Annotated in this window: 48 protein-coding genes (2 of these 48 only partly in view); 15 read left to right on the top strand and 33 right to left on the bottom strand. The window is 59.0% G+C overall.

The window, feature by feature from the left end:
* On the bottom strand, positions 1–514 hold the 5' portion of the coding sequence (locus FO268_RS06150; RefSeq protein ID WP_150990776.1) for a tRNA(Met) cytidine acetyltransferase TmcA. 1,616 nt of this gene lie to the left of the window's left edge; only the first 514 of its 2,130 coding nucleotides appear in the window; it begins with the start codon at positions 512–514; its stop codon lies off the left edge, out of view.
* A gap of 22 nt (positions 515–536) precedes the next feature.
* Positions 537–917, bottom strand: coding sequence for a DUF2237 family protein (locus FO268_RS06155; protein ID WP_150990778.1), 381 nt, complete (start codon positions 915–917; stop codon positions 537–539).
* A 185-nt stretch (positions 918–1,102) separates the two neighbouring features.
* On the opposite strand from FO268_RS06155, the gene FO268_RS06160 reads away from it, so the two are divergent.
* The 3 genes from FO268_RS06160 to FO268_RS06170 all read left to right on the top strand — a co-directional run bounded on the left by FO268_RS06160 (position 1,103) and on the right by FO268_RS06170 (position 5,366).
* Entirely contained in the window at positions 1,103–3,424 is a 2,322-nt protein-coding gene (locus FO268_RS06160) for an ATP-dependent helicase (protein ID WP_150990780.1), read from the top strand.
* Positions 3,425–3,579: 155 nt separating this feature from the next.
* Positions 3,580–4,779: an OmpA family protein gene (locus FO268_RS06165; RefSeq protein ID WP_150990782.1), complete on the top strand. Its 1,200-nt coding sequence runs from the start codon at positions 3,580–3,582 to the stop codon at positions 4,777–4,779.
* 104 nt (positions 4,780–4,883) lie between these two features.
* The gene (locus tag FO268_RS06170) at positions 4,884–5,366 is read left to right on the top strand and encodes a DUF4124 domain-containing protein (RefSeq protein WP_150990784.1); all 483 of its coding nucleotides are present in this window, start codon (positions 4,884–4,886) and stop codon (positions 5,364–5,366) included.
* On the opposite strand, the gene FO268_RS06175 is transcribed toward FO268_RS06170, so the two are convergent.
* Positions 5,351–6,616 carry a methyltransferase gene (locus FO268_RS06175; RefSeq protein WP_150990786.1) on the bottom strand — a complete coding sequence of 422 codons (1,266 nt, stop codon included), beginning with the start codon at positions 6,614–6,616 and terminating at the stop codon, positions 5,351–5,353. The genes FO268_RS06170 and FO268_RS06175 overlap by 16 nt on opposite strands.
* Here FO268_RS06175 and FO268_RS06180 point away from each other — a divergent pair.
* Entirely contained in the window at positions 6,615–7,322 is a 708-nt protein-coding gene (locus FO268_RS06180) for a tRNA/rRNA methyltransferase (protein ID WP_150990788.1), read from the top strand. The genes FO268_RS06175 and FO268_RS06180 overlap by 2 nt on opposite strands.
* 174 nt (positions 7,323–7,496) lie before the next feature.
* Here FO268_RS06180 and FO268_RS06185 read toward each other — a convergent pair whose 3' ends face one another.
* Positions 7,497–8,768: a D-amino acid dehydrogenase gene (locus FO268_RS06185; protein ID WP_150990790.1), complete on the bottom strand. Its 1,272-nt coding sequence runs from the start codon at positions 8,766–8,768 to the stop codon at positions 7,497–7,499.
* 17 nt (positions 8,769–8,785) lie between these two features.
* Positions 8,786–9,616, bottom strand: coding sequence for a polyphosphate kinase 2 family protein (locus tag FO268_RS06190; RefSeq protein ID WP_150990792.1), 831 nt, complete (start codon positions 9,614–9,616; stop codon positions 8,786–8,788).
* A gap of 129 nt (positions 9,617–9,745) precedes the next feature.
* Between FO268_RS06190 and FO268_RS06195 the strand changes: the two genes are divergently transcribed.
* The 3 genes from FO268_RS06195 (at position 9,746) to FO268_RS06205 (ending at position 13,448) form a co-directional block, all read left to right on the top strand.
* Positions 9,746–10,555 (top strand): TatD family hydrolase, encoded by an 810-nt coding sequence (locus FO268_RS06195; protein WP_150990794.1) that lies wholly within the window; start codon positions 9,746–9,748, stop codon positions 10,553–10,555.
* On the top strand, positions 10,552–11,760 hold the full coding sequence (locus FO268_RS06200; RefSeq protein WP_150990796.1) for an HD-GYP domain-containing protein: 1,209 nt from the start codon (positions 10,552–10,554) through the stop codon (positions 11,758–11,760). Before FO268_RS06195 ends, FO268_RS06200 begins: the two co-directional genes overlap by 4 nt.
* A gap of 71 nt (positions 11,761–11,831) precedes the next feature.
* Positions 11,832–13,448, top strand: coding sequence for a Na/Pi cotransporter family protein (locus FO268_RS06205; protein WP_150990798.1), 1,617 nt, complete (start codon positions 11,832–11,834; stop codon positions 13,446–13,448).
* On the opposite strand, the gene FO268_RS06210 is transcribed toward FO268_RS06205, so the two are convergent.
* From FO268_RS06210 to FO268_RS06245, 8 genes are all read right to left on the bottom strand, one after another.
* Complete coding sequence (locus FO268_RS06210; protein WP_150990800.1) at positions 13,418–15,697, bottom strand: diguanylate cyclase domain-containing protein; 2,280 nt, start codon at positions 15,695–15,697, stop codon at positions 13,418–13,420. The two genes, FO268_RS06205 and FO268_RS06210, sit on opposite strands and share 31 nt — an antisense overlap.
* Positions 15,694–16,653 carry an ABC transporter substrate-binding protein gene (locus FO268_RS06215; protein ID WP_150990802.1) on the bottom strand — a complete coding sequence of 320 codons (960 nt, stop codon included), beginning with the start codon at positions 16,651–16,653 and terminating at the stop codon, positions 15,694–15,696. The genes FO268_RS06210 and FO268_RS06215 overlap by 4 nt, the downstream gene beginning before the upstream one ends.
* Before the next feature lie 105 nt (positions 16,654–16,758).
* The gene (locus FO268_RS06220) at positions 16,759–17,667 is read right to left on the bottom strand and encodes a lysine exporter LysO family protein (RefSeq protein ID WP_150990804.1); all 909 of its coding nucleotides are present in this window, start codon (positions 17,665–17,667) and stop codon (positions 16,759–16,761) included.
* A 34-nt stretch (positions 17,668–17,701) separates the two neighbouring features.
* Positions 17,702–18,073: a PA4575 family protein gene (locus tag FO268_RS06225; RefSeq protein ID WP_150990806.1), complete on the bottom strand. Its 372-nt coding sequence runs from the start codon at positions 18,071–18,073 to the stop codon at positions 17,702–17,704.
* 18 nt (positions 18,074–18,091) lie between these two features.
* A complete protein-coding gene (locus tag FO268_RS06230; RefSeq protein WP_150990808.1) occupies positions 18,092–18,415 on the bottom strand; it encodes a DUF2288 domain-containing protein in 324 nt (107 codons plus the stop codon).
* Between the two features lie 148 nt (positions 18,416–18,563).
* Complete coding sequence (gene acnA, locus FO268_RS06235) at positions 18,564–21,323, bottom strand: aconitate hydratase AcnA (protein WP_150990810.1); 2,760 nt, start codon at positions 21,321–21,323, stop codon at positions 18,564–18,566.
* A 200-nt stretch (positions 21,324–21,523) separates the two neighbouring features.
* Positions 21,524–23,038: a methyl-accepting chemotaxis protein gene (locus tag FO268_RS06240; RefSeq protein WP_150990812.1), complete on the bottom strand. Its 1,515-nt coding sequence runs from the start codon at positions 23,036–23,038 to the stop codon at positions 21,524–21,526.
* 106 nt (positions 23,039–23,144) lie between these two features.
* Complete coding sequence (locus FO268_RS06245; protein ID WP_191966851.1) at positions 23,145–24,974, bottom strand: ABC transporter ATP-binding protein; 1,830 nt, start codon at positions 24,972–24,974, stop codon at positions 23,145–23,147.
* A 202-nt stretch (positions 24,975–25,176) separates the two neighbouring features.
* Between FO268_RS06245 and FO268_RS06250 the strand changes: the two genes are divergently transcribed.
* Positions 25,177–26,631 (top strand): hypothetical protein, encoded by a 1,455-nt coding sequence (locus FO268_RS06250; RefSeq protein ID WP_191966852.1) that lies wholly within the window; start codon positions 25,177–25,179, stop codon positions 26,629–26,631.
* 125 nt (positions 26,632–26,756) lie between these two features.
* On the opposite strand, the gene FO268_RS06255 is transcribed toward FO268_RS06250, so the two are convergent.
* On the bottom strand, positions 26,757–28,205 hold the full coding sequence (locus tag FO268_RS06255) for a rhomboid family intramembrane serine protease (protein WP_150990814.1): 1,449 nt from the start codon (positions 28,203–28,205) through the stop codon (positions 26,757–26,759).
* A 335-nt stretch (positions 28,206–28,540) separates the two neighbouring features.
* Here FO268_RS06255 and FO268_RS06260 point away from each other — a divergent pair, with 335 nt between their 5' ends.
* The gene (locus FO268_RS06260) at positions 28,541–28,987 is read left to right on the top strand and encodes an OmpA family protein (protein ID WP_150990816.1); all 447 of its coding nucleotides are present in this window, start codon (positions 28,541–28,543) and stop codon (positions 28,985–28,987) included.
* 5 nt (positions 28,988–28,992) lie between these two features.
* Here the strand turns inward: FO268_RS06260 and FO268_RS06265 are convergent, their stop codons facing one another.
* The 5 genes from FO268_RS06265 to FO268_RS06285 all read right to left on the bottom strand — a co-directional run bounded on the left by FO268_RS06265 (position 28,993) and on the right by FO268_RS06285 (position 33,267).
* The gene (locus FO268_RS06265) at positions 28,993–29,394 is read right to left on the bottom strand and encodes an MAPEG family protein (RefSeq protein WP_150990818.1); all 402 of its coding nucleotides are present in this window, start codon (positions 29,392–29,394) and stop codon (positions 28,993–28,995) included.
* Positions 29,395–29,396: 2 nt separating this feature from the next.
* Positions 29,397–29,639 (bottom strand): GlsB/YeaQ/YmgE family stress response membrane protein, encoded by a 243-nt coding sequence (locus FO268_RS06270; RefSeq protein WP_135804062.1) that lies wholly within the window; start codon positions 29,637–29,639, stop codon positions 29,397–29,399.
* Positions 29,640–29,743: 104 nt separating this feature from the next.
* Positions 29,744–30,454 carry a lysophospholipid acyltransferase family protein gene (locus FO268_RS06275; protein ID WP_150990820.1) on the bottom strand — a complete coding sequence of 237 codons (711 nt, stop codon included), beginning with the start codon at positions 30,452–30,454 and terminating at the stop codon, positions 29,744–29,746.
* 51 nt (positions 30,455–30,505) lie between these two features.
* The gene (locus FO268_RS06280; protein ID WP_150990822.1) at positions 30,506–31,117 is read right to left on the bottom strand and encodes a class GN sortase; all 612 of its coding nucleotides are present in this window, start codon (positions 31,115–31,117) and stop codon (positions 30,506–30,508) included.
* Positions 31,114–33,267, bottom strand: a complete 2,154-nt coding sequence (locus FO268_RS06285) for a marine proteobacterial sortase target protein (protein WP_225316515.1) — start codon at positions 33,265–33,267, stop codon at positions 31,114–31,116. The genes FO268_RS06280 and FO268_RS06285 overlap by 4 nt, the downstream gene beginning before the upstream one ends.
* 207 nt (positions 33,268–33,474) lie before the next feature.
* Between FO268_RS06285 and pdsR the strand changes: the two genes are divergently transcribed.
* The 3 genes from pdsR to FO268_RS06300 all read left to right on the top strand — a co-directional run bounded on the left by pdsR (position 33,475) and on the right by FO268_RS06300 (position 37,606).
* The gene (pdsR, locus tag FO268_RS06290) at positions 33,475–34,176 is read left to right on the top strand and encodes a proteobacterial dedicated sortase system response regulator (RefSeq protein WP_150990824.1); all 702 of its coding nucleotides are present in this window, start codon (positions 33,475–33,477) and stop codon (positions 34,174–34,176) included.
* 3 nt (positions 34,177–34,179) lie between these two features.
* On the top strand, positions 34,180–36,207 hold the full coding sequence (locus tag FO268_RS06295; RefSeq protein ID WP_150990826.1) for an ATP-binding protein: 2,028 nt from the start codon (positions 34,180–34,182) through the stop codon (positions 36,205–36,207).
* A gap of 88 nt (positions 36,208–36,295) precedes the next feature.
* A complete protein-coding gene (locus tag FO268_RS06300) occupies positions 36,296–37,606 on the top strand; it encodes a DUF3422 family protein (protein ID WP_225316516.1) in 1,311 nt (436 codons plus the stop codon).
* A gap of 6 nt (positions 37,607–37,612) precedes the next feature.
* Here the strand turns inward: FO268_RS06300 and FO268_RS06305 are convergent, their stop codons facing one another.
* Positions 37,613–38,401: an ATP-binding protein gene (locus tag FO268_RS06305; RefSeq protein ID WP_150990828.1), complete on the bottom strand. Its 789-nt coding sequence runs from the start codon at positions 38,399–38,401 to the stop codon at positions 37,613–37,615.
* Between the two features lie 90 nt (positions 38,402–38,491).
* Between FO268_RS06305 and FO268_RS06310 the strand changes: the two genes are divergently transcribed.
* Positions 38,492–38,932, top strand: coding sequence for a methylglyoxal synthase (locus FO268_RS06310; RefSeq protein WP_150990830.1), 441 nt, complete (start codon positions 38,492–38,494; stop codon positions 38,930–38,932).
* Here FO268_RS06310 and FO268_RS06315 read toward each other — a convergent pair.
* On the bottom strand, positions 38,925–39,650 hold the full coding sequence (locus FO268_RS06315) for a polyamine aminopropyltransferase (protein WP_150990832.1): 726 nt from the start codon (positions 39,648–39,650) through the stop codon (positions 38,925–38,927). The genes FO268_RS06310 and FO268_RS06315 overlap by 8 nt on opposite strands.
* A 143-nt stretch (positions 39,651–39,793) precedes the next feature.
* Between FO268_RS06315 and FO268_RS06320 the strand changes: the two genes are divergently transcribed.
* Complete coding sequence (locus tag FO268_RS06320; RefSeq protein WP_150990834.1) at positions 39,794–42,721, top strand: transporter substrate-binding domain-containing diguanylate cyclase; 2,928 nt, start codon at positions 39,794–39,796, stop codon at positions 42,719–42,721.
* A gap of 75 nt (positions 42,722–42,796) precedes the next feature.
* On the top strand, positions 42,797–43,768 hold the full coding sequence (gene cysK / locus FO268_RS06325) for a cysteine synthase A (RefSeq protein WP_150990836.1): 972 nt from the start codon (positions 42,797–42,799) through the stop codon (positions 43,766–43,768).
* Positions 43,769–43,812: 44 nt separating this feature from the next.
* Here cysK and FO268_RS06330 read toward each other — a convergent pair whose 3' ends face one another.
* The 12 genes from FO268_RS06330 to tssH all read right to left on the bottom strand — a co-directional run.
* The gene (locus FO268_RS06330) at positions 43,813–44,391 is read right to left on the bottom strand and encodes an outer membrane protein (protein ID WP_150990838.1); all 579 of its coding nucleotides are present in this window, start codon (positions 44,389–44,391) and stop codon (positions 43,813–43,815) included.
* A gap of 135 nt (positions 44,392–44,526) precedes the next feature.
* A complete protein-coding gene (locus FO268_RS06335; protein ID WP_191966854.1) occupies positions 44,527–44,829 on the bottom strand; it encodes a hypothetical protein in 303 nt (100 codons plus the stop codon).
* Complete coding sequence (locus tag FO268_RS06340; RefSeq protein ID WP_150990840.1) at positions 44,826–45,734, bottom strand: esterase/lipase family protein; 909 nt, start codon at positions 45,732–45,734, stop codon at positions 44,826–44,828. Before FO268_RS06340 ends, FO268_RS06335 begins: the two co-directional genes overlap by 4 nt.
* A 104-nt stretch (positions 45,735–45,838) precedes the next feature.
* Positions 45,839–47,158 carry a glycerophosphodiester phosphodiesterase family protein gene (locus tag FO268_RS06345; RefSeq protein ID WP_150990842.1) on the bottom strand — a complete coding sequence of 440 codons (1,320 nt, stop codon included), beginning with the start codon at positions 47,156–47,158 and terminating at the stop codon, positions 45,839–45,841.
* Between the two features lie 71 nt (positions 47,159–47,229).
* Positions 47,230–47,745, bottom strand: a complete 516-nt coding sequence (locus tag FO268_RS06350) for a hypothetical protein (RefSeq protein ID WP_150990843.1) — start codon at positions 47,743–47,745, stop codon at positions 47,230–47,232.
* A gap of 2 nt (positions 47,746–47,747) precedes the next feature.
* Positions 47,748–48,071: a DUF883 family protein gene (locus FO268_RS06355; protein WP_150990845.1), complete on the bottom strand. Its 324-nt coding sequence runs from the start codon at positions 48,069–48,071 to the stop codon at positions 47,748–47,750.
* Between the two features lie 251 nt (positions 48,072–48,322).
* On the bottom strand, positions 48,323–48,766 hold the full coding sequence (locus FO268_RS06360; RefSeq protein WP_191966856.1) for a DUF4124 domain-containing protein: 444 nt from the start codon (positions 48,764–48,766) through the stop codon (positions 48,323–48,325).
* 83 nt (positions 48,767–48,849) lie between these two features.
* Entirely contained in the window at positions 48,850–52,434 is a 3,585-nt protein-coding gene (gene tssM, locus FO268_RS06365; protein ID WP_150990847.1) for a type VI secretion system membrane subunit TssM, read from the bottom strand.
* A gap of 33 nt (positions 52,435–52,467) precedes the next feature.
* Complete coding sequence (gene tssA / locus FO268_RS06370; RefSeq protein WP_150990849.1) at positions 52,468–53,904, bottom strand: type VI secretion system protein TssA; 1,437 nt, start codon at positions 53,902–53,904, stop codon at positions 52,468–52,470.
* A gap of 43 nt (positions 53,905–53,947) precedes the next feature.
* Positions 53,948–54,601, bottom strand: coding sequence for a type VI secretion system-associated protein VasI (gene vasI / locus FO268_RS06375; protein ID WP_150990851.1), 654 nt, complete (start codon positions 54,599–54,601; stop codon positions 53,948–53,950).
* Positions 54,598–56,163, bottom strand: a complete 1,566-nt coding sequence (locus tag FO268_RS06380) for a sigma-54-dependent Fis family transcriptional regulator (protein ID WP_150991733.1) — start codon at positions 56,161–56,163, stop codon at positions 54,598–54,600. The genes vasI and FO268_RS06380 overlap by 4 nt, the downstream gene beginning before the upstream one ends.
* Before the next feature lie 169 nt (positions 56,164–56,332).
* Positions 56,333–57,671 carry the 3' portion of a type VI secretion system ATPase TssH gene (tssH, locus tag FO268_RS06385; protein ID WP_191966867.1) on the bottom strand. Its footprint extends 1,304 nt past the window's final position, so the window shows 1,339 of its 2,643 coding nt (coding positions 1,305–2,643); its start codon lies beyond the right edge, outside the window; its stop codon occupies positions 56,333–56,335.

Consider the following 57,671-nt stretch of genomic DNA (forward strand, 5'->3'; position numbering starts at 1 on the left):
TTACAGAGGGCAGTACGGGCCGGGGCCCGGCGTTATCGGATAACAACCGAATAACTGGTTTATTGTTCGCGACGATATGGGCCATCCGCGCCATAAATGGATGGTGACCTTCAGCCGGAAGTCCCATCCGGGCATAGTCAGGATCGGCAAATGTACCCCATTCTTCCAGCTTCGGCATCAGCCAGAAAAACAGCCCACCGGCCGACAATGTACCCGCCAACGCCGCAAAACTGTCCGGCGGATTGCCCTGCCAGCCATCCCAGACTACGCAGGCCAGCTCCTGCCCCAGCCAGCGTCGCCCTTCAACCGCTTTAATTGATGTCAGTGAGGGTGCGGGCTGATCATCAACCGGTCCCGTCCAGACCCCCGGTGAAACCGACAATGCAGGAAGTAGTGAACCCAACCACTCAAGTGAGGCATCACGCTCACCCTCCACAAGCACCAACCGCCTCTGCCCCGCGGCACGAAGGTCGGCTTGCAGCTTTTGCCAGTGGAGCAGTTCAGGCCCGTTCATACGGTCTCTCGGCGCCACCCGGTCAGCTCAGGTCCATGGAATGACGTTTGAGATCTTCCAGTCTGGAATATTTAAGCGCCGAGCGGTGAGTGGCCCTCAGCTTTACCCGAGGCGCACAATCTGCCTCAAATGCTTCCTGCCAACGGGACGCACACAGACACCAGGAATCGCCCTCTTTCAAGCCGGGGAAACCAAACTCCGGCCGTGGCGTGCTGAGGTCATTACCCGTGGCACTGGAAAACTCCAGAAACTCATCTGTAACAACGGTGCATACAACATGCGCACCCAGGTCGTCCGGTCCGGTATTACAACACCCGTCCCGATAGAAACCGGTCTCCGGGTCCGTACCACACACTTCCAGGCTCTCGCCCAATACATTAACCGGTTCGGCGGTTGAAGCCATGATATCGATCTCCTTAGTCAGAATGAGGGTTTGGATGGTCTCTTCCAAAACTGTGCGGAGCCATGGATGGCGGAGCCCAAGCGCCACATGGATGTGCTTGAGCGTGTTTTGGAAGAGACCATCCATACCCTCCGGCACCCAACAAGCGATATATCCCCGATAAAAAGCACAAAACCAGAGGGATTATGCGGCACCAGTATCAGCACTACCAGCCGCCGGGTACAATACCGCCCATGCCGACCCCACACCAAACGCAGACCATGACCGAGCTGCCGGATTATCTTACCAACGAACAACGAGCCATCATCACCGCCGGCTTTGAGCATGTGGTGATCACGGCCGTCGCGGGCAGTGGGAAAACCTCGACACTGGCCTGGCGTATCCGCTACCTGCTGGAGCAGGGCCACGACCCCAACCGCATGCTGGTATTGATGTTCAACCGCAGTGCGCGGGTGGACTTTGAACGTAAGCTCCAGGAGGTAACCCGCAACCTCGGCCTGGCAACGCCGGAAATTCGCACCTACCACGCCATGGGCCTGCGACTTTACAGACGCTTTGTGAAGGAAGGATTCCTGCCCGGGTTTTCCGACAAGATCCTTACCGACCAGGAAATAAGCTACCAGGCGTGGCAGCTCACCCGCCGGCTGGCGCCGGAAGACCTGGCGGATGAAATCCGCCGCAACAAGAAAGATTTCGTCGAAACCGCAGTCAATTTTATCGACCTGGTGAAAACCACCCTGTCCCCGGCGGAGATCGTATTCGAAGAGCTTGGCTATTCCGACAAGCACCGTTACCTGATCGACCTGTTCCACAGCTTCGAACAGTGGCGAAAGTCCCAGAGCCGGATCAGCTACGCCGACATGCTCTATGAGCCTGTGATGGCCATTCACCAGAACCCGCCGCTGCAGCGGTTGGTGGGCAACAAGATGGATCTGATCCTGGTTGACGAATACCAGGACACCAACGAAATCCAGCACCTGCTGCTGAGATACGTGGCGGGGGACAGGGCGCGGGTCACCGTGGTGGGCGACCCGGACCAGACCATCTACGAGTTCCGGGGAGCCAAGCCGGACTTTATCCTCAAGCGTTTCAGCGAGGAGTTCGAAAGCCCGCTGGAACAGACCCTGAGCTATACCTTCCGCTACGGCCACCAGGTAGCGCTGCTGGCCAACCACCTGATCTGCCACAACACCGGTCGCAAGGATGTGCTGTGCCACTCCCATTCCTCTACGCCGGCAACCGGGATCACCCTGCACCAGCAGGAAACCGACAGTGAACTTGTGCTCAGGCTGCTCCAACCCATGGACGAGACGGGGCTTGCCAACACCGCCATTCTGTTCCGGGTCTGGAGCCAGAGCGTGCCCATTGAGCTCAAACTGCTGGCGCGGCAGGTGCCCTATCGGATCGACGCCGGCAAGGGCGCGCTGTTCAGCCGTGAGGTTCAGGCGATAACCAGCCTGTTGATGGTGGTGTCCGGCCTTATTCGCAACCTCCCGGACGAGGACCGGCTCGATATTGCCCGACAGCTGCTTCGTTTTCCCCATGTTGGCCTCAAGGAGCCGGAGCTCGAGCAACTGGCCCGCTTCCTTGCAGGGTTTGGCGATGGCTGGCATGAGCGGCTACTGGCCATGGACTTCGACGCACTCGCGCCCATGGCGGCCAAAAAGCTTCGCAAACTGGGCGAAACACTGGCGCAGCTGGCCAGATTCAAAGGCGCTGTGGCAGATGTGATCACCCGGTATGCGGAAGAAACCGAGCTCTACGAGGGTATCCGCAGTCTCGCCCTGACCCATGAAACCGCCGACGAGCGTATCGAAACCGTTCGCGGCTTCCGGCTATACCTGGCAGGGCTGGATGTCAGCACTGAAGAGGCCATTGAGCACCTGAGGACACTGAAGCAGCAAGCGGGGGAAAACCGTCGCGGCGGCGCTCTGCTATCGACCATCCACCGCACCAAGGGCCTGGAGTGGTCTACCGTGCTCCTCCCCGGGTTACAGGAAAAATACCTGCCCTACAGCCCCCGCGCCCAGGATGACCCCAAAGCCTTTCTGGAAAGCGAACGCCGGCTGCTCTACGTGGCCATGACACGCACCCGGGAACAGCTTCACCTGATCACCCGTCCCTTTGGCGAAAAACGGCACCTGGACGGCGACCAGGGCCCCAGCCGGTTTATAGACGAGCTCTGCTTCCCTCTATCAAAGGAATTCGGGCAGTGGCTGGACGAACGCACCGGTGACTCGGAGAGTGCAATTACAACATCTGCGCCGGTAACCCCTACCGGCACTCGCTACGCGTCACGGATAGGCATTACACTGAACGGTAGCAATGAATCCCGTGAAGACCAGACAGCGCCGCTGTGGGCAAAAACCCGTCTGAGCCACGCCATTTTCGGGGCCGGTTCCGTAGTCGGCGAGGACGAGAGTTCCTTCGAAGTCAGCTTCGACAATGGCGATACCCTTAATTTCAGCAAAAAAAGCGCTCACCTGTATTTCACCACCCTGTCCTAAGAGGCCTGAGTACAATTGCCGATATGTCATTTGCATTCATTCGTTGTTTTTTGAATCCTCTCGCGTAGATTTCACGTAAGTAGGCAACAACACCGCTTTACGAACCCGTTAAGCGCACGCTTTATCAATAATGATAATTGAACAGGAGGTTCTGCATGAACATCATGCGCCCGTTGACCCTTGCGGCCCTTACCGCATCCCTTGCTACACCCGCCCTCGCAGACCGCGAGGAAACGATCTACCTGAACCCCTTCGTCGGATTTCAACTGTTTGATCACAAACGGGATCTCAGTGAAACCGCCACTTTCGGCATAGGCGCGGAATACCGCTTCCATCCGAACTGGGCGGTTGAGGCGGTTTACTCCAATGCCGATGCTGATCGCAAGCATGTGGACGGTAGCAGCGATTTTAACGAGTACCGGCTGGACGGTATCTATTACTTCGCCGGCCAGGACGAGGCCTGGAATCCGTACGTATCGGCCGGCGCCGGCCATGCTGATTTCGGCGACGATGTGCTGGTGGAGCAGACAGCCGGCTCCGATCACGAAGAAACCCGAGTCAATGTTGGTGCCGGTTTTCGTTACAACGTCAGCGATAATGTTTCGATCCGTGCCGAATTGCGTGAATTCCACGGCATAGACGAGAGCACATTTGATACTCAGGCCACCCTCGGCCTGAGCTTTGCTTTTAACCGCACTGTGTCCGAGCCCAGCCCCGAGCCTGAAGACGCCGACAACGATGGTGTTCCCGACAGCCGCGACCAGTGCCCCGGCACTCCGGCTGGCGCCAATGTCGACAGCAATGGTTGCGAGCGCGATGACGACGGCGACGGAATTGCCAACAGCAAGGATCAATGCCCGAACACCCCGGCCGGTGCCAGCGTGAATAATCGTGGCTGTGAACTCGACAGTGATAACGATGGCGTTGTGGACAGCCAGGACCAGTGTCCTGATACCGCCGCTGGCGCCAAGGTGGATGATACTGGTTGCGAAGGCGTAACCGAGACGGTTGAAACCATTGAGCTCAAGGTGCAGTTCCCGACCAACAGCTCAGTCATTGGCGATGCCTATGACAACGAAATTCGCCGTGTTGCGGAGTTCATGCGCGAATATCCGGAAACTAACGTTGAAATTGCAGGCCACAGTGACAGCATGGGCGAGGCAGAATATAACCGCTTCCTGTCTCAGCGCCGCGCTGAGGCTGTTGCCACCCGCCTGACCGATGCCCTGGGCATCAGTTCAGATCGCGTGGAGGCCGTTGGGTACGGCGAAGCCGAGCCAATTGCCAGTAACGACACAGCGGGAGGTCGCGCCGAGAACCGTCGGGTTGAGGCCCGCATTCAGGTTCGTCGTTAAGCGTCGAAGTTGGGTTTTCAGAATCAACCCTCTTGGAAGGCGCCTTCGGGCGCCTTTTTTGTGGCCGGCGTTTGAGTAGTAGTATGCAGCCAGCGGAGTATGCGATGAAACGAACCGTGTTTTTCCTGATTCTCTTGCTCTGCGTTCCGGCTATTGCCTGGGCCCAGGTCTATCGTTGCGACGACAGCGGCGAGACCCGCTTTTCCGACCAGCCCTGCGGAGAGGATTCCAGGCCCGTCACCATTCGTGACAACCAGATTGGTGGCAGTTTTGGCCAGAACCTGCCACCGGAATCAGAAGCGGAGAACACCGAAAAGGAGGAGGAAAAGCGCACACAGCAACAGGCCAAAGACACCTGCCGCTTCATTAACTCCACCGACCTGAGGCGGTACCTCGTGCGGGAACAGGTGGTAAAAGGCATGACTAAAGAGCATGTTCGCAAAGCCTTTGGCCGGCCCCCGGAAACCTACCCCACTCCCCAGGAAACCTGGGTCTACCAGACCAGATACTATGGCAACCTTTACGAGCTGACCTACGTGTATTTCCGCGATGGCTGTGTGGAAGACGTGGTCTACCGCAAACCCTGAGAACTCTGATTGCGGCCGCTCTTCACGGCATCAATCAGCAGGTTGCGGGGCGTCAGCTGTCGCTCACAGAACGTGCCCAGCCGGACGTCATAGCCCTGTTCCTCCAGAAACAACGCGTAATCCAGCACCAGCCAGAGCTCCAGGGGCCTCCGGAACAGGTGGCGAACCAGCTCATGACGACGTACTTCCTGAAATCGCCGGTCACCGTGCCGCTCCCAATGGCCGAAATCCGTTTCTTCGGGCAAATCCAGGCCCTTTTTCCTCGCTGCCCAGCGACAGAAGCCGGCAAAATCACCGCTTATCAGCCTCGACGGGTGCGACGGCACCGGCAAGTAGGTATCACTGCCACGCAGAGACCTTTGCAGCCCGTCAAAACCCAAACGCCAGCGGCTGATCTGGCGGCTTTGCTGTCGCACCCTTTGCGGCGCAGTAACGGTTTCCTGAACGGCCAGTCTCAGGTCCTCCCGCGTCAGTGTCAGCACCTTCGGGCAACCTCCGGCCCGCCGGGAGAGCGGCTGGTAGTCCGGCATTTCCGTAAGGTGATAGCAACAGGGCGAAAAGCTCAGCCGTGGCAAGCCTCCATGCGCCGCCCGCTGCATCAACCGCCGGTGGAGGTCACCACAGGCATGCAAAGCAACGCCATGGACGGTTTCAGGCATCTTCAGCTCGTCCGCCATCACATCCTGACAGTGCAACGTAACGGCATCCCCGAACTTCCGTGCCAGACGGTTACCGTCCTCTACCAGGGCCTGGTTCCATTCGAATCCTGCCACCTTGCCACCGCACCATGGCGAGAGGGTTCTGGCCAGATGGCCCTTACCGCAGCACCAGTCCAGCACATCATGCTGTAACGGCCTGATAGCGGCGACGAAAGCCCCGGATTGCAGGCGCTTGCGACCCGGCATATCGGTGGCTCTGACTTCCGGCAGCGTGCACGGCCCGACAGGCTCGGAGGACAGCGGCGGGACATAGGTCAACGTTTCAAATAACTGCAATGACGGCAACTCCCGTCCCAGCAACCCGGCGAGCGCGCCGGCATCATCGTCCAGCCGCTGGCAATCACGGCCCGAGAGGTTTAACACCCGTTCCGCCAGGTAAGGCCATTTTCGCACCCAGGCAGGGCCGGGGTCGGTAAACGGCGCTGGTTGCCACAACTCACGGTGCTGTGCCAGCCAATCGTTCAGGCGCTGCCATTGCTGGTAAAAAGGTTCAGCGCCGTGGTGTAAACTCGCCGCCGGAGGTAACGTCATGCAACTGGCCTTTGTACTTGTCGAACCGAAGGTTCCCGAAAACGTGGGGGCAGCCGCCCGCGCCCTTTGCACCATGGGCTTTGGCGAGCTATGGCTGGTCAATTCCGACCTGCACACGCGCCCGGAAGCTCACTGGCTGGCCCATGGCAGCGATCATATCCTGGACAATGCGCGTATTTTCCCTGATCTCGCATCGGTAAGAAACTCCGTAGACCTGCTAATGGGCACCTCCGCCAAACCCCGCCACCAAAGGCAGGACTGGCACGAGCCCGCGCAGCTGCGAGATATCATGGCCCGCAAGGGTGCCTCGGTAGCCACTGCCGCCCTGGTATTCGGCCGCGAGGACCGCGGCCTGGCCAATGACGAACTGGCACTGTGTGACCTGCTGACGGGCTTTCCCATGGCCGTGCCCTACCCGTCGTTGAACCTGTCCCAGGCAGTCATGCTTTATGCCTGGGAGCTGTCTGGCCTGGCCTCTGCGCCTACTGAACAATCCCGAACAGAAGCTCCTGACGCCCGACTGGGTGCCCTGCGCCAGCGGCTGGAGAGCCTTCTCCCTGAACTGGATGCGCCTGCGGAGGGCAAGCTGTTCCAGTGGGCGCTCGAACGGTTGCCCTTGCTCAACGAGAGAGACATCGGCTTTGCCCACACCCTCTGTGGAAATATCGAGCGGAAGCTCCGAGAATCGTCCAGCTCGGACCAGTAGGCACCTTTTAGGCAGCCCTTTAGGCACCTCTGAGCTATGGGAGCCGTTGCGGGGGCCTCTCCCAAGATCGTCGAAAACATGGATGTTTTCGTCGAGCGTACATGGACGTATTCACAGCGTATCTTGGGAGAGGCCCCCGCAACGGCTCAGGCACCCAAAGCCCCAGACAAAACACTACTCAGCAAACCGCCCAGACCGAAAAGCATCCAGACACACAGAAGGCTCCTCCCCGTCGACCAGTTGGGCAATCACATCCGCACTGCCCGCCGAAAGCGTCCAGCCAAAAGTACCGTGACCGGTATTGAGAAACAGGTTTTCACGGGGCCCGCGGCCAATAATGGCGGGCCCATCCGGTGTCATTGGACGGAAACCTGTCCAGCTTTCCACGGCTTTTAGGTCGGCGCAGCCCGGAAAACGGGACTCCACGGATTTGCGGATGGTAGCCAGCCGCGCCTCGGGGATGTCACGGTTGAAGCCCGCCAGTTCCACGAAACCGGAGGCGCGCAGGCGATTACCCAGGCGGGTGGAAACCACCTTGTAATTATCGTCATGCACCGTGGAAACCGGGGCCCGGTCAGGGTCTGACAGAGGCACGGTGAAGTTGTAGCCCTTGACCGGATAAATCGGCAGCTTCAGGCCCAGCGGGCGGGTCAGCTGATCCGACCAGCAGCCGGCGCAGATGACCACAGCGTCGGTTTCCAGAGTCTCCGCCTTGCCATCCTCGTTGCGAACGGCCACGCCGGTTATCCGTTGACTGTCCGCGATAAGGTGCAGGGTTTCGGTGTTGTAGCGGATGCTCACACCCCTGGACTCACAGGCGCTTGCCAGTTCGCGGGAAAACAGGTGGCAGTCGCCAGTGCCGTCGGTATCGTAGCTCAGGGCGCCATAGAGTGGCCCACTGCCGGTCATTCCGGGCTCGGCTTCACGAACCTGCTCAGGGGTCAGTAAGCGGGAGGCGATGCCCAGCTCCGTGAGCAATTGGTGAGTCTGACGATAGCCTTCGAGGGCGTCCGGCGTGCTGGCCAGATGGAGCAGGCCCTTGTGGTCGCCGTCAAAGCTCAGGTCCAGTTCCTGCTCAAGGGCCAGAAAGCGTTTGCGACTGTGAATGCCCAGGCGGAGCATGGCGCGCTTGTTCAGACCGAAAAGGCCCGGGGACAGAGCGTAACGCAGGGTGGCGAACATGAATCGCTGGGTTTCTAGGGAGGGCGGCACGCTCATTTTCAGAGGGCCGTCTTTCTTGAACAGCCAGGGTATGGCCTTCAACACCATGGACGGGTCCGCCCAGGGATAAACCACCCCGTAGGAGCGCTGCGCGGCATTGCCCTTGCTGGTCTCGTTTGCCGCGATCCCGTGGCGCTCCAGCACTGTTACCTGATGCCCCCTGCGATTCAGCTCATAGGCCGTAGTCATACCCACTACGCCGCCACCTACAACGATAATGCGCATTTGCCTCTCCGTCTGGTTCACTTTACGCCGTGTTCAGCTAACAGGCGCCGGTACTCCTTCAGCACGCCCTCGTCTTCTCGCGGGTAGTCCGGGGCCAGCCCTTCCAGCTGCTCCGCCAGCACCGCTGCAACGATTGCCCGCGCCTGCGGCTTCCTGTCGCCGGGTACGATAAACCAGGGCGCTTCTTCCGTGTGCGTCGCGGCCATGGCCTCTTCAGCGAACTTTCCGTACTGAGCACGCTTTTGCCAGCCTTCGATGTCAGATTGGTCGAATTTCCAGCGTTTGCGGGGCTTGTCGAGGCGTTTGAGAAGTCGCTCACGGTGCTCGTCCTCGGACAGGTTAAGCCAGATCTTGATCACCGTAGTGCCTTCGTCCACCAGGTGGCTCTCGAAGTTGCGGATAGACCGGTAACGGTTCAGCCAGTTGTAGCTCTCGGGTTCGTGAACCGGCCATACCCGCTCGGCAATGACCGCTTCATGATGACTGCGATTGAACGCCACCATTTCGCCAAAGCCCGGCAGGAACGGCGTTACCCGCCAAAGGAAATCGTGTCGGGTTTCAGCACCCCTGGGCCGGCTGAAGGACCAGGCATGGAAACCGGCAGGGTCGGCGTAGGTGGCCAGTGTCCGGATCAGGCTGTCCTTGCCACTGGTGTCCGGCCCATGGCAGACGACCAATAAGGCCCTGGCCTGGTTGGCCCAGAGCCGGCGCTGGTACTCGCCAATCTGTTCCAGACTGGCTTCCAGTCCCGGCAGCTTCTCATTATCGTCCAGAAGCGTCGCGTAATCCCGGAACGCGGGTTTCTTCGGGTCGAAAAGAAAGGAACTGGCAAAAGCCGATAATTTCATCAGGGTGCTCCATGCAACTGGCTATGGCGGTAATACAGGTCAACAATCGAACAAGCTGATAGACTTGATGGACCAAATGTTCAGAATAGCAGCCATGACCGTGGTTGCATTGGAGTGTAGTACCAGGCAATGAGTAAAAAACGTCGCGAGATTCCCGTATTTGATCATCCGATTATCGAAACCCACTGCCACCTGGATTACCTCAAGGACCGCCCCCTTGGGGAAACCCTGGCCGAGGCACAACGGGTCAATATCGAGCGGGTGATCACCATCGCCGTATCGCCGGAAAACCTGGCGACGGTACGAGAGCTCAGCCAGATTGCGCCCTGGGTCTATGGTACTCAGGGAGTGCATCCCCATGACGCCGAGAAATACTCCGACGCCGCGGAAGAGGAAATCCGCGCCCACGCTGGCGACGCCAAGATTGTGGCTGTAGGAGAGATCGGGCTGGATTATTTTTACGACAATGCAGACCGGAACGTGCAGCGTGAGGTGTTCCGCCGCCAGTTACAGATCGCCTGCGACAAGGATCGACCGGTGGTGATTCATAGCCGTGAAGCCGATGAAGATACCATCGAGATCCTGAGGGAATTCGAGACCACCCTCAAGCGTCGGGGCGTGATCCACAGTTTCACCTCCGGGCCCGGCCTGGCGCAATATGCGCTGGATGAAGGCTGGTGCCTCGGTTTCAACGGCATCACCACCTTCAACAAGGCAGAGAACGTGCGGGACATCGTGCGCATGGCGCCGATCGAACAGATCCTGCTGGAAACCGATTCACCTTTCCTGACTCCCGTACCCTATCGTGGCAAGGAAAACGCACCTTTCTATATTCCTTTTGTCGCTGAAAAAATCGCTGAAGTGAAACAGCTGCCGCTGGAAAAGGTACTGGCAACCACCTACGACAACAGCCTGAGGACGTTCTTCCCGCGTCAATGATCAAACGCATCCCTGTTTCGGCCCTCAGGGTCGGCATGTACATCACCGACCTGAATAACGACTGGATCCCTCACAATACCCAGCGGCGCCGGGGCGTGATCAAGAAAGAGGAAACCATCGAGAGGATCCGCCAGATAGGCGTGGAATACGTTTATATCGATGTTTCCAGGGGCCTGGATTCCCAGGATTCGGAACCGGCCCATGACGTAGACCGCCGCAATGAGAAGGCCCTGCAGAGGGCTGGAGAACTGAGCCCCGGCGTATTCAAGCGGGTCTCCGTAAGCGAGGAAATGGTGTTTGCCCAGCAGGTGCACAGCCACGCCCAGGGCCTGGTAGGCAACCTGATGAACAATGTGAAGATTGGCGCAGCCATCGACATAGCCCCCATTCATCAGCTAGCCGACGAACTCCAGAGCTCCATTTTCCGCAATGCCAATGCCCTCAGTTGCCTGGGTCGCATCCGTGCAAAGGACAATTATCTGCTGGAGCACTCCGTCAATCTGAGTGTGCTGATGTCCCTGTTCGGCAACTACCGCAAACTTCCGGCAGATGCGCTGCACCAGACCATTGTCGGCGCCCTGCTACATGACATTGGCAAGATACTCACCCCGGACGAAATTCTTCACAAACCGGGCCGGCTGACCCCGGAAGAATTCGAGGTTATGAAAGCCCACGCCCGACACTCCCGGGATATCCTGACGGCTACCGAAGGCATCGGCGAGCTGGCCATCATGACAGCAGCAGAGCACCACGAGCGGCTCGATGGAAGCGGCTACCCGGAAGGACTCAAAGGGGATGAAATTTCAGAATACGGGCGCATGGTGGCCATCACCGATGTCTACGACGCCATCACCTCGGACCGGGTCTACCACAAGGGCATGACGCCAACCCAGGGCCTCAAGAAGCTGCTGGAATGGAGCAACGGGCACCTGGACCCGGCCCTGGTGAAAGAATTCATCCGTTGTGTGGGCCTCTATCCCATTGGCTCTCTGGTACTTCTGGAAAGCGGGCGCCTCGGGGTTGTTGTGGAAACCAATGAGGACGACCAACGGCTGCCTGTGGTCCGGGTGATGTATAACACCCGCTTCCGCTTGCCGATTACCGTTGAGAGCATTGATCTGGCAAAGCCCGGCACTCAGGACCGAATTGTGCGATCCGTCGATCCGGAAGAGTACAGGATCGATGTGCGGAAGTTTCTTACCTGACGAACGCCTTGCCTGCACCGGCGCTCTGCTAAGCTCACAGTAACTCCACTTCGAGATTCATACACCCGGAAATGATAGTGACCCTTTTCCAGATTCTGGGCGGCCTTGCCCTCTTCCTGCTGGCCATGGAAATGATGACCAACGGTCTCAAAAGCGCTGCCGGGCATCATCTTCGCCACATGCTGGGGCATTGGACCAAAACCCCTCTGCGCGGGCTCGCAGCCGGCTTTCTCATCACCGGGCTGGTTCAGTCCTCCGGTGCGGTAACCGTGGCCACCATTGGTTTTGTAAACGCCGGTCTTCTGAACCTCAGCCAGTCCCTGGGGGTTATTTTTGGTTCCAATATCGGGACTACCATGACCGCCTGGCTTGTCAGCCTGGTAGGATTCGGCTTCAACATTGAAGCCATTGCTCTTCCGATTCTCGCCACAGGGGTAGGGCTCAAGCTGGTCTCAAGCAATCCACGCAGTCAATCCCTCGGTGAAGCACTGGCCGGATTCGCCCTGTTTTTCCTCGGCCTGTCTATCCTCAAGGCCTCCCTGGAATCCTTTACCGGAGGTCTGGACAACAGCATCCTGCTGCAAAATGATTACGGTTTGCCCGCCTTCATGTTGATCGGCTTTCTCGCAACAGTCGTGACCCAGTCCTCGAGTGCTGCCCTGGCCATCGTCCTGACGGCCGCCGCCGGTGGCCTGATACCCCTGAACAATGCCGCGGCAGCTGTTATCGGTGCAAACCTTGGTTCCACCTCAACGGCCGCCCTGTCAGCTCTGAAAGCCACAGCCAATGCCCGCCGCCTCGCCGTCGGGCATATCCTGTTCAATGCAGTGACGGGCCTTATCGCGCTCCTCATTCTGCCGCTGATGCTCTGGACCGTCGCATTACTGGCAGACTGGTTGTCGCTTGATGCCAATGTTGCGGTTTCCCTGGCGCTGTTCCACACCCTGTTCAATGTGCTTGGGGCCTTTATCATGCTGCCGTTTACCCCCGCCTTTGCCAGATTTCTGGGGCGGCTGTTTCGCAGCGGGGAAGAAGACGTTGCAGAGCCGCGATTTCTGGATAACACGCTGATTACCACGCCAGAGCTTGCGGTGGGGGCTGTGGATCAGGAGATGAAACGCCTTATCGACCTCAACCGCGGGCTCCTGCGCGTATGCCTTGATCGCGAGGATCTCAAGCCTGCGCAAATACGCCCGAAATCCGATAGTTGCGTGAGTCTCAACCAGTCAATTACTGACTACATCTCCAGGCTCCGGGCGGAAAAAGTACATCCGGCCACGGTCGATGCCCTGACCCGGTCGATTCTTACCTGTCGCTATCTGGCAGAAGCCACTGGTCTGGCGCCCGCTCTGTTGCAGTTGAGGGAAGCCCGGAAGCTGACTCAACTGGGCACTCTTTCCGGGCAGCTTGAAGAGTATGTGGAATTGTTGAGAGTACTGGTATCGGCAAAGAAATCCGCACCGGTAACCTTTAACGATACCGAGAAGACCTATCACATGCTCAAATCATGCATACTGGCCATGATCGTCAAAGGAGAGCTCTCACCAATCGCCGGAGAGCGAACCCTGGACACCCTGAGCTCGGTGCGGCGGCTCTGCGACCAGTGGTATAAGTCCCTGTCCTGGCAGCCAGCAACGGAACTGCTCAACGGTGATGCTCAGCCAGAGGGAGCCGAAAACCCGACGTAACAGTTCCGGCCCTGATGCTTGGCCTGGTACATGGCCTGATCCGCCTGGCGTAGCAGCTGGTCACCATCCAGATCATCGGTTTGCGGGAACAGGGTGTAGCCAATGCTGGCAGACACTTCCACACTGTGATTGGCAACCCAGACCGGTTCGGCTACCCGCGCCAGCAGTCGTACCAGTAAACCCTCCAGCGCATCCTCTTGCTGGACGTTCATTACAATAGCCGCAAACTCGTCGCCGCCAATGCGGGCCAGGGTATCTTCTTCCCGGAGCACCGACCGCATCCGCGAGGCAATTTCAATCAGCAGCTGATCACCGGCCTCATGGCCGAAAGCATCATTCACCGGCTTGAATTCGTCCAGATCAATGTACACCACCGCCAGTTTGCCACCCTGACGACGACTAAGCGCCATGGCCTGTTGCAGCCGGTCAGAGAACAGGACCCGGTTCGGCAGCCCGGTCAGGGAATCATAATGAGCCATGACCCGAAGCTTCTGCTCCTGTTCTTTGAGCCGACTGATGTCGCTGAAAATACCCACAAAATGGGACACTTCACCGCGGTCACCACAGACACTGCTGATGGTCATTGCCAGTACCAGTACCTCACCGTTTTGGTGTTTGCACAAAAACTCCCCTGTCCAGAAGCCCTGGTGCCGGGCACTGGCAAAGACGCCGCTGCCCTCTTCCAGCGGCAGTGGCGGCAAACGGCCAATCACCCGGCTAAGGGGCCTGCCGGTGATCTCCCGGTACGCGTCGTTAGCATCTATCACCATGCCGTGGCTATCGGTAATAAAAATGGCCTCCCGGGCATGATCGAACACACTGGCCGCCAGGCGCTGGCGTTGTTCAGCCCGTTTTCGCCGGGTGATGTTGTACAGGGAGCACAGAATAACGGGCTCGGTTTCACGTTCATCCTGAACCGGCGCCAGGGTCATATCGAGCCACACCTCGGATCGATCAGAACGTTGCAGCACCCACTCACACTGTTCCACATAACCGCCTCTCACCCGAACCAGAATCTGCTCCATCTTCTGCCTGGACAACTGCCCGCCTGGTTGTATTTCCGGTGAAAAGACGTCGAGACTCTTGCCATGGAGTGAGGCATTCGAGGCGTACCTGAGCAGGTCCACAGCAGCCCGATTGGTATTGACCAGGACACCGTCACGGATGAGCAACGCCGGCTGCGGCCAGTCACCTATCAGGCGTTTCAGGCGCTTCTGTTGAGTCGCCAGCTGACGCCTGCTTCTTGCAAGCCACAGTGCACCACCAAACAGCAGCATAGCCAGCACAACAATCGTAAAGACCCAGATTCGGTACTGGTGCAGGACGTCGACCCAGGTTACCTGAGGGATCTGATCGTAGGGTGGTACACGGAGCGTTCGGGCCAGGTACTCTACGGACTGGTAATCAGCAGGAGGGGAAAACCCGGAAATACCCGCTGCCACAGCCGCTTCGTCTTCCGGCTCGATGGCAAACAGTGCCGAGGCGATTCTGCGAACGTCACGTTCATCAACATGTGGCAAAGCCACCACTGGCCACTCGGGGTACAGGCGGGTGGACACGACGTAAGGAAAACCGGCAAGCGCCTGGCGGTTCAATACCTTTACCTGGGAAAGAAAGCCCGGGCTGGCCTGCGCCATCTCTTCCAGGATGGTCGTACGGATAAAGCCCGCGTCCGAGTCACCGGAGAGCACCGACCGGACGACCCGGTCATGGGTGTCGACAAAGCGGACTCGGTTCATCCGGCGTATATCAATGCCGGCCTCCAGCAGCTCCAGGGTCTGTGCCTGGAAACCACCCAGAAAATGGACCCCTGGCGAGGCGATATTCTTACCCCGGAGGTCTTCCAGGCCGTTAATATCATCCCGCCCCGTTGAGGTAAAAATCACACCACCCAGGCTGGCGGTGGAGCTGTCTCCCGAGCGTCTGACCAGGGTTGCCAGCACACCTGTCAGGCTCCGTTCGCTACGTATCAACAGAAAATGACTGGGGTTGGTGAGAAAGAAATCGAGCCTGTTCGCGGCAATCGCGCGGCTCATATCCTCCTGGCTCAACACTTCGAGTTCCACCTCTGCACCGACTTGCTCGGCGAGATAGCGCACCAGAGGCTCATACCGTTCGCGCACGATGTTCTCGGGGCGATAGGCGAACACGCCGAACGTCAACGTCTCCCGGGCATGGACGACTGTGGCAGTCAGGCACCCGGTGACAAAAACCACGGGCAGAAGCAGGGAGCGCCAGCGAGCGTTCAAGGCACGCTCCTGGGCAAGAAGGCAGGATCGCACAGACGTTTAAATCCGGGGTCGCTGCTGATCATGCCCTCGCTGAGCATCAGCCGGGAGAGCGAACGCGCCATGGCTTCCACCCGACCGGATGCCGCAAGGTAGCGCTGGTTCGCCGCCAGATCCGGCAACATGACCGTTGCCAATGCTTTGCGTACATTCACCGGTTCAATACCCTGTCGACTGGCCACACGATAAACCGCGTCATGCATGCTCCTTACCAGGTGCCGTAAGCCGGTAAAATGAGCCGCAACCAAGTCGCGAACCGCACCGGGGTTTCTGTTCGCGGTCTCACGGGTAACCACGAGCACATCAAAAATCGTCTCGGGTATGTCACTGCTGTCAAACAGCCGGACCCCACCTTCTCTCTGAAGCGCCGATGCCGTAGGCTCATAACAGACAGACGCATCAATCTCACCACGTGCCCAGGCCTCGGCATGCTGACTGACGGGCAAATCAACAGTGACAATGTCGCCCCGTCCCAGGCCGGCAACTTCAAGAATTTTCAACAGCAGTATAGCTGACACCCCGTTCAGCTCGACCGCTACCCGTTGATTTCGCAGGGCCGCCAGCTCCGCAATATGTGGGCGGACGACGAGAACATCGGCGCCTGCGGACACATCTGCGACGGCAACCACCACCAGTTCAGTGCCCAGCGACCAGACCCGAATGGTTTCATCAAGGGTTAACGCAGCCCCCCCCAGTTCACCGGAAAGCAGCCCCGCCATGGAATCGCCGGATGTGCTACCAGAACTGAGAGCCACAGACGTCGGCAACCAGCCAAACTCCTTTGCCAGATAGAGCGGTTCATACCCAATCCAGGGATGAACTCCGAAAACCAGAGGTCCGGACTTGCTGCAACCGGCCAAACCGGCCATAGAGAAACCAGCGGCTATCGAGAAACCAAGAAAGTCACGGCGCTGCATCGAGTTTCCGGACAAAGTGGGGGTTAATTAACTTTTGTCAATGAAGCCAGCTTACTGTGAGACAGTTTAACGGCACAACTGCAAGATGCACTGCACCACATCAATTTATCCCAACGAAAGAAACACCGCCATCAACACCGGCGACAGGAACGACAACAAAAAACCGGAGGCGATGGCAACCGGCACACAGGCCAGGCCACCGCTGCTGCGGATTACGGGGAGGGTGAAATCCATAGCTGTGGCACCGCCGTAGCCAATGGCCATGGCGGGACGACTGGCGATCAACAGGGGAATGATGGCCAGCGCTATAATTTCCCGCAGGACATCGTTCAAAAAGGCGACGCCGCCCCAGGCGGGTCCAAGGGCATCACCGATCACAATACCGGAGAGGGAATACCAGCCAAAACCGGAGGCTATGGCGAGCACGTCGTGCCAGGGCAAGGCCAGCCACGGAATCATCACAATACCGGCGACCAGAGAACTCAAAGCAAGAGAGAGTGCGATGCCCAGGCCCTGGCGGTTCATCAGCAGCTTGCGCAGCGACAGGCCCGCATTACGCAACTGTATCCCGATCAGGAAAAGCAGCAGCATCAGTGCCCAGGTGGCCACCTGTTCTGCCATGGGCATATCCGGCAGCAGATAATAACCGGCAAGCAGCCCGGCCATCACCGCCAACAACGGTTTGAGGCCAGCAAGAAACAGCCGCCGATAGCCAGGGCTGACATTGCCTTCGGGGCGTTCAACAGTCATGGGTTGCCACCGGTGAAACACCCACAGACCGGCCATGTTCGCCACCAGCAGCACAACCACGAGGATCAGAACCTGAAAGGCCATGCCTCCGAGTTCGGCACCCAGCCCTTCCATCTGGCCCAGGCCCAGGCCCAACAGGGCGAGGATGAAGTACACCAGTCCTTCCACACTGTAATGAATAACCGTCATCAGATGACGATTATCCAGTGCCAGGGCGAATCCCAGAAAAAGCGGTGCCAGTATCAGCAATGCGCCGGTGAGCATGAAATCCTCGGATAGTGGTAATGGGTGGTGCAGCTCAGCCGATGGGCTCGTACTGATCCGGATCAAAATGGAAACTGCCGGCACTGGCGTCGCGGTCAGTTCGTATGGTGCGCGCAAGTCTCTGGGCCATCACCGACCAGACGACATAATCCTGAGGCTGAGGCTGATAATCCTGACCCATCAGGGCGCCCGCCACACTGCGCAGCACCGCCTCGGCCTGGGCGATTGAACGGTAGGGGCCCTGGCAGCGATGTTTCTCAGGCTGGCCGTCCAGCGAGCCACTGAGTGCCACGAGCGCCCATATGTCATCGCCGACTGGTTTGATAAAAAGCTCAACCCGGCGCCGGTCCCGAACCATAACCAGTGCCCGCAAAGGGCCACGGCCGTGAAAATAGTGCAATTTCACGACGTTTCTCCGACCGGGTCAGTGAAGTACATGGTCGGACCTGTCCTGTACCAGCACCCAGGGCGCAATAACCACTGCCCAGAGTTCGGTATTGTTGTCATACCATTGCTGTGCAAGATCCGGTGCAACGTCACCCACCTGCCCGAGGCCCATCCATTGCTGGAAACGGGCGGTGTTATCCGCCGCCAGTTCGGCTGCCACATCGAGCAGATCCAGCTCCGGGGACACCTTCACCACATGCCCGCGGGCGTAATAAACCTGCAGATCATGCCAATTAATCCGGGAGGTTTCCAGATTGAGTTTTGCCTTGATGTCATCGGGGGACTGGTGGGAAGAAGACATGGTCAGCTCTTGGCAACTCCTGTTTTCATTCGGCTTTGAAACGCGCTTCTGCAATGTTTCAGCTTACCTCAAAACCGACGATGGAGCACCTGTTGCAGGGGTCCGGCCCACCAGGGCCAGAACCCCTGCAACAGTTCAGGCTGACTTCTCAGGCTGACTTCAACATCTCCCGCACCACATAGTGCAGGATGCCACCATGGCGGTAATACACTGCTTCATTGGCAGTGTCGATCCGAGACAGCAGTTCACAGGTTTCCGTGGTGCCATCCGGGTAGGTCACCGTCATCTCCAGCTTCTGGCCCGGCTTGATGTCACCGGAAAGGCCGTTGATGCTGATCGTTTCCGCACCAGTCAGCTTCAGGCTCTTGCGATCCACCCCTTCCTGGAACTGCAGCGGCATAACGCCCATGCCGATCAGGTTGGAGCGGTGGATGCGCTCGTAGGACTCGGCAACGACCGCCTTCACACCCAGTAAACGGGTGCCCTTGGCTGCCCAGTCGCGGCTGGAGCCGGTACCGTATTCCTTACCAGCGATGACAACCAGCGGGGTACCCTCTTCCTGGTATTTCATTGCCGCATCGTAGATGGGCATCTGCTCGCCAGTGGGGATGTGTTTGGTAAAACCACCTTCCACACCATCGAGCATCTCGTTCCTGATACGAACGTTGGCAAAGGTGCCACGCATCATTACCTCGTGGTTGCCACGGCGGGAACCATAGGAGTTGAAGTCTTTCGGCTCGACACCGTGCTCCTGCAGGTATTTGCCCGCGGGGCTGTCAGCCTTGAAGGACCCGGCAGGGGAAATATGGTCCGTGGTGACCGAGTCCCCGAGCAGCGCAAGGATGTTCGCATTACGGATATCCTCAATCGCATCCGGCTCTTCTTTCAGGCCCTGGAAAAACGGCGGATGCTGGATGTAGGTGGACTTGTCGGACCAGTCGTACACCTTGCTTTCCGGAACCTTGAGGGCTTTCCAGGTGGCGTCGCCGTCGAAAACTTCCGCGTATTCCTTGTGGAACATCTCGGTTTTGACCTTCTCCACCGCCTCGGCGATCTCCTGCTGGCTCGGCCACAGGTCTTTCAGGAAAACCGGGTTGCCATCGCGGTCCTCACCCAGTGGATCCTTGAAAAGATCCAGGCGCACGTTCCCGGCCAGCGCATAGGCTACTACCAGCGGCGGTGAGGCCAGCCAATTGGTTTTCACCAATGGATGCACACGGCCTTCGAAGTTACGGTTGCCGGACAACACCGAAGCAACGGTAAGGTTACCGTCGTCAATCGCTTTTTCAACAGCTTCCGGCAGCGGGCCGGAGTTACCAATGCAGGTGGTGCAACCATAGCCCACCAGATTGAATCCAAGCTCGTCCAGGTCATCCTGGAAACCACCCACCTTCAGGTAATCGGTCACCACCTTGGAGCCAGGGGCCAGCGAGGTCTTGACCCAGGGTTTGGTCTTCAGCCCCTTGGCCACGGCCTTCTGGGCGATCAGGCCTGCCGCCATCATCACGCTCGGGTTGGAGGTGTTGGTGCAGGAGGTTATTGCTGCGATAACGACGGCGCCCGGGTCGAGGCGGCTCTTCTGCCCGTTCATTTCCAGCGGCTGACTGGCATGGTGATGATAGCTGTCCTGAACGCCTACGGCGGTCTGTCCACCTTCGGACTCCAGCTTGTCTTCGCGGGTGTCTGCCGGACCTTCCGCCGTTTCCATCAGCAGCTCGAACGACGCCTTCATGTTTTTCAGGGCCACCCGGTCCTGTGGGCGTTTGGGGCCAGCCAGGCTGGCCTCCACTTCGCCCATGTCCAGTTCCAGATTATCGGTGTAGACCGGCTCCTGGCCAGGTTGGCGCCACAGCCCCTGGGCTCTGGCATAGGCTTCCACCAGTTCAAGCTGGTCGTCTTCACGGCCGGTCAGTTTCATGTACTTGATGGTCTGCTCATCAACAGGGAAGAAGCCGCAGGTGGCACCGTATTCCGGCGCCATGTTGGCAATGGTGGCCCGGTCAGCGACGGGCATGTCTTTCAGGCCGTCACCGTAGAATTCCACGAATTTACCCACTACACCTTTCTTGCGCAGCATTTCGGTGACCGTGAGTACCAGATCAGTGGCGGTGATACCTTCCCGCAGCTTGCCGGAAATCTTGAACCCGACCACTTCCGGAATCAGCATTGACACGGGCTGGCCGAGCATGGCCGCTTCCGCTTCTATACCACCGACACCCCAGCCCAGAATGCCCAGGCCGTTGATCATCGTGGTGTGTGAGTCGGTACCCACCAACGTATCCGGGTAGGCGATGGTCTTTCCGTCCTGGTCCTTGCTCCAGACCGTTTTGCCCAGATACTCCAGGTTGACCTGGTGACAGATGCCGGTGCCCGGGGGCACCACGCGGAAGTTATCGAAGGCCTGCTGGCCCCAGCGCAGGAACTCGTAACGCTCCTGATTCCGTTCCATCTCAATGGTGACGTTGTCCTTGAACGCCGAGGCGTCACCAAATTTGTCCACCATCACCGAATGGTCAATCACCAGATCCACAGGCGACAGCGGGTTGATCATCGCCGGGTCTTTGCCGGCCGCCTTGACCGCCTCGCGCATGGCCGCCAGATCCACCACACCGGGCACGCCCGTGAAGTCCTGCATCAACACACGGGCGGGACGAAACTGGATTTCGGTATCGGATTTGCGGTCTTTCATCCACTGAACCATGGCGTCGATATGCCCGCGGTCCACAGTGGTGTCGTCCTCGTTGCGCAGCAGGTTCTCCAGCAGCACTTTCAGGGAAAATGGCAGCTTGTCTATGTTGCCGAGGGTATCCGCTGCCTTCGGCAGGCTGTAGTAATGATAGGTTTTACCGCCAGCTTCAAGGCTGGAAAGGGTGTTAAGACTGTCTTTGCTCAGGCTTTGTTTCGACATCAGGTGCCTCCTTTTTCATTATCCGAAAATTCCGGAAGGCTTTGCGGGAGCCTTTGCATCATTGCACTCTCTGACTGACGAATACACTGACTCAAAGACTCCTGCGATGGAAGTCACCTATAACTATTGCACTGATTGACCAGACTTCAACTGCGGTTCCGTGAATGTTCGGTATTGCGGCGGTGAATACCGGAAGACAGTCAGGACGTTCTGTACCCCCTGACCAGGCCATTGACCTCATCAACCAGCGACTCAAGCTCCCCCGCCATGCCGCCGGCCTTGCCGACTTCCGCAACCACATCGTTACTCTGGCCGGCCATACGCTGAATGTTGTCGTTGATTTCGGAAGACACCGTAGCCTGCTGCTCTGAAGCAGCGGCAATCTGCTGATTCATCCCCCCGACTTCGCTGATTGCCTTCTCAATCAGCGCCAGGGCCTCTCCGGCCTTGTGAATAGCGCTGGTGGTCTCGCGGGAACGGGTCTGCCCGATCCCGATGGCAGCCAGACTACTTTCCGAAACTCCGGTCAGCTCTTCGATAGTGGCGCGGATATCGTTGGTAAATTCCTGTGTACGCCTGGACAGGGTACGCACCTCGTCCGCTACAACGGCAAAACCGCGACCGTGTGCTCCCGCCCGGGCTGCCTCAATGGCCGCATTCAACGCCAGGAGGTTGGTCTGATCCGAGATATCGCTGATAGAACCGATGACCGACGCGATGGACTGGACCTTATCCACCAGTTCCTGAACCATACGGGCCGAGTCCCCTAGAGCGGTGTTGGTGGACTCCGTGAGCTTTACAGCTTCGTTCACATTGCCGGCCCCCGCCGCCGACGCCTCTGCGGCCTGAGCGGCGGATTCAGAGGCTGACTGGGCATTGCGTGCCACCTCCTGGATCGTGGCTGCCATCTGGTTCATGGCGGCCGCGGCCTGGTCGGTCTGATGTTGCTGCTCACTCACAATGTCTGCGGAATGGACGCTGACCTGTTTCAGGCTGCGTGCGCTTTCACTCAGTCGGCCCGACACATCCCGAACCATGGCAATCAACGCCTCAAACCGGGCCATCATGCCGTTGAACGAAACCCCTGTCATGTCGGTGCCGGCGTCATCGATACGGCCCGTCAGGTCGTTGTGCGTATCGAAGTTCTGCACCACTCCAATAATTTGCAGCGACTGCTTGCGTTCCTGAGCCATGCGAAAGGCAAAGAACACCAGAATACCCGCTTCAAACACCACAAATGCAGCATGGACGAAGGTGACTGACCAGCTCACGTCGTGGTTGAAAATTGTCACCGGCATATCGGCAATACCGACTCCGGACATCTGCAGGCCTGTAAAAGTCAGATGGTGGCCCGCAATAACAGCGGCCGCTGTCACAACAGGCAGCCAGTCGCGATAGATGATCAGCAGGGCCATGGCGGCAAAGATGTGGAAGTGCATTTCAATGCGCCCCATCTGGGCCTGAATCATGATCGCCGAAAACACCATCAGGCCAGCTGCAAATACTACCGACAAAGCTCTGGTGCCCCGCAAAAGCCCGTAACTGACCCCTGTGATGGCGCCTGCCAGCAATGATGCCCCAATGGCGAACCCAAAGGTGCCGAACCCGGCTGGAACCAGCAAGGCGACCACAGGAATGTGGGCGAGAAGAATAAACAGCATTTGCCTGTCCGTGCGAAGACGGTCTTCCGTGGCGAAATGGGTGGCTTCAATCATTACCGGGTACCTCGGGCATGCCTACTAAAAAGTAATTCCCGCATATGTACGGCACGCATTGGGCCCGGGATCAGCCAGAAGTGTAAACAATCGTTACACTCCTGCCTCAGACTTGTCGATCCCCGTACAGCTGCGCATAGAGGCCCTGCCGGGCAATCAACTCGTCGTGGTGCCCTTCCTCGGTGATGTACCCGTCCTCGAAGACATACACCCGGTTTGCCTGTTTCACCGCGCTGAGCCGATGGGCGATGATCAGGGTGGTGCGTTGGCGCAAAAAATTCTCAAGGTCCTTATGTAGCTGGAATTCAGTTTCCGCATCCAGGGCCGAAGTCGCTTCGTCCAGAATGACCACGGAGGGATCGGACAATACCATCCGTGCAATGGCAAGGCGCTGGCGCTGGCCGCCGGAGAGGCGCACGCCCTGGCGACCGATCATGGTATCCAGCTGGCGGGGCATTTCGGCTACGGTCTTGTCCAGCTGGGCGATGGCCAGTGCCTGCCACATCTCGGTGTCAGTCCTGTCTCGGCCAAGGGTCAGATTCTGTCGTACGGTATCGTTGAACAGGGCGGGGTGTTGCAGCACAGTGGCCACGTGCTCACGAAGACAGGGAAGGCCGATGCGCTGGACAGGAACGCCCCCGAGGAGCACCTCCCCCTGCTGCGGTGTATACATGCCCAGAATCACCTGTACCAGGGTGGACTTGCCACCACCACTGGCCCCCACCACAGCAACTTTCTCACCCGGATCCAGATGCAGGTTGATTCCCTTGAGAACGGCTTCCTCGCCATAGCTGAAGTGAATATTCTTCAGAGTGAGACCCACTGTGTGCCTGCCTTTGAACGGATTCTCCAGTGCGGGGTAACGGGGTTCCTCTTCCAGTTCCAGCAAACGGTTGATACGTGCAAGCGCTGCATTGGCCGCAAACCAGGCGTACTGCATGTTGAGCATTTCCTGTACCGGCGTCAGCATGAACCAGAGATAGCCGAAGATGGCGAACATCATGCCAATGCTCAAGTCACTGAACAGCACCGTTACCATCGCCGCCGCACGGAAGGTGTCCACCCCGAACTGGAACAGAGCAAAACTGGCCCGGGTGGCGGCATCACTACGCCACTCGAACTGGATGGCGTGATCGCGGACCGTTCGGGCACGACCGATCAACTGGTGGAGGTAATGTTGTTCCCGGTTGGCGGCACGGAGCTGATGAATGGCGTCCAGGGTTTCGGTCAGGTCCCCCTGGAAATCCTCATAAGCACTGTTTTCCTGGCGTTTGAGTTCTTTCACCCGCTTGCCGATGAGCATGGTGGCAAAGATAACCAGGGGGTTGAACAGCAGGATCAGCAGACCCAACTGCCAGTGCACCCACATCAGCACGACCGCCGTTCCGGTGACGGTCAGGCTTGCCACCAGGAACCTGCTGATGGTGGAGCCCAGGAACTGGTCAATGGTGTCCAGGTCGGTGATAAAATGGCTGGTGATACCGCCGGAGCCACGGGTTTCGTACTCCGCCATAGCGACCCTCTGCAGGCGGCCCAGCAGACGCGAGCGGATACGGAACACCACGTCCTTGGAGATCTTGGAGAACTCACGCGACTGGAGCACATTGAAGGTCAGCGACAGCAGCCTCAGCAGGAACGCTGTCACTACCATCAGGCCGATGTACACCACGGGCAGATGCCACGCCTCGGGCAGGACACTCCGCATGACAGGCAATACCCGCCCGGCCTCCTCCAGCAGGACTTCATCCACCAGTACGGGCAACAACAGCGGGATAGGCACGCTGACCGCCGTGGCCAGAATGGCCAGCAGATTGGCCCGCACCAGCCTTGGCTTGTGCTTGAGAGCGAGAGCCAGAATGCTCCGCCAGCTATACCGGGGATCAGCCCGGCCTGCTGCCTCGTCACCCGCTGCATTCAGATCCGCTGCCTGTTCCAAAATGACTCCGTTAAATCTGTGTATATCGAGACTGATACGCAGTATCTCCGGGGACAGTCTACCGAAGCATACTGCCGTGGTGGACATAAGCGCCCGATATCCTGATAAATGCCGGCATTTGCGACACAGCCATCTGGTGACATGAGCGGCCTTCTGCCATCATTGCCCCTTAATCCTCCGAGCCACCAGAACCAGGCCGACTGTGAAAAACGACTGCCATTACCACCCCGGCGAACCCGCAAAATGGCACTGCGGGGAATGCCAGATCCATTATTGCACCCGCTGCATGCCGGATGCCGACACCCGCAAACAACACGCCCTGTGCCCACATTGCAGCCGTGCCATGCGTTATCTGGGCGCCGCCACCGAGGTGGTGCCCTTCTGGAACCGGATTGGCGCTTTTTTCCGTTACCCGTTCCATACCGACCCGCTGATGGTGATTGCCATCTGCACGCTGGTGCCACTGCTGGTCAGCGGCAACCTCATCGGTCTGATTATCACCCTGGTTCTTGCCCTGGCCCTGTTGAAATACACCTACGCTGTGATCAGTCACACTGCTGAAGGCCACATGAAACCGCCACCTGTCGCCGTGGCTTTCAGTGGCAGTGGTTTCGATATCGTTATTCTGCAATTACTGGTATTCGCGCTGATGGGCGGGATGGTGACGGCTGCCGCCATGGTGGGCGGGCCACTGCTGATGTTCCTGACGCTGGCATTCGTGATACTGGCACTGCCCGCCAGCATTATGGTGCTGGCCATGGAGCACTCGGTGATGGCTGCCGTCAATCCGATGAATCTTGCGGTACTGATCTCACGGATCGGCGCGCCCTATTTTCTGCTCTACGGTTACCTGATTCTGCTCACGCTGGCTTCCGGCGCGGCACAGGATTTCGCACTCACCCACTTCACTCCCGGTGTGGCGCGCACCCTGGCGGGCTTTCTCAACAGTACCTTTACCCTGATGCTTTTTCACATGCTGGGCTATCTGTTGTTCCAGTATCAGGAGGAACTCGGGTTTGCCAGTGACCTGCAGGAGGAAGACCAGGCCGGGGAGATGCAGAACCGGGACCGGACCCGGCGGTTTGATGCCGACATTGACATGAACCTGAAAGATGGCAACTACGATCGCGTCCAGTCCATGCTCAAAGAGGCGCTGAAGCGGGAGCCACAGAGCACTCTCAGGCTGGGGCAACTGCACCAGTTGCTGACTGCCCGCAACGATATCCCGGAACTGTACCGGTATCATCCCCGCTTGCTGAGCATGCTGGTGGACAAGAACGACGGAGACGGTATCGCGGCGTTGCTGACGACCATTGAAAAGGCCGAACCGGGGTTCCGGCTCGACGATCCCGCGCTTTCAGTGCGCTGCGCCCGTAGCCTCTATCAGCGCGGGCATTACAAGCCGGCCCTGAAGCTTCTGCAGGACTTCCACAAGCGTTTCCCTGAGAGTGACGAGCTCGCTCCGGCTTACCTGCTGGTGGCACAGGCCCTGGCTAACGGTATGGGACAGTGGGAAAAGGCCTCTGCGTTCCTGAATTTCATCAAGAAGCGGTGCGTGAATCACCCGCTGCACGAACAGATCGACATTTATTTGCAGCAGGTTGAAAATCGCGAACCTTTGAAAGGCCCGAAAGCTTCGTTCGCGCTTCAGGAGTAAGCCGAGTGTTGGGGAAGCTTTTCCAAAACACACTGTGAATACGTCCCTGTACGCTCGGCTCCGCCATCCATGGCTACGCACGGTTTTGGAAAAGCTTCCCCAACACTCGGCCGTCCAACAGCGAGCTAGCCTTCTTGCAACAACTGTCTGTAATGGCGGGCCTTTGGCGTCATCTGGTGCTTCTCGAACTCGTCGACCAGCAATCGACAGGCCTCCGTTGTCAAAAGTTCATCGCCGGTGCTTCTGAGCCTCTCGAAGGCCTTTTCTGCGGCTTTGAGGTCGTGTTGTTTCAGGCTGGTGAATAGAACCCGATTATGGTCTTCGGCGCTCAGTGGCTGATGGCTTTCACCTTTGCCCAGATATTCCTGCCAGATTTCAATCATCTGTTCCGGCTGGCGACGGCTGAGGGACTCGTTCATCAGTTCCCGTGCCCGCTGCCGGTATTCCGGCAGCTCGGGGCGTAACTTGGCCAACTGGTAAAGATGTTCCAGTAGAACGGTACGATCAGGGTAATGCTCCCTCAGCGCCTCGAACTGGCGCCGTGCAAGATCAAATTCCATTCGCCCCAGGCTGGCCATGGCCTGACTGTAACCGGTGGTGAAGCGCTCATCCTGCTCGTCTTCCTCCGGTTCGAAAAACTCCTCCTTCACCTGAAGCCAGCTCTTACCCAGCAACCAGACCATCCCAGCCCCTGCCGCCAGGCCGCCGGCGTGAGCCATGTAGGCGATACCGGTGGCCCCGGCGAACCAGTAATCATAGATTTCCTTTCCCAGCCAAACCGGCAGAACCGCCAGCGCCGGCGCGCGGAAATAGTTGAAATACACGCCGACAAAATAGAAAAAGCGGATCTTCTGCAACCCGTAAATGGCCACATACATCCCCATCAACCCGGATATGGAGCCGGACGCCCCCACCAGGGGTATGTGGCTGCCCATGGAGAAGGCAGTAAACACCACGCCCGACATCGCGCCACATAGCAGGTAGGCCAGCAGGAATCGCCCCGGGCCAAGGGCTTTCTCAACGGTAAAGCCCAGCAGGAACAGGAACACAAGGTTGCCAATAATGTGCCCCCAGCCGCCGTGGAGGAACTGGTAGGTAACAAGCGTGTAGAGAGAGAACTCAGCAGGCACCAGGCCTAACTGGTTGGCGCTGAGCTGGTCCATCAGCCGGTTCTGGATGTCTCCCCGCTGCTCCATCCAGCGGCGGCGTTCCGCGGGCGCCAGCAGCAGATCCCGGTTTTCCAGCATGTACTGGTAGAATTCACGGTCTGAGAGCAGGCTGTACGTAACCCAAAGATCGCCCCCCTCCTGGCGCAGCTGCTGGAAATTCTGCAACTCGTAAACCCGTTCTTCATCCCCCTCAAAGCGGATCTGGCGCTGCAGGTAGTCTTCATACACCGGTGCCTCAAGCGTCTGCAGGTCCGATTCCAGGTATTCCTCCACTGCCTGCTCGATCAAACGGTTGTCGCCGCCCTGGTAGAACGTGAATACCAGCAAACAGGTCAGCATCAAACCGAGTGTCACCCAGGGCGGGCGCTTCCAGTTAACAGAGTTTTCTGCAGGGATGATCAGCATGGGTGGTCACAATTCATCATAATTTGTCCCGGGAGATGTGCTTTTTACCACAGCATGGCCAGTTTTTCGCGCTGTAATGGACCCTGTAGCGATTTACCGAAGCACTGGCAAAACAAACTGTGCGTGGCACCTCAATACACGCTACCCTGCGGTTGTCACACGAAGGTCATACAAATGACATTCAATCAGGGCAGCCGCAAATGGGGCGAATCGCAGAATGCTCAGAACGAGCATTGCACAGGGGTTTCGACCAATCGCCAATTGCCGTTGTCCCGGCCACAGCCAATAGTTGCCGGGACAACAAAAAAAACGGACGTGCAAACAAGGAAACTGCCATGACTGTACTGATACTGGACAATCCGGAGCTACTCGCCAGAGCAGCCATCGAATCCGGCCTTGCGATGCCGGCCCTGGCTTCTGACAGTGCTCCACGCAAGCCGCACCGCCTGCGCTTTCATTACGGATTCAACAAGCACCGGCTGGATGATCAGGATCAGGCCATCCTGCGCCAGCATGCCGAGTACTTACGGCACAACCCGGGAGTGCAGGTACGCATCCACGGACACGCCGATAATTTTGGTGTCAGCGAGTACAACCATTTCCTGTCACGACTGCGGGCAAGCAGCGCCGCCAAGATGCTGATTCGTGAAGGTGTGAGGGAAAGCCAGGTTTTGGTCAGTGGCTGGGGCAGCGAGCGCCCGCTGGCGCGCCCCGAAGACCATGCCGCCAACCGTCGGCTGGAGCTGGAATACCTCACCATGGAAATGGCTCAGGCGTTGTAGGGAGCTCAGCCGTATACCTGGAACACGTTCCAGAGCAGCAGTACGGCAATGGCAAGGATGCCTGCCCACGTCAACAGGATGCCGGTCATCCGGGCGATGTGGGGGCCTCCCCGACCGTTGATCATGCCAAAAGCATGGAGCACACGCCCTACCACGAACGCCATCCCTGTCCAGTAAACCAGGCCACTGGACACCCCGTTCAGTTCCGCAATGGCCAGCATCACCAGGCCCAGGGGTGCGTATTCCACCAGGTTCGCCTGGGCGCGCACCGCTGCCTCGAAGTCCCGGTCGTCGTTCACCCCGAGGCTTTTCTGGTACTTCAGACGGAAGCGGGAAACCATCCCGGACAACACCAGCAACAGCAGCCCGAGAACAGCGGCGAAAACAGCAGATACAGGTACAATCATCGTTAAGCCTTCTTGATGGCGCTGACCACCGCGAGCAGCAATACGGCGCCTACAGTAGCGGTGACCAGTTCCCCCACAGCTCCTTGCGCGGCGAGTCCAAGCAGCCGGAAAACAAAACCGCCAAGAACGGAACCAACGATACCGATGCCGATATTCGCCAGCACGCCAAAGCCACGGCCCTTCATGATCAGACCAGCCAACCAGCCGGCCACCCCACCAATAATCAGAAACAGAATAAGATTCATTGCGTGCATCTCCCTGCAGCGGAACAGTCCCCGAAAGACTGCCCTGTTTTGCCTGCCGCTTCAAGCACTTCCGCCACTGGTGCCAATAGTGTTACCAGCCGGGATCAGGAAGTCGGCGCAAGGGATGCAATGGTGGTTTCCATTTGTTGATGGCAACGTGCCATCAGCTGCGGGATGTCCTCGACGGTGAGGCCGGCGGTTTCCACCGGAGGCAGAATCCTGATGGCTACCGGCTCCCTACGCCCGGACCAGCCCAGGGTGCGATCATAATACTGACTGGCACAAACCATGGTGATCGGCGCGCCTGCTGCGACCGCGGCATGGAAGGCGCCTTTTTTGAAACTCTGGAGACCACGGCCGCGACTGCGGGTACCCTCGGGGAACACCCAGAGGCTCTTGCGGTCACGGCTGATGGCTTCACTGGTGGCCTGCATAACAGCAATAGCCTTGTGGGAACGGCCCCGGTCAAGAATGACATTGCCCCCAAGCCAGAACACCTGGCCAAAGAACGGAACCCAGATCAGCGACGACTTACCCACCGTGACTGTTCGGGGCGGCAGCAGATCGCCCATCACGAACAGATCATCATTGTGCTGGTGATTGGCGATAACCACGGTTGGCCGATCCTGGGGCATGTTATCAGCGCCCTCCAGTGGCCGCTCCATACCCAGAAGGAAGCGGCCAGCCCGGGCAACCGTCCATCCCAGCAACCGGTTGTTATCCGGATTAAAGGGCCTGGCCACATACAGAACCAACGCAAACAAACAAATGACCGGCACCGTCAGCCAGGCCAGAAACTTTCTGATCAATCCCATCGAATACGAAACCCTGATGCAGTTTTTTTGGCGCACAAGTGTACGCCAAAATCAGGTTCCGGCAACAGTCTCCACTGGCAGGGTGTTATTGACCTCGTCTGCAGTCACCAGGGACTCGGCTGTAGCCTCCACCACATAACGTAGCGGGCCATTGCCATCCAGGCCATTGAAGGGATAGCAAGTAACCAGCAATAACGAATCCTGTGGCAGCTGTGAGGTATTGATCTGTTCGTGGCGACTGTCGACGACACGGATGCGCTCAACCCGGAAAATGCGCCAGTCACCATCCCGGCTCTGCAACCGCACCCGGCTGCCGGTTTCCAGGTGCTGCAAACCCCGGAAATGGGTGTCGCGATGGCCGGCGATTACCACCGGCCCCGTCCGGCCCTCATTGCCCAGCACCTGCCCCGGCCCGAAGGCCAGGCTTTCGCCATGAGCGCCGTCCAGCACAATCAGCGACTGGCCGGTTTCAGGCATTGTCAGGCGGGCTACGGGCCAGGTATCTGCCCAGGGCCAGGGGCGGGTTTCCTGTTGTCGCGCCTGGCTTTCGGCCCAGGCCAGTTCGAGGAGTTCCTGAGCCGCAATGGCCTTGAGGGGAATCCACAGTCCTGCCGCAAGTACGGTGGCAAACGTCGTTGCCAGAAGGAGAATCAGACGGTTCATCCGAACACCCTCCGCTGCAACAGGGTAATGGCCGTCAGGAACATCAGCCCTACCAGGCCGATAGCCGTCAACAGCGGCGAGAGGGTGGCGGTCTGAGGGTAACGCAACATTGTGCCCTGGCTTCCGGCGGGCAACAGCGTGGGAACGCTGTCAGCGGCCAGAGTTTCACCTGCTGGCCTGGAGAGCGTTTTTTCCTGGGCCAGAAAGCTGGTGTATCGTGTCATCAACTGATGCTTCAGCCCGAGATCGGTTACCTTCTTCTGTGCATTCTCATCAATCTGGCCGGTCAGCCCGCTATCCATCAGGGCGTTGATCTTCTGTTTCGCCCAGTGACGATGCAGGCCCTTACCCGGCGCAGCCTGATCCAGGCTCAGTGCCTGCTGCCAACGGCTGCCATCCGGCAGCCGTCCGGAGACCTCCAGCTCCCCCTCTCCCGACAGTCCACGCACCACCTGTACCATCGGTTCGCCACGGAACAGATCGCCAACGCGGTTCGGGAAGGCTTCAGCAACGGCTGTCTGGCCCGGCCAGCTGACCGTGATGTCCGTCAACACCGGCGCCTCCATCTTGGCCAACAGCTCATCCAGGGGCCGCTCCACGGCTGAGAGGTCGCTGATGGCGGTATAGGTGCCACGGCCATACCGGGCGGCTTCCCGCATGAAATGCATATTGGGGGCGGACCCTATACCAACCGTAAACAGACGGCTTCGCCCCAGCTGGTTGTTGATCTTCCCGAACAGGGCTGCTTCGTTACCCACGGAACCATCGGTAATGAACACCACCTGCCGCACGCTTGCAGACGTTTCCCCGTCGCTGTGGCTGTCTTTCAGCGCCGCATCCAGGGCAGGAGCCACCTCAGTACCTCCGTTGGCATTCAGCCCCTGCACGTAGCGGCGGGCCCGGGCAATATTGTTGGCAGTGGCCGGTACCGGTTCCATGAACAGAGCGTGAGTCTGGCTATTGAACTGGATCACGTTGAACCGGTCCTCCGGCCCCAGAGTTTCCAGCCCACGCAACAGCGCCCGTCGGGCCTGACGGATAGACTCGCCGGCCATGGAACCTGAGGTATCGATCACAAATACCAGTTCCCGTGGCAGTCGCTGATCACGATCAAGTCCTGGCACCATCATCGCCAGCAGGTAATCCTCGCCCTGCCACTGCTCATGGAAAATCGCCGCTGAGGGCTCCATGCCCCGGGCCGGAGCCCAGCGCACAACAAGGTCACGGTCCATCAGCACGGTGTCGGATTCGGGGGCCACCTCAACGGTATTGCCGTTCCAGGTGCTGTTAATACGGTGGCTGGGGCTTGATACCCGGCTGACCGGCAGGCCGGCACTGATAGTCAGGGCGATCGTGGCCCTATGGCTGCCTGGCCCCACGTCCTCCGGAAGCACCGTGAACGGGCTTACCTGATCGGCATCCGGCACCTCGGTGGTTGGGGTAGCCCAGCCGCCAACCCATTGAGCGGGGCGGTTGTCCAGAGCCTGGCCGGGCATATAACGCGGTGTAAGGGTGGTTGGCAGACGCAGCTCGAACTCACCGGACTGGTAACGCACGGCCTGTTGGTAGTTCAGCTCTACGGTAATGGTTTCGCCAGGAGGAATATTCGCCATGCGGGTGGTGAACAGATTAGGCCTTTGCTGATCCACCCGGGCGACCTTGCGGCCTTCCTCTTTGGCCCTGATGTACTGGCGCTTCGCTTCCTGCTTCTCATGGATTTCGCCCACAATCACCCGCTCCCCGGCGGTCATGGTCATGCCATACACACTGGCATTTTCCGGCAACGGGAATACAAACACCCCCTCGCGCCAATGCTGGCTGGTATTACGGAAACTCTGGCGCAATCGGGTATCGGCAATCAGGCCGCTGACGGTCACCTGGTAATCGGTATTGAGCAGCGTTGCCGACCCTTGCCGCTGGCCCCGGTCATCCACAAAATGAAACTCACCGGCGCCCTCCTGGCCGGTTTCCGAAGCCTCGGCAAAGACGGGATGTACAAACAGAAACAGCAGCACCGCCAGCCACAGCGAAATCCCTTCCACGCAGCGCCGGGCGCGTGGAGACAGTCTACCCCTGGCTGTTCTCGCCTGCCGACACCCGGCATTCGTTATGGTTGTTGAAGTGGGCACTACATGGGTGAGCAGCATCATTCCGCTTCCTTGTTTCAGTGAAGTAAACACACGCCTGTTGGCAACTGATGTCTATTTCACCCCCCGGAAGCGGCGATTCGGTGTCACAATCTGGCGATCCGACGCCGAAAAAATGATGAATTATGGCAAACCGGTGGCTTTATCTTGTTCTGGCCTCAGGCCATGGTTAAATAGGAACCCGAATTAACAGGGAAATGGCTGCAGGTTATGAAGCGACACATCGTGTTGATCGAAGATGAGCCCGCTATCCGGGAAAACTACCGCGACGCTTTTGAGCGCCGGGGATACCGGGTCTCTGCCTATGGTGACCGCACCAGTGCCTTCCAGGTGTTACGTTCCACCCTGCCGGACCTGGCGATTATTGATGTGGGTCTGGGGGACGAGCCCGAGGGTGGCTTTACCCTTTGCCAGGACCTGCGAAGCCTGTCAAAAACCCTGCCGATCATCTTCCTCACGGCCAGGGACAGCGATATCGATTCCGTGCACGGCCTGCGGCTGGGAGCAGACGACTATGTCACCAAGGACATGAGCATGGATCACCTGCTGGCCCGCGTAACCGCCCTGTTGCGTCGGGCGGATGCCTGGGCCGAGGCCCTGAAACAGCCGGACGAAGTGGTGCACCGGGGCCGGCTGGCCCTGAACGTGGACCGGATGACGGCGGAATGGAACGGCCAGCCCATCGACCTCACAGTAACGGAATTCTGGATGCTGCACTCCCTGGTTCAGCATCCGGGGCACGTGCGCAGCCGGGACCAGTTGATGGAGGCCGCCAGCACAGTGCTGGACGACAACACGGTGACCTCCCACATCAAGCGGATACGTCGCAAGTTTCTGCAGATTGATGACAACTTTGATGGCATTCACACGGCCTACGGCATGGGTTACCGCTGGAACGCCCATGAGGCCTGAGTTTTGACCCTGAAACGCCAACTCTTCATTGCCAGCCTTCTGATGCTGTTGATTCCCTGGGCGGGCCTGCAGTTCGTGCTGGAGCTGGACCAGGCGCTACGGGACCAGGCGGCACGCCAACTGCAGGGTCAGGCCGGGCGCGTGGCCGGCTTTGCGGCGGAGCAGCTGCAGGAGAGCCCGGTCATTACGCCAGGGGCCGGTGTGATATACGCCAACCTCCTGTCACGCCCCCCCAACCTCGACGGCTACGGCGATGACTGGCCGGGCTATGACGAGGAAGTATCCGGCCAGCAGTGGCAGAGCACCCAACGAGTCAATGACAGCGATGGTGCGGAAGTCTCGTGGCAGGCGGCCGTCTATCACAAGCACCTTTATCTGCTTGTCCGGGTCAGTGGCCGGGCGGCGGAATTTTTCAATCCCGGCAACCCGGGCCGGCTCCATGACCAGATCCAGCTCCACTTCATAGACGGCAACCAGGCCACCCACCGCCTTATTCGCCCCCAGGCACCAGGGGCAATCAATGCCATTGAACCGGGGCAGGAAGGCTCAACGGACTACCGCATCAGTGGCTACTGGCAGGCCGTCAGCAATGGCTACCAGGCTGAACTGCGCATCCCCCGGCCTGCGCCGACGTCGCGATTCGGCTTCCGGGTAACATGGCCCGGAACAGAGGCGAGTGCCGCCGGTGACGGAAAAGTAATGGCAGGCCACGCCCCGGCAAAACTGGTTACCCGACTGCCATCGCTCGAAAACCGGCTTGCTGCCATGATCGCCCCGGGCCAGGGTGCCTGGGTTCTGGAGCCGGACGGCTGGGTGATTGCGCGACAGCAAAGAAGCTCTGAGGCCGACGAACCGGAGTTTGACAGCCTGAGCCCGCTGCAGATTCTTGAGCGCATCAGCCTGAACGGTCTGCGGGCCCTGGTGCGTTTTTACCAACCTGACCCGACACTGCTGGACGATGAAGCCCATCGTATGGATACCGGCAATCTTCCCTCTCCGGGCCTTGTTCGTCATCGGGACGGCGACCCCCATATGCTGGTGAAACAACCCCTCGACGACGGCCGGGTTCTGGTACTGGAAGAATCCCTGGATCAGCTTCTGGCCCTGTCTGGCAGCACCCTTGGTTCAGTGATTGCCCGCAGCGTATTGCTGATCATCGGCTTGATGCTGGTGCTGCTGGGTTACGCCAGCTGGTTGTCCTGGCGCATCACTCGCCTGCAGCGGGCGGTCAGTGCCACCATTGATGACGATGGCCGGGTTCTGGGCTCCCTGCCACCCGCACGTGCAAAGGATGAACTGGGTGACCTGGCGCGGCAATTCAGCCACATGGTAGACCGCCTGCATGGCTATACCGATTACCTGGAAAGCTTCTCCCGCCGGCTGTCCCACGAACTGAAAACACCAGTAGCGGTGGTACGCTCATCCCTTGAAAACCTGAGCCACACCACAGACCCCGCCCACCAGGCCAGCTACATCGAACGGGCGCGCTCAGCCACCGACCGCCTGAGCCAGATATTGCAGGGCATGAGCGAAGCGGCCCGGCTGGAGCAAAGCCTGGATCACGCCGAGAAAGAAATCTTCGATCTGGCTGACGTGATGGCCCAGACAACCCTGGCCTATCAGGAACTGGACCCGGACCACCGAATCGGCTATTCCGGCCCCGCCAGTGGCTGCTCGTGCCTCGGCTCCCCGGAATTGCTGGTGCAGTTGCTGGACAAGCTGGTGGACAATGCCCGGGATTTCACGCCCCCCCAGGGCCGGATTGAAGTGCGCCTGCGTCGCAGGCAGGGGCAGCTGGAACTGAGCGTGTTCAACGAGGGCTCGTCGTTGCCGGGCAGCCTCACCAGTGATATTTTCAGCCCCTTCGTTTCCGTGAGAACCGGCAAACAGGAAGGCCACCTCGGTCAGGGCCTGCTGATCGTGCGACTGATTGCCGAACATCATGGCGGCGAGGTGACCGCCACCAATGAGTCCGATGGCGTCCGGTTTACCGTTTTGGTACCAGCAGCCCGCCCCCTCCAAGGGTCGTAAGCCGCAAGTCGTCTTTCACATTGGCGGACAAACCTCTAGCCTGACATCACATCAATCATCAGCCGAATTATCGTCAAAGGAATGGATTGTGAAGCCCTCGCTCAACCAGCTTGATCTGCACCCCCTCAGGAACGAGCTCTACAACGAACTCCATTCCCGTCCATTCCACGTACTGCCATGCCCGGCACAGGTCACCCACATCGCCCTGTTGACCACACCGGACCAACGCACCGCCCAGTTCCGGCACTGGCAGGATCTTCATATCATGCTGGGGGAACCCGAACCCGTCGAAGATGTCAGCTGCTATGAGGCCACCTTTGGCTCCCTGCGCATCCGTCGCGAGATGCACATGGAATTTGCTTCCTACACCTTTATCCACCTTGGGGTCACAAACGATCACCAACCTTTCGAGGACACCGGCATCTCGCCACTGCCCAGGGGCTGGCTCGAAAAGCTTACCGGCACCGTGGTAGCAGCCTTTCATATCGACCTGCAGCAAACTGACGCCAGCACGGAAAACGACCTGACCCAGATCCGCCACTGGTTTGAAGGAGAACGACTTGTGGGCAGCAGCCCCTGGGAAGGCAAGGCCCGCGTATGGGGCACCTTCCGGCTGCACAGCGACAACTTTGGCCGGTTCATGGTGCTCAACCGTGACATGTCGGACAGCCAGCTTGGCCGCCTGACCCAGCGCCTGATGGAAATCGAGACCTATCGCCTGATGTCATTGCTGGCGCTGCCACTGGCCCGGGAAATGACGCCCTCGCTGAATGAGATGGACCAACAACTGGCAGTAATCACCCAGTCCCTCGCTGACAACGAAAACATTGAGGAGCGGGAAGTCCTGGCGGATCTGACCAATATCGCAGCGCGGATCGAAGCCTTCCGCGCCCACTCCACCTTCCGTTTCTCCGCCACCCGCGCCTATCACCAACTGGTGCTGACGCGGCTGGAGGAATTGCGGGAAGACGAGCTGTCCGGACACCTCACCATTACCGAGTTCATGACCCGGCGGCTGACGCCTGCGGTGGAAACCTGTGAATCAGTCAAGCACCGCCTGGAGGACCTTTCCAGACGCGTGGATCGCGCCTCGGACATGGTGCGGACCCGAGTGGAACTGGCGATCCAGAGCCAGAACCAACAGCTTTTAAGCTCCATGGACCGGCGCTCTAAAATCCAGTTGATGATGCAGCATACCGTGGAGGGGCTTTCCGTGGTGGCCATCAGCTATTACCTGATCGGGCTACTGAAACTGGCACTGGACTCCGCCCACGACGCGGGGCTGGATTTTAATAAATCACTGGTGCTTGGCATCGCCATCCCCGTAGTGATGGCCCTGGTATTCTTCGGTATCCGGCTGTTGCATCACCGCTTTATAAAGCTCGCCCGACGGCAGTAGCAGACCCTAACGCCCGAAGGCGTCGGTGTCCCCGGCAAACTGCCGGTAGAACTGTTGCGCGGTGCGGCCGTTGCGAGCCCCCCGGCTGGTGGCGAAACGGATGGCTTCCCGGTGCAAGGCGTCGCGATTATCAACCCGGGGAAACAGCGCATCAATCGCCTGCAAGTACACGTCCTGGGGGAATCCGTAGAACGACAGTTGCAGGCCAAACCGGTCCGCCAAGGACACCTGCTCCTCAATGGCCTCGGCCGGGTGCAGTTCGCCTCCGCGCATCTCACTCTTGACGTTATCGTCCATGAACTCAGGCATCAGGTGGCGGCGGTTGGAAGTGGCATACACCCGCACATTCTCTGGCGGTAATTCCAGCGAGCCTTCCAGCACACTTTTCAGGGCCTTGTAGCCGGACTCACCCACCTCGAAGGACAGATCGTCACAGAAAATCACGAATCGCCACGACAATTCGGCAATGTCGTCGACAATTTCCGGCAGGTTCACCAGGTCGTCCTTGTCCACCTCGATCATGCGCAGCCCCTGGCCCTGGTAGCGGTTGAGCAGCGCCTTGATCAACGACGACTTTCCGGTGCCCCGGGCGCCCCAGAGCAGGGCGTTGTTGGAAGGTTCGCCCGCGAGGAAGCGTTCGGTATTACGGGCCAGCGCCTCCTGTTGTCGGCCGATGCCGGTCAGTTCGCTCCAGCCCACCGGATCCAGCCGCCTGATCGCCCGCAGGCCCTGGCGATGGCGTCGCCACACGGCGGCCGGCGTCCCTGCCCAGTCGATGGATTGGTCTGTCGCCATAACACTTATTTCCTGTTCCGCGTCTAACGTGAATATGAAACACTGGAGCCCGTTACCGGACACTACCCCGAAAAGGAGACTTTACCGCAAATGGCCGTTAAATCCGTTGCTCTCGTCGCCCACGACAACAAGAAGAGAGAACTGGTGGACTGGGTTGCCGAAAACCAGACCCGCTTCGCCTCACTCCGCCTTTATGCCTCCGGCACCACCGGCCGGTTGCTGAAGGAAAACCTGGGAAGAGACGACATCGTATGCCTGCTCAGTGGCCCGCTGGGTGGCGACCAGCAGATTGGCGCCAAGATCGCGGAAGGTGAAATCGACCTGCTGGTATTCTTCTGGGACCCGCTGGAACCCCAGCCCCATGATCCGGATATCAAGGCACTGCTGCGCATCGCGGCACTGTGGAATATCCCGGTAGCCTGCAACCGTGCCACCGCCGAGTTCATACTCACATCCGCCTATATGACCGACGACCAGCATCAGCCAAAAAAGCCGGATTTCTCAAGCTACACCGGGCGCCCGGTTAACTGATCGGCTTTCTGGCCAGGAACACGGTGTTGGAAGACTCCCGATTCTGGAACGGGTTGTAGAAAGACACCACCTTTGCATCCACATCGGTAAACAGCGTTCTGAGTATCTCCATGAACGCCTCGTCGGGCGGCTCGTTGGACCACATGGCAAAGACTCCGCCGGGCCGCAGGTGAGCCGCCATTCGGCCCAGGCTTTCAACGTTGTAGAAACTGGCATTGGAGTCGTTGAGCAGAGCCCTGGGTGAGTGGTCGATGTCCAACAGAATGGCGTCGAAGACCCTGCCTGGCGCTTCGGGGTCAAAACCGGCGTCGGACACTGCCAGGTCAAAGAAACTGCCCAGCACATAGCGACAACGCGGGTCCTCATTCAATACCTTTCCCAAAGGCACTTTCTCCTCCTGGTGCCAGTGGATCACCGTATCGAGGGCATCCACAACCAGCAGTTCGCTGACCCGCTCGTGCTTCAGTGCCGCTTCCGCGGTGTACCCCAGCCCGAGACCGCCAACCACTACCCGGAGCGCGTCGCCCTCCACAGCGTCCAGGCCCAGGTCCGCCAGCGCCACTTCCGCATCGACAAACATGCTGGACATAAGGAACTCGTCGCCCAGTTTCACCTCGTATATATCGCGGTCACCCAGCGCTGGAATGCGGCGGCGACGGAGGGTGATTTCCCCCAATGCTGACGGCTGGCTGTCGATCTGCTCAAACAAAAGGCCCATGGTCGTTCCTGTGGGGTATTAAAGTGCCCCTATCCTACCACCGCAGTTCATTGAACGCAGTCGACGAACCATCTTGGTCTGGGCACTCCCCGATCTAGCGAGTACAATTCCAACCAGGCACAAACGGAATTGCAAACTCTCTGATGAGCACGGCATCCAGCAACCAAAGACCATACCTCAATGCCGTGCTGCTCTCTGTCTTCACGGTACTGATCCTACTCTCACTATCGAAAGCCACCCTGGCCTCCGACAGCCGAACCGTGTCCGTGGGTATCGTGTCCGATAGTCAGCCCTACTCCCATGTAGATGGTCGCGACCCCTCCGGGTTCTCAATTGATGTGCTCCGCGAGGCGGCCCGCCACTCAGGCCTGAGCTTTGAATTTCGCCCCGGCAACTGGGCCGATGTATACGGCGCGTTTATGCGGGGCGAAATCGATATCATTGACGGTATATCCTACAGCGAAGAACGGGCAGCAAAGATTCTCTTTACCCGGCCTTATCACACCCGCCAAAACTACATCATGCACGACCCGGCCAGGCCCCTTGAGAGGATCAATTCGCTGCAGGCTCTCTCGGACTACCATCTGGGTATTGTCCGGGACGTCTATTATCGCGACCTGGTGAGGAATTCAGGTGCACGGGTCACCGGTTACAGCTCTTTTCCCAGCCTGGTGCGGGCCCTGGCATTTGGCTGGGTAGACGGCATTATCGGGCCGGACCTGACGCTGAACTATTACGCCAATGAGGCCGGATTCCGGTTTCTGGAGGTGGCAGGTGAGGCACCCCTGGGCGAATTGGCACAGGAAGACTTTCGCCTGGGAGTCCTGAAAGGCAACGAAGCCCTGTTTGAAACGGTGAACGCGGGCCTGGAGGCGATACCCGAGGCCAGGATCACTGAGCTGTACGAGCGCTGGCAAGAGTTCGGCGGAGCCCGCATTGACGCCACACCCGGCTTTGAGCTCACCAGCGCCCAGCAGAGCTACCTCCGCGACCTGGGCCCGGTGCGGGTGGGGTTCATGAGGGACTATGCGCCATTCAGTTTCCAGGATGCGGGCTCCCTGCAGGGGCTGGCCGTAGATATTATGGAGCGCATCGCCGATCTGACCGGCCTGCAGGTGATTCCGGTCACTGATCAGTGGTCGCAGCTGTACCCCAAGTATCTGGGGGGTGACATCGATATTATGGCCAACATTTCGAAGAACCGGCAGCGTCAGGCTTCGAGCCGGTTCACCGCCCCTTATTATGAAATCCCCAACGTTGCCTTTACGCTGGATGAAGATCTGAACTTCCGCACACCGGGCGACCTGAAAGGCCTTAAAGTCGCCATCGGCGCGGGCATATACTACGAGAGCGCGCTGCAGGAACAGCTCGGTGAGGAGGTTTATACCTTTTCCTCCCAACGGGCCATGTTCCAGGCCCTGAAGGAGCGCACCGTTGATGTCGCGATGGCTGCCTTGCCCAACGGCAATTACTGGGTGCGCGAGCTGGGCATGAGCGGCGTCACCATTGCCGGGGAAGTCACCCTCGAGGGCAAACCGGGAGAGGATCTGCGCTTTGGTGTAAGACCGGCCCTTGAACCCCTGGCAGCCATTATTGACGAGGCCCTCGGGGCCATCAGCCCAACCGAAATGAGAACCATCGAGAACCGCTGGCTGGGGGCCTCAGCACGCCGCGTACCGGAACCTGTGGAAGAAGTAACCTTTACCGTTGCGGAAAAGGCTTGGCTGGAACAGAGGGGCAGACAACTCACCTTCTGCGCCAACCCTGACTGGCTGCCGCTCGAAGGACTGGACGAGAACGGCAGGCACCAGGGGCTTGCCGCCGACACCTTCCGGTTGTTTGCCGAAAGGTCCGGCATCGAGTTTGCCCCTCTGCCGGTCAGCAGCTGGCCGGAATCCTTCAGGGCGGCTAAAAACCGCGAATGCGACATGTTTTCCATGGCGATGGAAACCCCAGAGCGACGCGACTTCATGGACTTCACCTCGCCCTATGCCGAGATTCCCGGTGTTCTGGTGGGCCGCATCGAAGCCCCCTTCATTGATACCCTGAAGGATATGGGTGACCGACCGGTGGGTGTCGGGGAAGGTTATGCCTTCGTGGAGCTATTGCGAACCCGGAACCCCGGTCTCAACCTTGTGGAGGTGGCCAATGAAAAAGAGGGAATGCGCAAGGTTCAGCAGCGGGAACTGGCGGCTATGCTCAGCTCCCTGGCCACCGCCAGCTACCTCATTCAGGAACAGGCGCTGGCTGATCTGAAAGTGATCGGCAAAGTGGCGGTAAATTGGGCGCCGGCCGTGGCTACCCGTAATGACGAACCGATATTGGCCGATATCATGCAAAAGCTGGTAGACAGTCTTACCAAACAGGAACGCCAAACCATCGAACAGCAATGGAACAGCTTGGGCCTGCAACCCGAAACCGACTACGCGCTGGTTGCCCAACTCACGGCGATTGCCCTGGTGGTTCTCGGCTTGCTGTTTTACTGGAACCGCAAGCTGGGCCGGCTGAACAGTGAGCTGGCATCAGCCAACACAAGGTTGGCCCACCTGAGCGTCACCGACGACCTGACCCAGATCGGCAACCGCACCTATTTCGACACCGAATTCAACAAGAGCTTTCATTGGTGCCAGCGACATGAGGAAGGCTTCGCCGTTGCCATGGTGGATGCGGACCACTTCAAGAATATCAACGACACCTATGGCCACGCAGCCGGTGATCAGTGCCTGCAAACCCTGGCGGACATCATGCGCGAGCATTTTCGCCGGGACACGGACCGGCTGACCCGGTTCGGAGGGGAGGAGTTTATTATTTTCACGTCGTTCAGCGACCTTGAGGAACTGATTGCGCGGCTGGAGAGTTTCCGGGATGCCCTGGCGCGCACGTGCATCCGCTACCAGGGTGAATCTCTACGGTTCACGGTCAGCATTGGCCTTGCCACTGGCGTTCCCGGCAAGGAGTCGTCCTCGACGGAGTTCCTTCGGACGGCCGACCAGGCGCTTTATTCAGCCAAACAGAACGGGCGCAACCGCCTGGAAACCCGTACCGTTAACGTGAATGAGTCCGAAGATTAGAAGCATCATGACCATCCCCGCAGTATGCTTGTAGCGGGTGTTACCATAACCGTACAGCAACAGGGAGGATCATTTATGGCAAACATCTACGACGACAATTCACTGTCCATCGGCAACACTCCGCTGGTAAGACTGAACCGCGTAAATGAGGGCGCCACCATCTGGGCCAAGATCGAGGGTCGCAACCCGGCGTATTCCGTCAAGTGCCGGATTGGCGCCGCCATGATCTGGGATGCGGAAAAGCGCGGCGTCCTCAAACCCGGCATGACCATCGTTGAACCCACCAGCGGTAATACCGGCATCGCCCTGGCCTTTGTTGCGGCGGCGCGGGGCTATAAGCTTCTGCTGACCATGCCTGCTTCGATGAGCCTGGAGCGGCGCAAGGTATTGAAGGCTCTGGGTGCAGAGCTGGTGCTCACAGAGCCAGCCAAGGGCATGAAGGGCGCCATCGCCAAAGCCGAGGAAATCGTTGCCGCAGATCCTGACCGGCACTATATGCCGCAGCAATTTGAAAACCCGGCAAACCCTCGTATCCATGAGGACACCACCGGCCCGGAGATCTGGAATGACACCGACGGTGCCGTGGATATCTTCGTTTCCGGAGTTGGTACCGGCGGCACCCTGACCGGCGTCGCCCGTTACATCCGCAACACCATGGGCAAAGCCATCACCACTGTCGCGGTGGAACCTGAAGACTCCCCCATCATCACCCAGTCCCTTGGCGGTCAGGACCTGACACCGGCACCTCACAAAATACAGGGCATCGGCGCGGGCTTCATTCCCGGCAACCTGGATATGGCTCTGGTGGACCGGGTGGAGACTGTCAGCAATCAGGAAGCGATGGATATGGCGCACCGACTGATGCAGGAAGAGGGTATTCTTTGCGGAATATCATGCGGCGCCGCGGTCGTGGCCGCAGTGAGGATTGGCAAACTGCCGGAATTCAAGGGTAAAAATATCGTAGTCGTCTTGCCGGATTCCGCAGAGCGCTATCTCTCCTCTGCGCTGTTTACGGATCGGTTTGGCGAGCTGGAGAACGTACAGTAGTGCGCGGGCCCGGGGACCGATCCCCGGGCCTCTCTGCCGATACATCAGAACTGGAAACGCAAACCCACGCGACCGGTGTCGAAATCCGGTCCGTCGTTGGTAACCTGACCGTTGAAGTCGTCCTCGTCAATATCAACGTTGTAGCGGTTATATTCTGCGAAAGCCGTCAGCTGATGGGTTACCCGGAAATCAACACCGGCGCCCACGAAAGGGTTCACCTCGTCATAGGTTTCGCTTTCGTCGAAAGCATCCACATCAAACGATGATGCGAACGCACCTGCCTTGGCATAAACCCCGAAGGTATCCGTTAGCGGCAACCGACCAAGAAGCCCGAGGGAGGTACCCTTCAGCTTGCCGTCCACGTCGTCATCACCGAAGTTGCCAAAATCAATGTACTCTGCCTCCACGGCAAAGAACTCATTGAACTGGTAACCCAGGCCCACGCCAAACAGATCATTATCGTCATCGAATTCGCCGCCATGGGATTTATAACCACCATAACTACCGCTGACGAAAACACCGGAGCTGTCCCTGTCGGTATTATCCTGAGCCCAGACAACCGGCGCCGCCAGCATGGCCGACGTCAGAACTGTTACACATGCAAAACCGGATTTGTAACTCATATTGTCCATCCTTCTCTCTGAGTTCAGTGGTTGAATTTCTCCAACGGTTGAACCGGTAAAACTCCATACCGATTACCTGATCTCAGGCTAACTCCAAACGAAAAGGATTTGCATTAAATGCGCAATACGGTCTGTTCACCTGTTTTTCATGTTATTTAATGCCAGTTTGCTGCTTTTAGGGGTATTTGCGTACTTTGCGGAGGTTTCGAGGCTGGCTGCCACCAGCGACACGCTGCGGTAGGAGAGACGGGCTATACCGTGATGGATTGTGCGAATGCCTTCGCTCCATGGCCTGGTAACCGGCACCTGCTTCAGAACGTTGAATGTTTCGTCTGCAATGGCCAGATGGACGCGTTCCAGCTTGAGGGCGCCATGGTTTATGCCACTGGCCGCAATATCTGCCACACCAATCCACCAGTTACTATCGTGCTTTTTCATAACAGCCACTCCTCGAGCTGGACAGCGACGCGGGGGTGATGGGCAAGGCGGATATGGTCCACACCCGGAAAGCTGGCTACGCCAGTGAGCGCCCATCCTTCTCGCTCCCGGCCGCGGGCGCTGGATTCATGCACCAGTGCATCGCCGAACAGGGTATTAACCGGGTGCTGGCGGTCTCGTGCCAGCAGGCCACAGACGGCATAATGGCGGGTGCCCGGCAGCAAGGGCGGCTGCTCATTAACCCCGCTTACAACTTCCCCGCGGGACAGGTTGCGGATACCTTCACTGCGCAGATCAATCACTTCGCCCAAAACCCGCAAATAGTCCCTGGGGGCGCGATTCATCAGGTCGGCTACCGCCCTGGCACCTTTGGCCAACCACGAACCGTCATGGGGCGCTCCGATATAGACACAGTCACTGAGCTGTTCCAGCCACCCATAGCCATGGCACTGGCCATGGTGGCACGCGCTGCGAATCAACAACCCGCCCATGCTGTGGCCAATCAGAATGATTCGGCTCACAGGCACCGGCCACTGGCTTACCAGAGAGTCCAGCAAATCCGCCAGGGTTTCTCCATTGCGGTATATGGGACGGCCAGTATTGTAGCGGAGAGTCAGTGGTGTAATGTCACTATTCACACCCGCCAGAAGCGATCCGTAATGAGCTCCGTCGCCACCGGGAATAGTCCATACCGACTCCAGTTCCATCAGCCCATGGATGGAGATACACAGGGTTGACCCGGGTCCCCCGGCAATTGGACTGCCCGGAGCGACTGGCTCAGTGCCGTGGAACAAAGTCATAGGCATAGCCAGGGGATTATCGCGGGCCTCAAGCCAATCCCCGAGAAACCCGCTGAGAATGGCTGAGGCATGCCTTTGCCATGCCGGACTGGTGTTTGTATCCATGCTCAACCGTTACCGTCTGATGATGTCATCACCAGTCTACGCTCATAAACGCTTTAACGATTGGCTGAATTTCGGTGGGATTCCGGCGGCGGGGCAACCGCAATCTAGTGGCCCCGTCCCGCCAATCCCACGCAATTGGCATAGAAGGTGGTGGTCGCCGGCCAGTCCGAGAAGATACCGATGACCCCGACCTCCTGCGCCAGGACATCAATTACCTTGAAAACGTCACCGTCATTATTGATGGCATCGGTAATCGTCTGGTGGTACCAACCACCGCCATCAGCCAGCGGGCCGCTGCGTTCAACCGTCCAGGCAATCAGGTCCAGCCCCGCTGCCCTGGCATTCTCCGCATACTCCGAAGGCACTATTTGCTGGTGGCCATCCAGTGTCAGCATCTTCCACAGGGCAGGGGCCAGAATATTTACTCCCTGTGCAGACAGTTTCTCCATCCGGGCCAGAGACGAGTTTTCCGTGGTGATCGGCTCCTGATCCAGGAATACCGCCTGCTTTCCAAACCGTGGCATGTCCCTGACCCAGAACAGCACATCATCCAGAAGGAATGATTGCGGCCATACATCGGACGGGTTTACGCCTGCATCGATGTAGTCCTGAATCATCTGGCGGGCATAATCCTGCTGGCTGTAGTCGCCCTCAAACGGCATCTCCACTACCGGTGTTTTCAGCTCCGGCGTGAACTTCACTCCCAACGCCTTGAACAGCTCAATGCTCTCGCGATGGGTCAGCAAGGTACCGCGACTGCTATACAGTTCGGTACGCCAGTCCGCCGTGCCCCCCAGGTATTCTTCGGGTGTCGTCGCCATGGGGTTGAACGAATCCATCTTGCCTTCCAGGGACTTGAACTCCTCCAGTGTGATATCACTGGTGCGACACTCAGCCTGGGCTTCCGTGCCGCTTTGCGGATCTGCCGGCACAAATGGTTGCGTGCACTTGGCGTTCAGTTCCGGAATGGTCACGATATTGGTGGTGGTATGAAGATCGTTCTGGGCGTGCCGGCACACCAGTTCCCGATCCTTGGTGAAAGCGACGTCACATTCCAGAATGCCCGCACCCATTTGCGCTGCCGCCACATAGGATTCAAGGGTATGTTCCGGGAACTGCAAAGGCGCACCCCGGTGTCCGATCGAGAAGTCCGTGGTCCGGAACTTTCTGGCCTGACAGGACTGCAGGGTTTCTTTAAGGGGCCCTTCGTCCATGTCCTCCACCAGCCAGAACGGCCGGGGGCCGAGATGTACCTGGCGCTTGCCACGGTGGAACTTACTCTTCAGGTCCGGCCCCTTGTCGTTCCAGTTTTTGAGGCCAGGTGGCACCTGGCTTCCGCTCTTTTCAAACCCTTCCTGGGCGGCATTGGCGACGGAAAATAATGGCATCAGTAATGCCATAAACAATAACGTGCGTAACTTCATGACAAGCTCCCTATGTGATGAATAGTACTGCACAGTAATTATCAATGGCGCGGGTTACGGTGTGATGACGATCAGGTTGGCGCGTCGGCCTCGCTCTCCGGGGCTCTGGTACTTTCGCTACTTTCGGTGCTTTCCTTACCTCGGGTCTGCTCGGCTTCCGCTTCTTTCATCAACACCATGCCGCCCTGCAACAACAGTGCTTTGAGGCGTGGGTCGCCGTGTTCCACCAGGCCGAAGGTAAACGCAGCAGCAACGGCCTCCAGAGGATTGTTACGGACAAGCTCCCTGATAGCATCCACCGGGGAACCCGGGGAGTGGCCTTCGCTTTCGCTGGAAGACTTTTTCGAAGCAGCCGGGCGAGTCATGCGATAGAAAAACAGCGCCAGTAATAACAGACAGGACAAACCCGTTACCGCCAACGCACCAGCCTCACCCAAAGCGGGGGACAACGCCAGCGTGGCGGCATTAACGAGTAAGTAAAAACCGGTGATCAACAGGGCGACCAGCAGCACCAGACCCAGCATAAACCCGAGAATGGCTGCGACTGCCTTGCGCAGGACGCCCTGTAACCAGGCTGAATCCAGCATTATCAGCGGTCCAGTAACCGGCCAACGAGCAGTCCGGCGAGGAACATGATAATGATACTGAGAAACGGCCGCTCTTCGATTTTGTGCTCGACATCGTCGACGGCCTTGGTGCCGGCATCACGGGCACGGTGAATAGCCTCATCCCCACGCCGCTTCACCTGGTCAAACGCTTCACGGCTTTCCCGACGGATTTCATCGCGGAGACTGCTGATATTGCTCTTTTGTCCTTCAGCAACGTTTTTGGTCAGTTGGGAGAGATCCTCGCGGAGTTTTTGAAGGTCCGCCCTGACCTGCTCATAATCGTTCTGGTTGGATTTCGCTTCCATTTGTTGCCTCCTTGTCAGTAAACCATACTGCTATTTCGGCTGTTTGGTAACGATAAGACCTATTGACTGAATAACTGCCGAAAGGAGCCGGCGCCCCCTCCTCAACAGACTTCAGCAACCATGCGATCTAATTTGCACCATGGTTGATAACAATGTAGCACACGTAACGGGACCTCGAGGGCTTACGTTAAGTTAACCTGTTGGGCCTGAGGAAACACTGCAAAGCAGGGTTCCTGCTTTCAACCCTGTTTTCAGGTATCACACTCGCTCTGAACCCTGGCCCGAAACTCACGTCGAAGGCGCTCGTTTTCCTGATCGTCAACGAAAACCCGTTCACCTTCGTCGTTGAGCCGATAGATTCCAGACACACTCTTCAGGAACTTCAGCCGTGCCCGAAGAGCCTGGCAGCGGGCTTCATGTTTCGCGGTCGTTGCCTCCTGCTCTGCCTCAGCCCTGTTTCGCTCAGCGCGCTCCCTCTCGCTCTGCTCAAGGAACTCGTTCACCCGCTGTTTGCGTTCACGGGCTGCCTGGTCCGAGGTCGGGGCGGCAGCCTTGAGTAATACTTCGTCTGCGACTGTGTTTACCGGTGGCCGGTCACCGAAATGGGTCTGGCCGTTCTCATCAACCCAGCGATAAGTGCCCGCTTGAGCCACGAGGGTTACCAGCCAACACAGGAGTATCAGGAGTCCTTTCATTGGTTATCTTTCCCTTTCAATAAACCGGTACTTATACGAAATACCCGGGCAGCGTTCAAGCCAGCGCACCCACAACCGGGGGCTTAATACAGACTGCGTGGAATCTGGTACCCCGCCAGCAATTTCTGTGTGAACGGGTTGGTATTGCTGCCCGCATGCAGGCGATAACGCATCTCGCCCTCGTCCAGGGCAAACCGCACGTCCACCGCACTGCTGCTCACGCCGGTGATATCTGCATCATCCAGGAGGCGGAACAACGCCCAGGGGCCATTTTCCGAGAGACTCCTGGGGGAACGGTTCACTTCCGTGGGCACAAGGGTGACCCGGCTTTCGACCGAATCCCGTAACGTATTAGGCCACACCAGTGGGATGCTCTGGCTCGGCCCATGACTGAACTCCACGAGTTGGCCATCCACGTTCATCACACTGCGGCGCTTGTTAGAGGACAAATGCAACGGTTCCAGTGCGAACTCAACGTCCAGTGAACCGCTTCTGGTAAAGAAGGCGCGGCGAATGTTTTCAGCCTTTTCCAGCGACGCCAGCACGTCGCGACGAACCAGGCTGGCACGCTTGGAACCGGCAATATGCTCAGGATGATCTTCCAGGAACAGTTTCAGGTTTTCTTTGTAGAACGTATCCAGGACACCATCCGGCGCGAAGAAGTGCTCAAAATCCTGCAGTGCGGCATCACGCCCTGCTCCGGGACTGAACGGGTAATGCCTGGCCAGGCTCTGCTGGAACGGCTGATACACTTCCTGGTACCACTGACGTTCCAATTGCGCCACCGCCTGATCCAGCACCACTCGCCAGCTTTCGGAAGCCAGTTTTTCCAGCATGCGATCCAGGGGCGCTGGCTGGTTTGAGGCCACCCGCTGCAGTGTGAAAATCGGGTCCACGCCTTGCAGTCCCATACGGGCACGGGCGGCGGCCAGCGCAGCCTTGCCACGGTCCGGCGCTTCCTGGATACCGCGCAGATAGGTATGCAGGCTTTGAACCACCTCCATTACCTGTTCCATATCGCTGGGATCCTCCCCCTGCTTGTCCATCAGTTCGTTCAGGTCGGTAAACTGACGCTCAATGTCCTGAACCATCTGAAAATGGGAAGACTGCTCCATCACCTTGCGGGCCGCCTCGGCCTCTTCGCTGCCACCGGGAATCAGGCGGGTATTTGTGGTCACATGGGCCAGCAACTGGTTCAGCGGTTCGTGACCACTGGTGAGGCTTTCCAGAACACGCACACCATGATTCAGGTCACTGAAGCTACGGATGTCCAGCCGGCTCAAAGCCCGACGCCAGTTGGCCACATAGTTTTCTGCATACAGGGCCTGCAGTTGCGCCTGCAACCGTGCCTCATCAGCCGCGCTGAAGTCCACATCGTCCCGGCGGCCAAGCACCCACGCATCCACCAGTGCCAGCTCAGTAACGGAGCCGGACTTGCTCATGAACCAGGAATTCAGACCTTCACGGGTCAGCAGAGATGGAATCACAACCGGATTTTCCTGTGACGTATTCTCCTCATCCAGCGGCTCGCCGAATTCATCCAGGCCTACGAAGACCGTGCTGAAAGCCGGTCCGGACTCCCTTGCCAGGTCAAGAGGTGAGCGGAAATTCTGCGCGGCTTCCTTTTCAAGATCACGGTAGACCCGTTCCGGAGTCGCGATACGACCGAGTTCATGCTGGGCCCACTGGACACTGCTGCGGAAAGGCGCCAGCGCCATATCGGCGGTCTTGTCACCGTCCGCCACACGCTGATTCAGGTCCGTGTGCAACAGGGCATAGTCCAGATGGCTTAGCAGCCGCCGCTGCAGGTTTCGCTGCGCCGGGTAGGCCCGTTGCCAATAGTCGCTCATGTAGCTGTGAACAATGTCTCTGCGGCGGCCGCTGGCGTCGTAAAGCATGCGCAATACCCGCAGGTGATCAAGGCGCTCGGAGCTGTTGTCCGGCGAATTGCTCATCTCGCCCATTACACCCAACATCAATGCCGGCATGAACTGGTAGGCCAGCATATCCAGGTAGGACTTTTCCACCTCCGGACCAATCTTGTGGCCCTTATACAGGCCCATATCCGCGACCAGTGCCGGTTCCGCCCGATAATCGCCGAAGGCCAGCGTGGCTTCCTGCAACTGATCCAGAGGCTCTAGCAGATTGCGGCCGGTGGTATCAGGTTCGTAGCCAATCGGGCGCCAGTTATCGATAAAGCTGCGCACCCGCTCCTCAACAGCCATGGCCGCTTCGGCGTTCTGCACAAAGTAATGCTGCCAGCCGGCGGTCATGCCCAGGCCGGCGGCAACAGCGACGATCGCGGCCGTCGCAATCCGGCGACGCCGGCCACCCACCACTTTCTGATTGTCGCCGGCAAGGCCCGCTTCACAATAGATAATATTGGGAAACAGCTTTTCCGTGAACAGGCTTGAGGACTGCCCGCCACGTTGCGCTGGCTGTATCGGGCTGGCCAGACCGTAGTTTGCGGCAGCCGCAGATACAAAAGCATCTTCCGGTACGCCTTCCTGAACCACGGAGGTAAAATAGGTACCACGCACCAGGGCCGGGGTTGAAAACGCATCCGCTGACAGCAGGTCCGCCAGGAACTGCTCCAGCACCGGCTTCAGCCCCGCCAGCTGGCGGGTAAAGGAATAGGCTGCCGCACGCTCTTCGGCGTCTCTGGTGGCGGACAGAACATCCGGAAGCCGATCACCGAGTTGCTCCGCCAGTATGCTGAAGCTCTGGTCAAACTCGCCCAGCCAGTCGTCCGGCTCATGCTGGCCGTCCAGTTGGAAGGTAAAGCCCAGGGGTTGCTCTCGCTCGGCTTTCGAGAGCGTGCGGGCAAACGGCGCAAAACCATAAAGCAGGTCCATCTTGGTGAAGCTGATGTACACCGGCAACCGGGATCCCAATTGCTCCATCAGTTCCCGCAGACGGGTACGGAGCAGAATAGCCTGGGCCTGGCGCTGCTGTTCATTGGCCGTGCTCAGGCGTGCAAGGTCCACAGCCAGCACCACGCCGTTAAGCGGACGCTGGGGACGGTTCTTCTCCAACCAGTTGATGAAGTGGGTCCACAACCTCTGCTGGATTTCGCTGCTGGCGCCCTGACCATCGTTCTGGCTCAGCAGTTCGCCGTCAGGATCAATCAGTACACCGTTATCGCCCACCCACCATTCGAAACCGAACGGGTTGCGCTCCGTGCGGGGATTACGGGTGACGTTGGTGAGAGTGTAGGTCTGCCCCGACCGCTGGATCAGGCTGGTTTTGCCAGCGTCTTCCAGGCCCATGACCAGATACCAGGGCAAACGATAGACGCCTTTGCGGCCTGGCAGGTTGCTCCTGAGTTCCGCCAGCCTGCGGTCAAGCAGACGTTGCTGACGGCGTTCCAGCGGGAGGATCGGGTCTTCCTCTTCCTTCTGCTCCTCCGCCTTGGCGGCGTTAACCTTGCGCAACTTACGGGCCAGCACCGTACCCCAGACCATGGCCCCCAGAAGCACAACCACCAGGGTTACCAGGGCTCGCATCGGCCATGCTGCCAGCGGGTATTCGCCGTTGATTTCCAGGCGGGGGCCCAGCCACCAGGTTGCGGCCAGCAGTACCACCACACCCAACGCCAGGGTTATCGGCGCCGCACTGCGCACATAGGGCAGTATCCGTCGTCCAATGAGTAGGGCTTGTCTCCACATGGTGTCCATTCCTGTTAATTAGTCCGTCTGTGTTTATGCGAGTCTGTCCAGCCGGGCAACAAGGCCAGGCTCCCAGTCTTCAAGGCTCATACCGCGGGTCTGCTCGCGCAGATCCTGCACCTGCTGCTTGGCGAGGCTCTTCATGCCGCTGTCTTTCATCAGTTGACTGCTCATAAGCCGCCAATAAAAACGATCCCTGGGCTCCCTGGCCGCCTCCAGCCCTTCTTCCAGCAGTTGCAGCGCCGGTGCAAGGCCCTTCTGTTCCATAACGTCCCGGGCATTCTGGTACGCTTGGTCCCAGGCGCTGGCGCCACCGACGGAACCGGTTTTTGCCGGGCCGCTGAGCATCCAGTCGGCCACCGTCTTGGGTAGAAAAGGAGTGCCATCGTTAAAGGTCATGTCCGCCAGCTCCGGCAGCCGCTCAACAAAGGCTTTGACCGCTGTGCGAATGGCCTCAGCGCAGTTCTCGTGCCCTAGGGCCGAGGCCACCTGGGCACTCAGCCAGTGACCTTCCAGCCAGAATGGGCTGACCGACAGGCTTTGTTCGACACGCTGCCAGAGCGCCAGGTCCGGCGACTTCGTCAGGCTCTCCCGATAGTCTGCGACACGGTCCGCGCTCACGGCGGCCAGGTCAGTCTTGATGCCGTCCCGGGCCGGGGGAACGGAGGTGATGCTCTGCCAGATGGCGTAGCGACGGAGTTGGTAACCGAGCGCGTCGGCAGGTGAGGTTTCCGTCAGCAGATCGGCCACTTTCAGCAGACTCTGGCGCGTGGCCCGTTCGTTCGCCGGGTCCAGGGTCAGGTCGCCGAGGGAAGCGGAAGACGCGCTGCTGCCATGGGATGACGACGTCCCGGAAGAAGACGGTGTTGCGGTTTCGGTTTTGTTGGCGGCTTCAGACGGCCCGGGCGCGTCCGATGGGGAAGGCAGCTTCGCCACCGCCCGGCGCAAATCGAGGAGCCCGTCATCGGGCAGTTCGCGGGCGCCAGCCTGCTCCAGCAGTTTACCCAGGGTGGTGAGGCAGAATTCGCGGCCATCGCCGACGCCGCCGTCAAAACTCAGCGCCGACACCTCCTTGAGGGAGCGTTGCAGAATCTGGGTCATCAGCATCTTGCGGGCGCGCTTGCCCTTTTCACCCGGATAGGGCCAGGCGTCGTCCCACCAGGTGTCCAGCACCCGGTGCAACAGGTACAGTGACAGGGCAAAGCGCTCGCCGTTACCGCCGCGCTGCAGGCATAGCATCAGGAAGCCCAGTACCTTGAGGTCTTTGCTGGTGTCCGACAGCAGTCGCAGCGACTCGCTCTCCACCTTGCCCCATTCCACGCCGGTGTGGGCCAGCGAGCCCACTTTCATGATTTCGTTCTCGAGGTATTCCATGGTGGGATCGTCCATCAGGTTGTTACCTGTGGCGGTCTCCCCGGAAAAACTGCTCAGTACCTGTTCAACGTATGGATGCTGCTCTACTGCCTGCATGTCCAATCCCTGTCGTTACCAATCCTGTTCAATGTCTCAGCGTTTACCAGCCACAGTCTTCCCGTAGCGGCTTCAGGGTTTCCCGGAAACCCTCAAGGTCAAACATCAGCCCGTCGATGGCGCTGCTTGATGAGGCAACAGTGATACCCGAGCCCCCGGCCACTTCCTGGACGGTGCGGATGGCCGGCAATCCCCGGCCACCGCTGATGACGAATCCGTCGTCCCTGACCCGCCAGACCTGCCGGCCCTGGCCGAAATCAACGGTTACCCGCTCTTCCTTTACCGCCTCCGGCAGCATGAGGGTGAGCTCAGTGATGTTGTTGTGGCACTGCACAGCCAATACCGGCCGTGGCGGTTTTACCCCCAGTGCGCTGATGGTCAGCAGATGCCCTGCCCGATCCGCGGTGTCTCGATACAGCGGGCCATCCTCTGGCTCCCGGTTCTGTTCCTGGGCGAAGGCCTGGCGCCAGCGTTCCGGCTGGTTGTTACCGAGAGCGTCCTTGATGGCGACGGCAACGGGAGTGCCAAACACCTCATCAAAACAGGCCAGCCGTTCCAGGCGCTGGCTCTCTTCCACACAGGCCTCGGCCGCCGCCAGTTGCTGATTCACCTCGGCACTGGCGGCCAGGGAAAACATCAGGCTCAGGGCGCAGAGCACCAAGGCATGGGGTCTGTTACTACGAATAAACGGGTTCACGCTTCGGTCACCTGATATTTCAGACATTTATGGGCCAGGGTTCGTTTGGGAAGCCCCAGACTCTCGGCGGCCTGGGCACGGTTGCCGCCGTACTGGCGCAAACGCTCACGGATGATGGCCGCTTCGAAAGCCTGGGCGGCCGCCCGCAGGTCGTCGACTTCATCCGCCTGGGGAACTCCCGGAACGACGCCTGCCTGGAAGTCGGCGGCGTAGCAGCTTTCCTGGCTGGGGAAGAGCTCGTCGATGCGCAACACTTCCGGCTGGATATCATCACCCACCGGAGTCTGCAGGCAGGCAAACTCGACAATGTTCCGCAGTTCGCGGCCGTTGCCAGGAAAGCTGTAGTCCACGAGCATGCTCAGGGCGTGGCTGCTAATGCCCATGGGGCCAGCGCCTTCCCGGGCGGTGTACTCGCGGATAAAGTGCCGGCAAAGAGGCTCCAGGTCTTCCGGGCGCTCCCGCAGGGGCTTGACCCGCAAGGGGAACTGGCTGAGCCGGTAGAACAGATCCCGGCGGAAGCGGCCGTCTTCGATGCATTCGCTCAGTGGCTGATGAGTCGCCGCCACCAGGCGAAAATCGGAGTGCTGTTCCTGCTGTGCCCCCAACGGCCGGAAGCGGCGGCTTTCCAAGACCCTGAGCAATTTGGATTGCAGGGCCATGGGCATGTCGCCGATTTCGTCCAGGAACAGGGTGCCGCCATTAGCCTGGGCCAGCAGCCCTTCCTTGGCCCGGTCGGCGCCGGAGAAGGCACCTTTGGTGTGGCCGAAGAGTTCGCTTTCCAGCAGCGAATCCGGGATGGCGGCACAGTTGACCACTACAAAAGGCCCTTCGGCCCGGTCCGAGAAGCGGTGAACACCCTGCGCCACCAGGTCCTTGCCGCAGCCGGTCTCACCCTGCACCAGTACCGAGAGCTGGCTGCCGGCGGCACGGACGATCTGAGCGCGCAGTTCGGTCATCGCCGCCGAGTTGCCCACCAGGGTCTCTGCCAGTTGTTCGCAGCGCTGGCGTACGGTTTCGGCATCGTGGAGGTGGTCCAGGGAGCGCTTGAGCATACGCCGCTGCCAGACCTGGTCGCTGGTTCTGAGCTGGCTGACCCATTGGTGGGACAACAGGGTCAGCAGGCCCCGGTACAGGGGCTGGGCGATGATGCCTTCCCATTCGGGCTCTTCGTTGCAGAGCACCAGGATGCCGAGGGTGCGGCCGTCTTCGCCCTTGATGGGTTCGAGCCAGAATGAACGGGGGCGGTTGCTGGCTTCGACCAGGGCCTGGAAGCCTTGGTGGTCCAGGCGGTAGCTGGCGGCGCGGGACAGTTCCCGGGCTTTACCCTGTTGTAGCAGGTGGGCAAAGGGGTGGCTGAAGTCGCCGCAGTCGAATTCGCCCTGCTCGCCCAGTGCGGCACAGTGGAGTGTCCGACCGCTGAGGTCGAGTTCCAGTGTCCAGCAGCGGGTGAGGCCGAAGGTGTTTTGCAGCTGTCTGGTGGCGGTTTTCAGCAACGCCGGCAGGTTATCCTGTCGAATCAATGCCACCGCCATGTCTATGCCGGTGTGCAGTTCCGTCTGCATCCGTCCCATGTTTCTATTCCCTGAGATGTTGAGTTCGCCGGCCGCGGGCCCTGGGGCTCGGCTTTCCAAAACACGCTGTGAATACATCCTTGTACGCTCCGCTCCGCCATCCATGGCTCCGCAGGGTTTTGGAAAGCCGAGCCCTAGCACCCGCTACTTTCGCGTTGCCTTAAGCAACAACCCCGGTGAATTTCCCGTCTTCTACGCCCAGTGTGACGCGCTGAACCGGCTCTCTCGCTGCCAGCTTTTCCAGCAACGCCAGCGAGACCGGTGGCAGCAGTTCGCCTTCGATGATCGACTCCAGCATCCGTGCACCGTTTTCACTTCGTGTGGCGCGGCTGCGGATGGCTTCTACCAGGCCGTCTTCCAGTTCCACTTCGGTGTGGTAACGGTCGCCGATCTGGGTGGCCAGGCGCTCGAGTTTGTCGGAGACGATGCGGTTGAGGGTGTCTTCACCCAGCGGCAGGTAGGGAACGACTTCCATACGGGCCAGCAATGCTGGTTTAAAGAAGTCGGCCAGTTCCGGGTAGAGCGCTTCCTCAATTTTCTCGGGTTCCTCGGCGTGTCTGACGATGGTCTGGTAGCCGAGGTTCGAGGTGAGGAAGAACACCACGTTCTTGCAGTCGATCAGGCGGCCTTCGCCATCGGCCAGTTCACCTTTGTCGAAGGCCTGGTAGAACAGGTTGAGCACTTCCGGGTGAGCTTTTTCGACTTCGTCGAGCAGCACGACCGAATAGGGCTTCTGGCGGATGGCCTCGGTGAGGATGCCGCCTTCACCGAAGCCCACATAGCCCGGCGGTGAGCCGATCAGGCGGGAGACGGTGTGTTTCTCCTGGTATTCGGACATGTTGATGGTAGTGAGGAACTGGCGGCCGCCGTAGAGCAGTTCGGCCAGTTGCACCACGGTTTCGGTTTTACCCACACCGCTGGGACCGGCCAGCAGGAAGGCGCCCATGGGACGGCCCGGACGTCGCAGGTCTGCGCGGGCGGTGAGCAGGTGCTGGTGCAACGCGCCGATGGCGGTGTCCTGACCCTTGATGTGGGACTGAAGGTACTCCGGCAGGCGGGTGATTTTCTCCAGTTCGTCGGCGGTCATGCGGTTGACCGGGATACCGGTCCAGTCGGCAATGACTTCGGCTACCTGGCGGGCATCGACACGGGCGTGCACCAGCGGCTCGTCCGCCTGCAGCTCCACCAGTTCCTGTTCGATGGCGGCGGCTTCGCTTTTCAGGTCCGGGCGCTCTTCGTCGGTTTCAGGGGTGGTTTCTTCCGCCGATGCTTCCGGTTCTGCATCCATCGTGTCTTCGCTCAGCAGTTGCTCACGAATATCCACGAGGCGTGCCACCAGTTCCCGCTGGTCGTTCCAGCTCTGTTCCAGCTCTTCCGCTTCCACCCGAAGGGTTTCCAGGCGCTCCACCAGTTCGCTTTCGCGCTGGTGGTCGATGGGCTGCCCCAGGGTCTGTTCGCGGATCATCAGGTCCTGTTCCATGCCCAACTGGTGCAGTTCG

The organism is Marinobacter denitrificans, assembly GCF_008795955.1.
GTDB lineage: Bacteria > Pseudomonadota > Gammaproteobacteria > Pseudomonadales > Oleiphilaceae > Marinobacter > Marinobacter denitrificans.

Bases quoted from the DNA above. Each gene is read 5' to 3' on its own strand.
- FO268_RS06255 (WP_150990814.1), bottom strand. From the start codon at position 28,205: ATGCTGATCATCCCTGCAGAAAACTCTGTTAACTGGAAGCGCCCGCCC.
- FO268_RS06350 (WP_150990843.1), bottom strand. From the start codon at position 47,745: ATGCTGGATTCAGCCTGGTTACAGGGCGTCCTGCGCAAGGCAGTCGCA.
- FO268_RS06320 (WP_150990834.1), top strand. From the start codon at position 39,794: ATGAGCACGGCATCCAGCAACCAAAGACCATACCTCAATGCCGTGCTG.
- FO268_RS06185 (WP_150990790.1), bottom strand. From the start codon at position 8,768: ATGCGCATTATCGTTGTAGGTGGCGGCGTAGTGGGTATGACTACGGCC.
- FO268_RS06265 (WP_150990818.1), bottom strand. From the start codon at position 29,394: ATGATTGTACCTGTATCTGCTGTTTTCGCCGCTGTTCTCGGGCTGCTG.
- FO268_RS06260 (WP_150990816.1), top strand. From the start codon at position 28,541: ATGACTGTACTGATACTGGACAATCCGGAGCTACTCGCCAGAGCAGCC.
- FO268_RS06275 (WP_150990820.1), bottom strand. From the start codon at position 30,454: ATGGGATTGATCAGAAAGTTTCTGGCCTGGCTGACGGTGCCGGTCATT.
- FO268_RS06270 (WP_135804062.1), bottom strand. From the start codon at position 29,639: ATGAATCTTATTCTGTTTCTGATTATTGGTGGGGTGGCCGGCTGGTTG.
- FO268_RS06340 (WP_150990840.1), bottom strand. From the start codon at position 45,734: ATGGATACAAACACCAGTCCGGCATGGCAAAGGCATGCCTCAGCCATT.
- FO268_RS06220 (WP_150990804.1), bottom strand. From the start codon at position 17,667: ATGCTCACCGGCGCATTGCTGATACTGGCACCGCTTTTTCTGGGATTC.
- FO268_RS06380 (WP_150991733.1), bottom strand. From the start codon at position 56,163: ATGCAGACGGAACTGCACACCGGCATAGACATGGCGGTGGCATTGATT.
- pdsR (WP_150990824.1), top strand. From the start codon at position 33,475: ATGAAGCGACACATCGTGTTGATCGAAGATGAGCCCGCTATCCGGGAA.
- FO268_RS06170 (WP_150990784.1), top strand. From the start codon at position 4,884: ATGAAACGAACCGTGTTTTTCCTGATTCTCTTGCTCTGCGTTCCGGCT.
- FO268_RS06155 (WP_150990778.1), bottom strand. From the start codon at position 917: ATGGCTTCAACCGCCGAACCGGTTAATGTATTGGGCGAGAGCCTGGAA.
- acnA (WP_150990810.1), bottom strand. From the start codon at position 21,323: ATGTCGAAACAAAGCCTGAGCAAAGACAGTCTTAACACCCTTTCCAGC.
- FO268_RS06200 (WP_150990796.1), top strand. From the start codon at position 10,552: ATGATCAAACGCATCCCTGTTTCGGCCCTCAGGGTCGGCATGTACATC.
- tssA (WP_150990849.1), bottom strand. From the start codon at position 53,904: ATGCAGGCAGTAGAGCAGCATCCATACGTTGAACAGGTACTGAGCAGT.
- FO268_RS06315 (WP_150990832.1), bottom strand. From the start codon at position 39,650: ATGGGCCTTTTGTTTGAGCAGATCGACAGCCAGCCGTCAGCATTGGGG.
- FO268_RS06165 (WP_150990782.1), top strand. From the start codon at position 3,580: ATGAACATCATGCGCCCGTTGACCCTTGCGGCCCTTACCGCATCCCTT.
- FO268_RS06280 (WP_150990822.1), bottom strand. From the start codon at position 31,117: ATGAACCGTCTGATTCTCCTTCTGGCAACGACGTTTGCCACCGTACTT.
- FO268_RS06205 (WP_150990798.1), top strand. From the start codon at position 11,832: ATGATAGTGACCCTTTTCCAGATTCTGGGCGGCCTTGCCCTCTTCCTG.
- FO268_RS06215 (WP_150990802.1), bottom strand. From the start codon at position 16,653: ATGCAGCGCCGTGACTTTCTTGGTTTCTCGATAGCCGCTGGTTTCTCT.
- cysK (WP_150990836.1), top strand. From the start codon at position 42,797: ATGGCAAACATCTACGACGACAATTCACTGTCCATCGGCAACACTCCG.
- FO268_RS06285 (WP_225316515.1), bottom strand. From the start codon at position 33,267: ATGATGCTGCTCACCCATGTAGTGCCCACTTCAACAACCATAACGAAT.
- FO268_RS06180 (WP_150990788.1), top strand. From the start codon at position 6,615: ATGCAACTGGCCTTTGTACTTGTCGAACCGAAGGTTCCCGAAAACGTG.
- FO268_RS06345 (WP_150990842.1), bottom strand. From the start codon at position 47,158: ATGAAGTTACGCACGTTATTGTTTATGGCATTACTGATGCCATTATTT.
- FO268_RS06160 (WP_150990780.1), top strand. From the start codon at position 1,103: ATGCGGCACCAGTATCAGCACTACCAGCCGCCGGGTACAATACCGCCC.
- FO268_RS06230 (WP_150990808.1), bottom strand. From the start codon at position 18,415: ATGTCTTCTTCCCACCAGTCCCCCGATGACATCAAGGCAAAACTCAAT.
- tssM (WP_150990847.1), bottom strand. From the start codon at position 52,434: ATGTGGAGACAAGCCCTACTCATTGGACGACGGATACTGCCCTATGTG.
- FO268_RS06360 (WP_191966856.1), bottom strand. From the start codon at position 48,766: ATGAAAGGACTCCTGATACTCCTGTGTTGGCTGGTAACCCTCGTGGCT.
- FO268_RS06240 (WP_150990812.1), bottom strand. From the start codon at position 23,038: ATGATTGAAGCCACCCATTTCGCCACGGAAGACCGTCTTCGCACGGAC.
- FO268_RS06175 (WP_150990786.1), bottom strand. From the start codon at position 6,616: ATGACGTTACCTCCGGCGGCGAGTTTACACCACGGCGCTGAACCTTTT.
- FO268_RS06335 (WP_191966854.1), bottom strand. From the start codon at position 44,829: ATGAAAAAGCACGATAGTAACTGGTGGATTGGTGTGGCAGATATTGCG.
- FO268_RS06305 (WP_150990828.1), bottom strand. From the start codon at position 38,401: ATGGCGACAGACCAATCCATCGACTGGGCAGGGACGCCGGCCGCCGTG.
- FO268_RS06355 (WP_150990845.1), bottom strand. From the start codon at position 48,071: ATGGAAGCGAAATCCAACCAGAACGATTATGAGCAGGTCAGGGCGGAC.
- FO268_RS06195 (WP_150990794.1), top strand. From the start codon at position 9,746: ATGAGTAAAAAACGTCGCGAGATTCCCGTATTTGATCATCCGATTATC.
- FO268_RS06190 (WP_150990792.1), bottom strand. From the start codon at position 9,616: ATGAAATTATCGGCTTTTGCCAGTTCCTTTCTTTTCGACCCGAAGAAA.
- FO268_RS06310 (WP_150990830.1), top strand. From the start codon at position 38,492: ATGGCCGTTAAATCCGTTGCTCTCGTCGCCCACGACAACAAGAAGAGA.
- FO268_RS06330 (WP_150990838.1), bottom strand. From the start codon at position 44,391: ATGAGTTACAAATCCGGTTTTGCATGTGTAACAGTTCTGACGTCGGCC.